Source organism: Thalassotalea crassostreae, from assembly GCF_001831495.1.
Lineage (GTDB): Bacteria > Pseudomonadota > Gammaproteobacteria > Enterobacterales > Alteromonadaceae > Thalassotalea_A > Thalassotalea_A crassostreae.
In genome coordinates this window covers 2,306,860-2,364,530 of record NZ_CP017689.1, presented here as the reverse complement: position 1 = coordinate 2,364,530, position 57,671 = coordinate 2,306,860, and the positions used below count along the sequence as shown (strand labels likewise).

34 protein-coding genes (2 of these 34 only partly in view) are annotated in these 57,671 nt (G+C 39.2%); 21 read left to right on the top strand and 13 right to left on the bottom strand.

Annotated elements, in window-relative coordinates:
* From LT090_RS10065 to LT090_RS10055, 3 genes are all read left to right on the top strand, one after another.
* Positions 1–2,879, top strand: partial view of an AAA family ATPase gene (locus LT090_RS10065; protein ID WP_068545390.1) — the 3' portion only. 184 nt of this gene lie to the left of the window's left edge; only the last 2,879 of its 3,063 coding nucleotides appear in the window; the start codon falls outside the window, past its left edge; its stop codon occupies positions 2,877–2,879.
* 45 nt (positions 2,880–2,924) lie between these two features.
* Positions 2,925–3,545 carry a 3'-5' exonuclease gene (locus LT090_RS10060; RefSeq protein ID WP_068545391.1) on the top strand — a complete coding sequence of 207 codons (621 nt, stop codon included), beginning with the start codon at positions 2,925–2,927 and terminating at the stop codon, positions 3,543–3,545.
* Positions 3,546–3,735: 190 nt separating this feature from the next.
* Positions 3,736–5,151 carry a peptide MFS transporter gene (locus LT090_RS10055; RefSeq protein WP_068545392.1) on the top strand — a complete coding sequence of 472 codons (1,416 nt, stop codon included), beginning with the start codon at positions 3,736–3,738 and terminating at the stop codon, positions 5,149–5,151.
* A 170-nt stretch (positions 5,152–5,321) separates the two neighbouring features.
* Here LT090_RS10055 and LT090_RS10050 read toward each other — a convergent pair whose 3' ends face one another.
* The gene (locus tag LT090_RS10050; protein ID WP_068545393.1) at positions 5,322–5,969 is read right to left on the bottom strand and encodes an HAD family hydrolase; all 648 of its coding nucleotides are present in this window, start codon (positions 5,967–5,969) and stop codon (positions 5,322–5,324) included.
* Positions 5,970–6,188: 219 nt separating this feature from the next.
* Here LT090_RS10050 and LT090_RS10045 point away from each other — a divergent pair, with 219 nt between their 5' ends.
* From LT090_RS10045 to LT090_RS10030, 4 genes are read left to right on the top strand one after another with little or no spacing between them, the layout of a single operon-like run.
* Positions 6,189–9,887, top strand: a complete 3,699-nt coding sequence (locus LT090_RS10045) for an ATP-binding protein (protein ID WP_068545394.1) — start codon at positions 6,189–6,191, stop codon at positions 9,885–9,887.
* Entirely contained in the window at positions 9,884–10,519 is a 636-nt protein-coding gene (locus LT090_RS10040) for a hypothetical protein (RefSeq protein ID WP_068545395.1), read from the top strand. The genes LT090_RS10045 and LT090_RS10040 overlap by 4 nt, the downstream gene beginning before the upstream one ends.
* Positions 10,516–11,766 (top strand): phosphoenolpyruvate carboxylase, encoded by a 1,251-nt coding sequence (locus LT090_RS10035; protein WP_226996461.1) that lies wholly within the window; start codon positions 10,516–10,518, stop codon positions 11,764–11,766. The genes LT090_RS10040 and LT090_RS10035 overlap by 4 nt, the downstream gene beginning before the upstream one ends.
* Positions 11,767–11,772: 6 nt before the next feature.
* Positions 11,773–12,210, top strand: a complete 438-nt coding sequence (locus tag LT090_RS10030; protein WP_082897077.1) for an HNH endonuclease — start codon at positions 11,773–11,775, stop codon at positions 12,208–12,210.
* Here LT090_RS10030 and LT090_RS10025 read toward each other — a convergent pair.
* Positions 12,207–12,935 carry an SIR2 family NAD-dependent protein deacylase gene (locus LT090_RS10025; RefSeq protein WP_068545396.1) on the bottom strand — a complete coding sequence of 243 codons (729 nt, stop codon included), beginning with the start codon at positions 12,933–12,935 and terminating at the stop codon, positions 12,207–12,209. The genes LT090_RS10030 and LT090_RS10025 overlap by 4 nt on opposite strands.
* Positions 12,936–13,044: 109 nt before the next feature.
* Between LT090_RS10025 and LT090_RS10020 the strand changes: the two genes are divergently transcribed.
* The 4 genes from LT090_RS10020 to LT090_RS10005 all read left to right on the top strand — a co-directional run bounded on the left by LT090_RS10020 (position 13,045) and on the right by LT090_RS10005 (position 16,771).
* Entirely contained in the window at positions 13,045–13,617 is a 573-nt protein-coding gene (locus LT090_RS10020) for a MiaE family protein (protein WP_068545397.1), read from the top strand.
* 274 nt (positions 13,618–13,891) lie between these two features.
* Complete coding sequence (locus LT090_RS10015; protein WP_068545398.1) at positions 13,892–14,125, top strand: hypothetical protein; 234 nt, start codon at positions 13,892–13,894, stop codon at positions 14,123–14,125.
* A gap of 50 nt (positions 14,126–14,175) precedes the next feature.
* Positions 14,176–15,138, top strand: a complete 963-nt coding sequence (locus LT090_RS10010; RefSeq protein ID WP_068545399.1) for a glucosaminidase domain-containing protein — start codon at positions 14,176–14,178, stop codon at positions 15,136–15,138.
* Between the two features lie 550 nt (positions 15,139–15,688).
* Positions 15,689–16,771 carry a phospholipase A gene (locus LT090_RS10005; protein ID WP_082897078.1) on the top strand — a complete coding sequence of 361 codons (1,083 nt, stop codon included), beginning with the start codon at positions 15,689–15,691 and terminating at the stop codon, positions 16,769–16,771.
* A gap of 97 nt (positions 16,772–16,868) precedes the next feature.
* On the opposite strand, the gene LT090_RS10000 is transcribed toward LT090_RS10005, so the two are convergent.
* The 4 genes from LT090_RS10000 to LT090_RS09985 form a co-directional block, all read right to left on the bottom strand.
* On the bottom strand, positions 16,869–17,855 hold the full coding sequence (locus LT090_RS10000) for a pentapeptide repeat-containing protein (RefSeq protein ID WP_068545400.1): 987 nt from the start codon (positions 17,853–17,855) through the stop codon (positions 16,869–16,871).
* Between the two features lie 203 nt (positions 17,856–18,058).
* Positions 18,059–19,243: an acetyl-CoA C-acyltransferase family protein gene (locus LT090_RS09995; RefSeq protein ID WP_068545401.1), complete on the bottom strand. Its 1,185-nt coding sequence runs from the start codon at positions 19,241–19,243 to the stop codon at positions 18,059–18,061.
* Positions 19,244–19,395: 152 nt separating this feature from the next.
* A complete protein-coding gene (locus tag LT090_RS09990) occupies positions 19,396–20,052 on the bottom strand; it encodes a 3-oxoacid CoA-transferase subunit B (protein WP_068545402.1) in 657 nt (218 codons plus the stop codon).
* A 14-nt stretch (positions 20,053–20,066) separates the two neighbouring features.
* The gene (locus LT090_RS09985) at positions 20,067–20,765 is read right to left on the bottom strand and encodes a CoA transferase subunit A (RefSeq protein WP_068545403.1); all 699 of its coding nucleotides are present in this window, start codon (positions 20,763–20,765) and stop codon (positions 20,067–20,069) included.
* Between the two features lie 452 nt (positions 20,766–21,217).
* Here LT090_RS09985 and LT090_RS09980 point away from each other — a divergent pair, with 452 nt between their 5' ends.
* The 7 genes from LT090_RS09980 to LT090_RS09950 all read left to right on the top strand — a co-directional run bounded on the left by LT090_RS09980 (position 21,218) and on the right by LT090_RS09950 (position 36,904).
* Complete coding sequence (locus tag LT090_RS09980) at positions 21,218–22,384, top strand: thiolase family protein (protein WP_068545404.1); 1,167 nt, start codon at positions 21,218–21,220, stop codon at positions 22,382–22,384.
* Between the two features lie 3 nt (positions 22,385–22,387).
* Positions 22,388–22,804, top strand: coding sequence for a Zn-ribbon domain-containing OB-fold protein (locus LT090_RS09975; RefSeq protein WP_068545405.1), 417 nt, complete (start codon positions 22,388–22,390; stop codon positions 22,802–22,804).
* A gap of 2 nt (positions 22,805–22,806) precedes the next feature.
* Complete coding sequence (locus LT090_RS09970; RefSeq protein ID WP_068545406.1) at positions 22,807–23,382, top strand: FAS1-like dehydratase domain-containing protein; 576 nt, start codon at positions 22,807–22,809, stop codon at positions 23,380–23,382.
* Positions 23,382–23,819, top strand: coding sequence for a hotdog family protein (locus tag LT090_RS09965; RefSeq protein ID WP_068545407.1), 438 nt, complete (start codon positions 23,382–23,384; stop codon positions 23,817–23,819). The genes LT090_RS09970 and LT090_RS09965 overlap by 1 nt, the downstream gene beginning before the upstream one ends.
* A gap of 338 nt (positions 23,820–24,157) precedes the next feature.
* Complete coding sequence (locus LT090_RS09960) at positions 24,158–27,241, top strand: TonB-dependent receptor domain-containing protein (RefSeq protein ID WP_068545408.1); 3,084 nt, start codon at positions 24,158–24,160, stop codon at positions 27,239–27,241.
* 94 nt (positions 27,242–27,335) lie between these two features.
* The gene (locus tag LT090_RS09955; RefSeq protein WP_070795943.1) at positions 27,336–33,620 is read left to right on the top strand and encodes a S8 family serine peptidase; all 6,285 of its coding nucleotides are present in this window, start codon (positions 27,336–27,338) and stop codon (positions 33,618–33,620) included.
* 515 nt (positions 33,621–34,135) lie between these two features.
* A complete protein-coding gene (locus tag LT090_RS09950) occupies positions 34,136–36,904 on the top strand; it encodes a M16 family metallopeptidase (protein WP_068545410.1) in 2,769 nt (922 codons plus the stop codon).
* 331 nt (positions 36,905–37,235) lie between these two features.
* Here LT090_RS09950 and LT090_RS09945 read toward each other — a convergent pair whose 3' ends face one another.
* From LT090_RS09945 to LT090_RS09925, 5 genes are all read right to left on the bottom strand, one after another.
* Positions 37,236–38,210 carry a transposase gene (locus tag LT090_RS09945; protein ID WP_068545411.1) on the bottom strand — a complete coding sequence of 325 codons (975 nt, stop codon included), beginning with the start codon at positions 38,208–38,210 and terminating at the stop codon, positions 37,236–37,238.
* Positions 38,211–38,356: 146 nt separating this feature from the next.
* Entirely contained in the window at positions 38,357–39,541 is a 1,185-nt protein-coding gene (locus LT090_RS09940) for an ATP-binding protein (protein ID WP_068545412.1), read from the bottom strand.
* An 8-nt stretch (positions 39,542–39,549) separates the two neighbouring features.
* Positions 39,550–40,308, bottom strand: a complete 759-nt coding sequence (locus tag LT090_RS09935; RefSeq protein WP_068545413.1) for a response regulator transcription factor — start codon at positions 40,306–40,308, stop codon at positions 39,550–39,552.
* Positions 40,293–40,658, bottom strand: a complete 366-nt coding sequence (locus LT090_RS17280) for a DUF3019 domain-containing protein (RefSeq protein ID WP_068545414.1) — start codon at positions 40,656–40,658, stop codon at positions 40,293–40,295. Before LT090_RS17280 ends, LT090_RS09935 begins: the two co-directional genes overlap by 16 nt.
* A gap of 36 nt (positions 40,659–40,694) precedes the next feature.
* Positions 40,695–41,516, bottom strand: a complete 822-nt coding sequence (locus LT090_RS09925; RefSeq protein WP_070795941.1) for a MipA/OmpV family protein — start codon at positions 41,514–41,516, stop codon at positions 40,695–40,697.
* A gap of 632 nt (positions 41,517–42,148) precedes the next feature.
* Here LT090_RS09925 and LT090_RS09920 point away from each other — a divergent pair.
* Positions 42,149–44,689 carry a carboxypeptidase-like regulatory domain-containing protein gene (locus tag LT090_RS09920; RefSeq protein WP_068545416.1) on the top strand — a complete coding sequence of 847 codons (2,541 nt, stop codon included), beginning with the start codon at positions 42,149–42,151 and terminating at the stop codon, positions 44,687–44,689.
* Between the two features lie 1,005 nt (positions 44,690–45,694).
* Here LT090_RS09920 and LT090_RS09915 read toward each other — a convergent pair.
* Positions 45,695–46,249: an Lcl C-terminal domain-containing protein gene (locus LT090_RS09915; protein ID WP_068545417.1), complete on the bottom strand. Its 555-nt coding sequence runs from the start codon at positions 46,247–46,249 to the stop codon at positions 45,695–45,697.
* 14 nt (positions 46,250–46,263) lie between these two features.
* Positions 46,264–49,302, bottom strand: coding sequence for an Lcl C-terminal domain-containing protein (locus tag LT090_RS09910; protein ID WP_068545418.1), 3,039 nt, complete (start codon positions 49,300–49,302; stop codon positions 46,264–46,266).
* A 481-nt stretch (positions 49,303–49,783) separates the two neighbouring features.
* On the opposite strand from LT090_RS09910, the gene LT090_RS09905 reads away from it, so the two are divergent.
* Positions 49,784–55,540, top strand: coding sequence for a S8 family serine peptidase (locus LT090_RS09905; protein ID WP_068545419.1), 5,757 nt, complete (start codon positions 49,784–49,786; stop codon positions 55,538–55,540).
* A gap of 71 nt (positions 55,541–55,611) precedes the next feature.
* Positions 55,612–57,671 carry the 5' portion of a M36 family metallopeptidase gene (locus tag LT090_RS09900; RefSeq protein WP_068545420.1) on the top strand. The gene runs 2,413 nt beyond the window's last position, so the window shows 2,060 of its 4,473 coding nt (coding positions 1–2,060); the start codon lies at positions 55,612–55,614; its stop codon lies off the right edge, out of view.

Here is a 57,671-nt window from a genome sequence, read left to right as displayed (position 1 = left end):
AAGATGTTGGTCTTCGATGTGACAATGCTAAGGCTGAAACCTTAACTCAGGTCTGTTTACGGTTTGCAATCGGCGAGCAGCAATACCAGATCACTCGAATGCCAACGCAGCGCAGAAAAGCAAAACGTGGCGATGGAGAAACCGAACAAAAAACTGAAGCACATTTAGTGAAGATTCTCAGTGACGGCACTGAGCAAACGTTAGTTGCTAAAAAGAAGAAAGATGCTGATGATGAGATCAAGCGCATTATTGGATTAACCGCTGAGCAATTTCGGCAAGTAATGGTGTTACCGCAAGGCAAATTTAGACAATTATTGTTAGCCAATTCAAGCGAACGCCAGCAAATTTTATCCACTTTGTTTCAAACTGAAATTTATCAACGAATCGAGCAAAATTTAAAACAACAAGCGAACGAAATAGAACGTGAATACGCAAAGTTTAATGACCAGATCCTTGAGTCACTAAAAGAAGCCTATGTCGATGATAAAGAACAGTTAAACGCAGAGCACGAAAGCGCAATTGAACAAACAAAGTTGTGTGAACAGCAAAAATTAAAACTTGATCAGCAACGACAAACTGCTCTGCAGGCGTTTAAATCTGCACAGCAATTACTTGATACCTTCAGCCTTTATAACAATAAGAAAAAACAAAGCAGCGAACTCGAACAACAACTGCCCATTATTAATGGTTTAGTAAATTCGATCAAACGAGCGAAGCAAGCCGATGGCCTTCGGCCAGATCATTTAGCACTAATGCAGTGTAATAACGATCTAACTGACAACGACAACAAATTAAACACAGTTATTAAACAACAGCAAGTGCTGACTGTTGATATTGAAAGAGCTCAAAATGAACTGCAGAAAGCAATTAAAGAGCACGGAAAAAGAGATGATTTACTTAAACTCAAATCTAACTATGCAGGTTATGTAGACGGCTTAGCGAAACTTGAGCAGCTGTATACAGAAAAGCAAACTTGTCAGCAAAAGTTGCTACAAGCGCAGACTTATAAGAAAGCAGCGGAAGAAAAAATTGCTGAAAACCAACAGCGAAGTGAAGTAGGCCTGCAGAAAATTGAACATCTACAGCAGCAATTAGAAGGCTTAGCTGATTTGCAATTAAGGCAACAACAATTGCAGCAACAAAACGGCTTATTTGTTCAGCGTGATCAACTGCTGTTAAAAATAACCAACAGCCAACCTATGATAATTAAAAAACAACAGCAATTAAGCGATGCAAGCGAACAATATACACAAGCTGTAGAGCACGCTAATCGTTTAGAAATGCATTGGCATACTAATCAGGCAGCAATGTTGGCACAATCATTAAAAATCGGTGAATCTTGCCCTGTCTGTGGCGCTACTGAACATCCTGAACCTGCGACGTTAGAGCAACAACATGCAGTAAGCAAAGAAAGTGTTGAGCAGGCAAGACATCAGCAACAGCAGTTACAAAATTCAAAAAATAATGTTGATAAAGAGTTGTCTTCTTTAACCTTACAAGTCCAGCAATGGCAGCAACAAGTCACTGAGCTAGAACAACAGTTAGGTGGTGCAGTTAATAGTGACCGTCAACAAATGGCACAAGATTTAATTGCTTTAGATAAACAAATAACAGAATTACAAAAAGGGAAGTTGAACTTACCGAAATGGCGAGAGCTGCGCGATAAATTACAAAATGAATTGTTGCCATTGACTCAGTTAGTGACTAAGCATGACGAGGAGGCGAGTCGCTTCCAACAGCAATTTGTTGCAGCGACAACCACCTTTGAAAATGCGGAAAGCGCCATTCCTGAAAACTTTAGAAATTTAGACGTGTTGCAAAAAGCTCAATTTGATAATGAGCAACGTATTGAATTAATTGAGTTTAATTATAACAAGGCAACTAAACAGGTACAGCAATTAAGCAACCAAGATAGTGCTCTACAAGGTAGTAAAAAACAGTTACAAGACAATAAGTCGCAATTACTGCAACGCCAGGAGCAATTAACAGAAATTTGGCAGCAAGCGATTAATAAATCTGATTTTTCTAATGAGCAAGAGTTTAAGCAAGCTTTGCTTGAACAACAGCAGCTAAATGAATTGCAGCAAAAAGTTGATACATTTAACGAGCTTCAACAATCGTTGGCAGGTGAAATTAAATTATTAACGCAACAACTTGAAGGCAAACAAGAGCCAAATATAGAGCGGTTAACGCAAGCTCGAGCTAAGGCGGAAAATGACTTTGTTGATAGTGAAAAATTGTGGCAAGGCGCTCAGCAAAAACAAATTAAGTTAAACGATATCATTGAAAAAATTGCCCGTATTGAAAGTGAGCAGCAGCAAAACAAAGAACAATTTGAACAAATTGGTACCTTAGCAAGAGCTGCCGGCGGCAAAGGCAAAGTGAGAGTGTCTCTTGAGCGCTTTGTCTTGGGGGACTTGCTTGATAGCGTTCTAATGATTGCCAGTAAGCGATTACAAATTATGAGCAAAGGCCAATATTGTTTAGTGCGTCAAGATGAGGGGCTGCAAAAGCGAAACGTTACTGCCGGTTTGGATTTGGCTATTGATGATGCTTACACCGGTAAAACTAGGCCGGTATCGACGCTTTCTGGCGGAGAATCGTTTTTAGCATCACTGGCGTTAGCACTGGCGTTGAGCGATGTTGTGCAGCAACGCTCTGGGGGAATATTGCTCGATACGTTATTTATTGACGAAGGCTTTGGAAGTCTTGATCAAGAAAGCTTACAGTTAGCAATTCAAACCTTAGTCGACTTGCAGCAAACCGGGCGTACTATCGGCATTATTTCCCATGTCAGTGAATTAAAAGAACAAATGGCTCTTAGAGTCGATGTTAAAAGTTCAAAGACCGGTAGCAGCATCAGCACGTTTACCAACTAAGTATTTAATTTTAAATAGAACGAAAAGCTTGAACAGGAAGAGCGAATGTTAAATAGGTTAGCCAACACCATAGTCGTACTCGATTTCGAAACAACAGGACTATCACCGGCAACAGGTGATCGAGCAATTGAAATTGGTGCAGTTCGATTGCAAAACGGAGTCGTGGTTGACTCTTTTCAGCAATTAATGAACCCAGGACAACGGGTTAATAGTTTTATCGAGCAATACACAGGGATCAGCAACGAGATGTTAGCCGATGCGCCAAGTTGTGAGCAGGTGATGAACGACTTTGCTGATTATATTGGCGATGATAACCTACTTGCCCATAACGCGTCTTTTGATAAAAAGTTTTTAGATGCCGAATTGCAACGAGTAGGGCGCAGTTATTCTGGTCAATTTGCGTGTTCATTATTAGTTTCAAGGCGTGTATATCAAGATGCACCCAATCACAGGTTAGGTACGTTAGTTAAGTACAAAGATATCGCCAGTGATGGAGATTTCCATAGGGCGTTATTCGACTCACAAATGACGGCGAAATTGTGGCTAGAAATATTGTCGGATATCGAAACTAAATACCAGATAGAGCAAGTAGACTTTAATCTAATCAAAAAATTATCGTCGCTATCCAAAGCAAAGGTAGATGGTTACTTGCGAAGCATTAGTTAGATTTATCCTTGTAAATAGCGTCTAGCGGCGACGTTATGCGATATAGCCTGTGCAATTTTATATTCAATCGCTTATAGTATGGCAACGGTTAATTATGGGCGAATTTAAATAATTCATTAACCAATTTCAATACAGTTAATTAATACCTCAATTATAAAAATACCACAGGTATAAAACAAAAGAGAGCAACATGACTCATCAATCAACGGAATTTTTAGGCCATCCGAAAGGCCTATTTTTACTTTTTGGTACCGAAATGTGGGAACGTTTCAGTTACTACGGTATGCGTGCCATATTGGTACTTTATTTAGTTGCAACCGTTCAAGAGGGCGGTTTTGGCTGGAGTAACTCAGAAGCACTAGCCTTATATGGCTGGTTTACCATGGCAGTTTACTTAACTCCGGTATTAGGTGGTTGGATAGCTGACAATGTTTTAGGCCAGCGAAAAAGTATCATCATCGGTGGTCTTTTAATGGCTGCGGGACATTTTACTTTAGGTACACCTCAAGAAGTCTTTGGCGGCGGCGCTGAAAATGCATTTTATATCGGCTTAGTGTTACTGTGTTGTGGTAATGGTATGTTTAAACCAAATATCTCAACTCTCGTAGGTGATTTATACGAGCAAGGCGATACTAGACGAGATGGCGCGTTTACTATCTTCTACATGGGCATCAACATCGGTGCTTTCGTGGCACCGCTTGTTGTTGGTTATGTAGGTGAAAAAATTGACTGGCAACTGGGCTTTATCTGCGCAGGTGTTGGTATGTTAATTTCTGTTGCAATGCAGTTAGCATTAGCGAAAAAGTATCTTGGTGAAATTGGTGTAAAACCATCAGCTCATCATATCGCTGTTGCTGGCGAGTCGTCTGCAAAAGACAAACCTCTAACCGCTGAAGAAAAAGACAGAGTTAAAGTAATCGTCATAATGTCTGTCATTTCAATCGTATTTTGGGTTGGTTACGAGCAAGGTGGTGGTTTACTTAACATCTACGCAAAAGACTTTACTGACTTAAATGTTCTTGGCTGGGAAATGCCAGCATCATGGTTACAAGCAGTAAGTGCATTGTTCGTAATTATCTTTGCACCTGTTTTCGCAAGTTTGTGGATTAAACTTGGTGACAAACAGCCGCCTTCACCGAAGAAATTTGCCTATTCATTGATATTTGTCGGTGTCGGTTTCTTATTTATGATGGCTGCTACATTGCAACAAGGCGGTGATATTAACGCTAAAGTCAGTGTTCTTTACTTGATTATGACGTATTTATTCTTAGTATTTGGTGAACTTTGTATTTCACCAATTGGTTTATCGTTAGTGTCAAAAATTGCACCAATTAAATTCTTATCATTATTGATGGGGGTTTGGTTTGCTTGTTCGGCAATTGCGAACAAGGTTGCTGGTCTTGTTGGTGGTATGATTGGTGAAGGACAAGAGCAAATTGATAATGCTTTTGGTATTTTTGCCGGCCTTACGGTTAGCGGATTTGTTGCTGGTATCCTAGTATTCTTTATGGCCGATAAACTGGTTGAATGGATGCACGGCGCTGAAGATAAGTCATTGGCAGAGCCAAAAGTTGAGCACAGCGAACTTGATCAAGATCCGGTTTAACTGAGCAAACGTTTAAAAACTAAAAAGCTGCCAATGGCAGCTTTTCTTGCCTTACAGGACGTAAGGTATGTCAAAAATACAGGGATGTTTAATTTTTGACGCCCTACTTATTTGGAGTCCACTAAATTACTATTGGTAAAAAAGTGTGATCTGACCCTACTTATTATTGGTTAGAGGATAAGCGCGGCGAGTTCTTTAATTGAGTGCACGATTGCTTTAGGTCGATATTGAATAAGGTCTGCTTCGTCACTTGCGCCATGGGTGATACCGATGCTATCAACGCCAGCGTGTTGCGCCATTTCTAAATCATAGCGACTGTCACCTATCATTAACGCATCTTCAGCATTTACGTTTAGCTCTAACAGTATTTGTTCTAGCATATCCGGGTGAGGTTTAGAGCGTGCATCATCTGAGCTCTTTGTTAAGTGAAACAAATGCTTTGTACTTGATACCGCCAGTACATGCTCTAATCCTTGTCGTCCTTTGCCAGTAGCTACCGCTAATAACTTGTTATTTTTATGCAGAGATAGCAGTAAATTTTCAGCGTCTTGGTATAAGGGGGAAGGAGTTTGATTTAATTCTAAGTATTGAGATTTATAGTGCTTGATCAGCTGTTCTATTTGCACTTCTTTGATATCTGGAAAAAGAATTTTAGCAGCTTCCGTTAAACTAGCTCCGATAATTGACCTTGATGATTTATCGCATGGAACTTTAAGTTTTGTAGATTCAGCAGCGGCCTGGAGTGAGTGCACAATTTTATTTATTGAGTCCATTAATGTGCCGTCCCAATCGAAGATATAAAGCTGATAATTATTCATGGTTGTTCTGATCTCAATTTAATCAAACGAAAGTGCGTTTTTACTAATAGCATATATTGCTGTTTAATTAGCCTAAAAGCCAGTGCTTATGAGGTTTATTGCGGGATTAGTGACTTTTTTATGGCATTTTTATCTCATTTTTACATAAGGCCTATTTACAGCACAGTTGTGCAGTCATAATATGGTAATAATCATTTCTAAAATATAATACTAATAATTATGTCTGGCTTAAAACGTATCATCCTAATCGATACCCATTTACCTGGTTTAGTTGAACTTAAGGTCGATGGCCATACCAACATTTGTGGAACTAATGCTTCGGGTAAAACAACATTGCAAAGATTGTTGCCAGTCTTTTATGGTGAAGCACCCAACAAGGTGGTTCCGGCGACTCGTGATAATTTTCAAACTTGGTATTTACCGCGCGAATCGAGCTTTATCATTTATGAGTATCAGCGTTTGGACGACAAGTTATGTATGGCGTTGTTAACATCATCAAATGTTGGTGTTGAATATCGTTTTATCGAAAAAGGTTTTGATGCTGAAGATTTCATCACTGACGATATGGCATCAACCGATGATGCAGCGTCTCAGCGCTCTTTAACTAAAGGCGAAATTAGCAAAAATATGCGCCAGCAAAATGTCATGGTTTCAAGAGCCTTAAACAACAAAGAGTATCGTAGCGTTATACAAAACGATAGAGCAGTTTTAGCGCTGAGTACCCATAAACGTGATTTGCTAGCAGCAGCTCGTAGCTTTAGTTTATGTGAAAGCGATGCTCGTTTGCGTCATATCGAAAAACTAATCAAAGCGGTGCACTCAAAAGAGGGCAAGATGGAAACGATCAAAGCAATGATCGCCGCCATTTTAGAAGAAGACGGTGTTGAAACGCCGAGTAATAAAATATCTAAAGCGCAAGTCGATGATTGGATTAAAGAGTGTCAGTTAATTCAAGAGTTTCAGTCGTTAATGCCAAGCTATCGTTCGTTAGAAAAGGTTAATGCGTCGTTGCAGCATACGGAGCAACGTTTAAGTCAGCTTAAGTCTCAGTTAAGCGCAGATTTATCGTTGTTAAGTGATTCAATCGTTAAAGCCGAACAAGACAATTCTGCGTATAAACAGCAGTTATCTGAGGTAAAAAGTAATTTTGAACAACAACGCGATGAACAGAACCGTACCTTATCGATGGCCAATGCCGATGTAAAAAGTGCCGAGCAGCACTTGGATCAAATCGAAGATAAATTCAACGAGTGGCAAGACTTAGACATAGAAACTCATCAGGCTAATTTAGATAAAATTGATAATTGGAAAGTACAATTAGAATCGAATAGCCAGCAACATGCCTTGCTTACCCAAGAGCATCAAGATATCGAAGCGTCTTTCCATAAACGTGAAGCGGATATTGAGAAAAAACATTCAAAGCAATTGGCACAGTTAAATCTGCAAAAAGACCAAAGCCAAGAACAATTAGATGTTCAACAAAAACAAGAGCGACAAGCATTAGCAGAATTAAAAGACAGCCAAGATGCTCGTTTAGCCGCGATTAATAGTGATTTCGACCGACAAATTAATGATAACAAGCTGAAGTTACAAACCTTAAAAACTGAAATTGAATTAAGCGGACCAAGCGCTGAAGAACAACAACAGATGGCGCTTCAAGAAAACAACCTTGAACATGCGCAAAGTGATGAAGATCATACTCGCAATGAATTTGCAAAGCTCAATGAGCAATTGCAGAGCGAGAAATATCAGCAAATTGCGGCTAATGAAAAGCTTAATAAGTCACGAGCGAAGATTAAAGCCGATAACCAACGTTTAGCAGAAGTGCAATCTTGGTTAGACCCTGAAAATAATTCATTGTTGGATTTTCTTCGTAATAATTTATCAGGTTGGGAACAGAGTTTAGGCAAGGTTATAAGCCCTGATTTACTCGCCCGCACTGATTTATCCCCTGCTTTAGATGATAAAGAAAGTAATAGTATCTTTGGAGTATTACTTGATACTGATGTGATTAATGAGTCAGAGCTTGTACAAACTGAAGAGCAACTCAAAGAGCAGTTATTAAACATTGAAGAAGAGCTTAAAAGTGCGCAAGCAATTCATCTTGATTTAGAGCAGGGGCTCGCAACACTTAATGCGGCGGTTAAGCAAACCGAGCAAAAGTGTACTCAATTGCAGTCACAGTGTCAGTTTAAACAAGATACCAGAAAACGCATCCAAGATGAGCGTAATCAGCTAAAAGAACAACACAAACAAGCGCTACAAGAGCGAAAACAGCAGCGTTTAGACAGTTTAAAAGGTGTTGAAAATAGAACTGAAAAGCTTATTAGCAATAAAGCCAATGCCATCGAAGAGCACCAAGAGCAGTGCCATGATGAAAAGATGGAACACGAACTTCATTGGCAACAATTAATAGGCGGTGTTGAACAAAAGGTTAGCTCGATTAAATTACAAGTAGCTGACGCTGAGAGCCAATATAAGCAAAACTTAAAAGCCTGTAAAAAATGGTATCAAGATGAACTAAACAATCGCGATGTTGATGTTAAACAAATAAGTGAATTGAAGCAGAGCATTAGCGAGTTACAGGACAATATTGCGGTAACCAATAAATATCGAGATAAGGTCAGCGAATACGCGTCATGGTATGAATTAGTCTTTACCAAGCAAAAAGCAGGTTATCTAACACAATTATCGGCGGCGAAGGAAAGCAAGTCGAAAGCGGAACGTTTACAGGCTGAGCTGTTAACCAATTATCAGCAGCAGCAACAGCAATTGCAAAAGCAGCTCGAACAGTTGCAAAAAGCTTTAAATGAACAACGAGAGTTATCATCGGGCATTACCACGATTAAGCAACAAATAGCGACCATGATATTGCCAAAAGCAATCGTTGTAACAGAAAACTCTACGGCAGCCGCGCGCTTAGTTGAAGCACGAGAGCTCATCGATAATCAACGCAAAGCCAGCAAAGATATCGAAGAATTTGTTAGCTATTTTGATAATGCCATCGGGCAAAAGTCGGGTTTAAGTCTTACTGAAACCTGGGAGCGAGCGCGACAAGATTGTTTAGTTGAAAATGCCCAAGGATTAACGGTATTAGATTCGCGCAAAATGGTGACAGAATTAGAGACGTTATTAACTATTTTAGTGCCACAACATTTGGCCGGGGTACGCAATAATGGCTTAACATTTGGTAATAACCTCAATCAATATTACAACCTATTAGCTGATATCGATAAGCGCATTGCCTTGCAATCAAGACGCATCAGTAAAGAAGTCGAACACGAACTGTTTTTAGATGGCGTGTCGGAGTCGTCGGTTAAAATACGCTCTAAAATTAGTGAGTTTGATTTCTGGCCTAAATTATTATCTTTCAATAAGTTATATAGCCAATGGGCAAGCGATGAGAGTGCCGAATTACCTGACGATGAATATATGCAGACCATGCGCGAGGTATTGGATGTACTAGGTCGGGCAACAATGAGCGGTGGAATTAGTCAATTGCTTGATATAGAGCTGCACCTTAAAGAAGGTAATTCTGAGCTGGTAATACGCACTGACCGTCAATTAAACGAAAGCTCGAGTCACGGTATGGCTTATCTTATTTTGTGTAAATTCTTACTGGCGTTTACCCGCATGCTAGTGGGCAAATCAGAAGTTATTATTCATTGGCCAATTGATGAAATTGGTACGCTTGCCAATAAAAATGTGAAGAAAATATTCGACGCCTGTAAAGAAAACAATATTCATGTTTTAGGGGCATTTCCAAACCCTGAATCGGATGTCTTACACTTCTTCCAAAATCGTTATTTAATTGAAAAGAATCCGAAGGAAAAACAACGACTTCGTATTGTAGAGCCGAAAGTCAGTCGGATCAGTGAATTGATTAAACAGCGTAAAGAAACGGAGAAATCAGCATGATCACTCTACAAGGGCAAGTATTAGAAACGTTACTCAGCGGCGGTTTTATATGTAAAACCACCGATGAGCTTGGTTTTAACTTTTTGCAAAATGACGAGAACTATAGAAACGTTGATCAACAGCTTAATTTGATGAATCGCTGTATCGCTACCGCAAGCGATGGTCAGGTATTATTTTGTGCTTACCAAAGCATTGACGAAACAGAGCGCAGAGCGGTCAGCGTGCAGTTTAGAGAAATCACCAACGCCTTATTACCATTGATTGAATGGCTAGTGTTAGTGCAAGAAGCGAAGGGGGATAATGCGCCTTTGACTGAAGGTAAAGTGGTCCGCCTCAATGAAATTCAATCGGTTATTGAAGACACACCGGCTTTTACCGAACAATTAGCCAAGATTGCCAAGTACAGTGTGTTTAATTCAACCAGTTCAGTGGTTGATGCTCAATTAAAACTTATTTTTAAGCGTTTGGTCGATTTAGGCTATTTGTTAAGGCCAAACCCTGAAACACAGATATACCTAGCAACGGGAAAAATTGATTACCTATTTGAAGTCATCCGATTTATCGATGACAGTGAAAACCTTAATTTAGCGCAACAGGCGGAGCAAGCCATTGAGCAAGGAGACTTGCTGTGAACACAAGCTCTAAAACACATTCAGCGATGAGTCATCCATTACAGATAGCCGGCGTTAAATTTTTAAAGGCGTTGGCAAAGCATTCTGATGTGATCATGAAAGCTTATTTATCAGGTAGAGTGAATGAGTTAGATGTTGATGCCAAAGTTTTAGAAAAGCTTGTTGAGCTTGGTGTATTATGGCGTCCTGAGCCAGAGCAGGATTTGCGTTTAAGAAGTGTTGTCCGTGGTTTATTAGAAAATAGCCTAAGAGATGAACGTAATCGTCAAATCGATGCAAATATCGGCTCTAAAGTTGCCGCTATCACCACCATTGCCAATCATTATAAAGAAGCTCTGCATCAGCAAAATTATGCTGAATCAGAAGTGTATATGGAAGATTTAACCGAGCAAATTTATGGCTTAGTCGATAATTTGAAATCGAGTGTCCGTAATTTATGGCGACGTATACATAATGAGTTTGGTTATGTCGCATCAATCAACGCCAAAATCCGTGAAAATGAACTGGCACAAAGCCAGCTTACCGAAATGCGTCAACAACTTGAGATGTTTGAATTTGATGAACTCGCATTACTTGCGGGGAATTCACGAGAATTAAGACGTTTATTGGTAGTACAACTGCAAAAGAGTCACAGTGAAATTAGCCAAGAGCTGACTTTAGCGCAAGCAAAATTGATCGATTTACTGGGTAAGTTTAGAGAATATCTACAACGATCACAGTTGCTCAAAGGTTTTGTCCTTCACTATCAACAAAAACTTGATTTTCAAATTAAAGATTACGCCGCTAGACATAATGTGCCGAGCTTATTCAATATTGCACCGGCCATGATCAAACCTGCCAATATTGATGTCAGTAATATCGAACACGAGCAAACATTTGCAACTATTGTAAGCAATATTAAGCAAGTTAAGCATTCGCTAGGGGATAACAAAACTAAACGACAGGGGCAGAGCTTTGATGTTAATGATATCGATTCAATCGATATAGAGAGTGATACCATTAAGTTAGCGATTGAAGACTATTTCTGCCAAATCATGGATACAGGTGAGCGTATGTCGGCGCTTGAGTATCATCAAAGCAAAGAGCTCGACATTGACAGCGAGCAGTGGATTTACGGCGTTATTAGTGGCTATCAAGGATTGACGGTAGAAGAGCAAGAGTTCTTTGAAATCGATACGCTCGGCCATCCCCACCCAATATTTAACGGTAATTATATCATCGAAGATGTTGAGCTAGGATTTAGGTAGCCATTAATGTTCAACGTTACCTTAATCAATAAAGAAAAACGAAAGGTTAAAGCTTTAAAAACGTTAAAAGGCGCTTATAAAGGTATTTATGAATTCTTGAAAATGCATCAAGCAGACCGGCAAGCACACGCTATTTTGACTGGTCCAGGAATTGGCACTAAAAGTTTCAGCAACTATGAATCTGTTCCTTATACTCCAAAATTAAAGAAAGACTTTCTTTTATCTTCAACTTGGCGTGAATTGAGATTGCAGGCTTTAGAAAGAGATGAACAACGCTGTCAAATATGTGGAAAAACACCACAAGATGATAAGGTTTCACTTGACGTTCATCACATTATCGAGCGCTCAATTCGCCCTGATTTGGAAGCTGAAATAAGCAATTTACAAACACTCTGTAAACAATGTCATCAAGCATTGACCAATCGCTTTAATAAACAGCGTTAAAGTTTAATATATTCGCTTGCTTTCATTTTATGATAATTGACCTTGTTGTAGGAAATTTCGATAGGATCAGGATCGACAATGTCAATTTCAATACCATTAGTGATCGCCGCTCTTAACGCCATTTGGGTGATATTGACGCTAAAAGATGTTCCGATAAAAACCATTTTATCTGCGCTGTACATGCGCTGTTGAGCTTCGCTTATGCGGTACAGTTCGGTATAGAATTCATCGAATAATAATACGTAGGGCTTGAATGAGTGATTGAGAGTTGGTTTATTGTTGCTGATTTTAAAAATATCGAATAAGGATTCAACCAAGTTAGTTTCATCAACTTTATCCCATGGTGTGGTAATGCACTCTACTTCATCACCTTGGAGATGGAATAAGGTCATTTGATCTAACCGGCCATGAATCGCAATATAATCTTTATTACCAGCTTTTCCATCAAGGCCATCAATATTTTGAGTGATCAAGTTTTTGTCACTAAGCCAGTGATGAACTTCATTTGGCCCATGATTTCGATAGGTGGCAAAGCGGTGATAATACCAAGATATAAACTGTGCGGGGTTGCTTTCATACATGGCTCGAGTGGCCATTTCCATTGGCGTATAGTTATTGCTGCCAATGGTCCAGAATCCATCTTCACCACGAAAAGTTGGGATACCGCTTTCTGAGGATACGCCCGCGCCGGTAATGTATAAAGTATCGTTCACTGAGTTGCTCATCGATTAATTGTCCGCTTGCTTTAATTTTACTATAACCACTGTCAAAAGGAGTGTAAAATATGCGCCATATATTTATCACTAGTATTAAGCATTCGAGTAACAAGACATTATGTTTGAATTAAAATATCACACACCTATTGAGTGGGCAGAAGTTGCTGTCGCAGATTTTGATGCATTTTTGCAAGATCATGCTGCCGCAGAGAAGAAAGCAGCAAGCATGGCTATGACGATGTTGTCTCATTATCAAGACAGAAAAAACTTAGTACGAGCGATGACCGACCTTGCTCTTGAAGAAATGATCCATTTCAAACAAGTATTAAAGTTAATGACTCGTCGAGATGTAATGTTAGCGAATGACGAAAAAGACCCGTATATCAACGAAATTAGAAAAATGTTCCGTCATACTCGTGCGGAAAAATTTCTAGACCGACTACTTGTTGCTGGTGTAATTGAAGCTCGAGGGCATGAACGATTTTCATTAATCGCAAAGGTATTGCCAGAAGGTAAGGATAAAAAGTTCTACGACGATATTGCTAAATCCGAAGAGAAACACAAAAATTTATTTGTTGAACTTGCATTAGAGTATTTCGAAGAAAGTGAAGTTTATCAGCGGCTTGAAGAAATATTAGTTGCGGAAGCTGAGATATGTTCTAAATTACCGTTTAGAGCGGCACTGCATTAATTATAGGCTTTTAGCAACATTGACCCTGTAAGTTGCTAAAGATATAAGTCGCGTTATTTGTTACAGGTAAAAATAAGAACAAAAAATCAAAATCAGATGCCCGAGCATCTGATTTTTTTATCGCCGAAAAAAGTTTTCGCAACCAATATATAGCCGTCGTATTTGATCACAATTGGCCGCCAAAAAGTCACTATTTTAACTCATTAGTTTATTAGTATTAAAAATACTAATCGGATATTTAAAAAGTTTAATTCCGCTAAATTGAGGTATTTATATGGTTAATGCAGCGAAAATGAGAGCTCAATTGGAGCAAATAAATGGTAGACAATATCACTATACAAAAGTGGATTTATGTCGATATAGCAATGAACAAATATGTCGCCAAGCAATTAATGGCAACAAGGCCTTTATCTTAGAATTGATTCGCAGAGCAGAGTTTGCTGAAGAAGAAGGGGATTATTTGATCGCAAATGAATTATATAAGTCGATGATCAAAGGATTACTTTAACTTCATCACTTACTTGTTATACTGATTAAAAATTTTAACAGGTGAGAAAAATGAAAATAGCGAACTATCTTAACGCCACAAAAATGTTGCTAGTTGGTGTTGTGAGCACAAGCGTTTTATTAGCAGGGTGTTCTGAACCGGGCAAAAAAACTGAAGCAAAACCAGAATCTGAGATTGATAAGCTGGTTGTCGTTGAAGCGATGAAAGATCCAATCATTGTAAACATCACTTCGCTAGATGATTTAGTTGCTTTGTTTAAAGAGCACAACTACGACAAAGAGAGTTGGGCGCAAGGTAATCGTGAAGTGCCAAGACTATCTTTTGAAGAAGTGAGTCATCGCTGGAAAGAAACGTCTAATGATATTCCGGTAGCACTAAAAAAAGAGATTTTCTTTCGCTTAATGGCGCCGTTAATCTTAATTTCAAATGAACGAATTTTATTAGAACGAGAAGAAGTTCGCACCGCATCTTTAAGTAGTCAGAATTTAAAAGAGTTGGCTGACAAATATCATGTACTTAAAGATGGTAAAGAAATGACCGAAGAGCTAAGAGCGGTGTTATTGTTGAAAGTCGATATTATTCCACCATCACTAGCATTAGCACAGGCTGCTGAAGAAAGTGGATGGGGGACATCTAGATTTACCGAAGAGGGTAATGCATTTTTCGGTCAATGGGATTTTTCAGGCAATGGCATGAGACCAAAACAGCAACGTAAAGAGCTAGGAGATTATGGCCTCGCACGATTTGATAGCCCATTGGCATCGGTAGAAGGCTACATGTATAACATCAATACTGGCACAGCTTACGCCAAACTTCGCCAATTACGTGCAGAGATAAGAACAAGCGGCAATGAAATAACTGGTCATGAGCTAGCGGGTACTCTTGATAAGTACTCTGAGCGTGGACAAGCATACATTGATGGTATTCGTGAAATGATAAGTTACAACAAACTTGAACAAGTGGATGAAGCGTATTTATCCGAAGAAAAGCTTATTCATTTAACTAATCACTAGTTTATAACGATATTTATATTTAAACGCCTCTTTTGAGGCGTTTTTTTTTGCTTAATTCTCTTATCTTATTATTTTAATTTCAGAGTTGCTAAATCAATTCTACATTTATAAGGAGTTGTAGGGCGATAGTTAATTAAATGAGGGCTTAACAGGTAAATTTAATTGAATTGTCTGTTACTTGAATAATGGCTAATTATTTTTATTGACGCTGTCGTCGCATTGTTATGTTTATTAGTCAACTTATGTATTTCGCTAAAAGTCAGTTGTATTAAGAAAAGAAGATAAAAATTGTTATACCAATTATGGTTAAAACTTAAATTTAAAGTATAGAGATCTAAATTATTCTAATTTGAAAGTGTGTTTATTTTAACCACTTTTTGTTATTTGCGCTTAGTTGTTAAGAAATGTGTGTCATTTTGTTTGTTTTATGTTTTATTTTGTTACTTAACTTGTTAAAATTTTTACTCAATTCTTTTATTCATTCAGCAGGATGATTTTTAAAAAGAATAATAATAACCCAAAATACATAAACAAGATAAGAAACACCTCTATGAATATAAAGACAGTTAGTTGTAGCCCTTTATTTGTTGCATTAGCGTTGCTTTCTGCGCCAGTAGCAAATGCGCAAGAGACCAGTGTTGAAGAGACTGACATTCAATCTGTAGAAGAAGCCGCTGTAGATCCGAAAACGCAAGCTTGTTTAATGGAAAAAATGAACCAAGCTAAAGGTGCTGACTTAGTATCTCAACTTCGTGACGAATGTGCTGTAGAGGTTAATGGTCCAAAAGATACTAGTAATCAAGGTGCGATTTCTAAACGTATTATCGGTGAACGTGAAACAGCGTATAACCCATATGTAATTACCCCGCACAGAATGAATTATATTTTACCAGTAACGGTAACTGATAGCATTAACAGACAAGAATATAAAGACTCTGTACCTGAATCAAAGTGGGCAGAAAATATTGAAGAAACGGAAGCTAAATACCAATTAAGTATTAAAGTTCCGTTAAGTTATGATGATATCTTCACTGAAGGTGATGAAATCTACTTTGGTATGACGTTACAATCGTGGTGGCAAGTATATTCTGAAGGTATATCTAAACCGTTTAGGGAAACCAACTACCGCCCAGAAGTTTATTATATTACCGGCTTAGATTGGCACCCACTAGAAGGCAACACAGGTTTGATGTTTGGTTTTGAGCATCAATCAAATGGTCGCTCAAACGCAATTTCTCGCAGTTGGAACCGTATCTACGTAGATTTCTTATTTGAAAAAGGCGACTTTGCATTTTCATTTAAGCCTTATTACCGTTTAAAAGAAGATGAAAAAGAAATATTAGATGACGGAAGTTATGATCCTGATGGCGATGACAACCCTGATATTAACGACTACATGGGCTATTTTGACCTTGGTGTTGCATATCAATACAACAACTTAGAGTTTTTCGCTCAAGGCCGTGCAAACTTCGCAACCCATAAGGCTGGTCTAGAAGTTGGTATGACTTTCCCGCTTTGGGGTAAACTAAAAGGTTATGTTCAATACTATGGTGGTTACGGTGAGTCATTGATTGATTATGATCACAAACAAAACCGATTAGGTATTGGTATTGCGCTAACGGACATTTTGTAAGTTTAATTATAAAGCTTAGCTAAACCCCAACATTGAAAAATGCTGGGGTTTTTTATTGTCAGAAAATCGAAGTTAAATACTGCTGTTTTCTAATAAATCAGCGGGTCATCTTTTTAACAAAAACAACAACGAATAGGGCGATGGTGAAACTGCCTGTAAACGCTTCTGTAGCGGCGATCGCCCTAGAGATACCTATCGGTGTTATCTCGCCATAACCTAAGGTGGTAAAAGTCACTACCGAATAATATAAACAAGTAAGAAAGTGCTCTAGGTTAACTAGCAGACTATCACCTGATTGGAAATAAAACGGTTCACCATCGATGCGAATACCAGTAAAAAAATAGAGTAATGCACAAATAAAAATCAGTAAAATAGAAAACTTCACCACGCGCAAAGGCTCTTCACCATAACCACAAAATAAATCGACAATTTTCGACATCAAACGCGCTATGGATGGTTTTGGCATTTGATAACGTCGCATAGTTAATTCTTTTTGGATAAAGCGACCAGAAAGAGTAAATATGCCTTCTCGCTCCGAGTGCTTTCTTAAATCTCGGTAAATCTCTTCAGATTGCTCATATAAGTCATGTGCCAGCACCAAATCAAAATCTTTTACCGCCTTTTTGGCTTGCACCTCTTGAACTAGTTTGTCACCAATGTTGAGCTTTTTGATCTTGGTGTTATTCCAAATACAGCCAAGTAAATTACAGTTTTTTAAGTTAGCGCAATGCAAATTAGTATTAGTTAAATTTGCTTTCATTAAGCTCGCGTGTTCAAAGTTAATGCTAAATAAGTGAGCGCCAGATAAGTTTGCTCGATATAAGTCTGCATGGCTGAGATCATAGCCATTCTTGTGATGATGATTAACCAAATCGATACCGCTCAGGTCAGCATTTTTCAAACTGATGCCGCGTAACATACCACCATTTTTTGCATGAGCTTCAAGATTTTTGACGTCATCTTTATTGTTTTTAATGATCATTGGATCATGCCAATAACATAAACCAGAATCCGTTTGTGGTTCGTTACATTGGTAGCCATCAGGATCACAATATAAACATCTGTCTTCGCTAGTGCTCGTCATTATTTAGTTCTTTTATTTAAGCTGTTAATTTTAATCGATAATTTGATTTATTAGTGTAGGTGCTAATCTTAATTCTTGCCAAAAAGCGGATACTAGAGGAGAAGAGTGTCTGTGTACGAATCAGAGTTGATGATAGAAACAAAAAGGCCGATAGCTAAGCTATCGGCCTGTTTAAATACTGTTAAGCTGCGTTAAATAAATAACTATACGCGTTCAATAAGTGCAGCGATACCTTGACCACCACCAATACACATAGTAATCACCGCGTATCTACCTTGTACGCGCTGTAACTCATGAATCGCTTTAACTGTGATTAATGAGCCTGTAGCACCGATAGGGTGGCCTAAAGAAATACCAGAGCCATTTGGATTAACTTTATCCATATCAAGCTCTAAATCGCGACATACTGCAAGAGCCTGGGCAGCAAACGCTTCGTTTATTTCCCAAACGTCGATATCGTCTTTACTGATACCAGTTTTTTCTAATAACTTGTTTACCGCCGGAACAGGACCGATACCCATAACCTCTGGAGCAACACCTGCAAATGAATAACCAACAAGTTTTGCTAACGGCTTTAACCCTTTAGCTGCAGCAAATTCGCTATCGGCCATAACTAATGCCGCCGCCGCATCATTGATACCAGAAGCGTTACCAGCAGTTACTGTACCGTCTTTCTTAAATACCGGGCGAAGTTTAGCCATATCAGCAGCAACACAATCAAAACGTACGTGCTCGTCAGTAGTATATTCAACCACACCTTTGCGTGTTTTTAATTCAACGGGAACAATTTGCGAATCAAAGCGATTTTCTTCCGTTGCTTTTTGTGCGCGGCGATGAGATTCAGCAGCGGCTTCATCTTGATCTTCACGTGAAATATTCCATTGCTCAGCAACGTTTTCTGCGGTGATACCCATATGAGTATTACCGATAGGACAGGTAAGGGCACCAACCATAGGATCAACTAATTGAGCATCGCCCATTTTTGTACCAAAACGAGTTGATGGTGACCAATAAGGGACACGTGACATTGATTCTGCGCCACCAGCAACGGCAACATCACAATCATCAAGTAACAATAGCTGTGCAGCAGAAATAACTGATTGTAATCCTGAACCACATAAACGGTTAACTGTTAAAGCAGGAGTAGATTCTGGTAATCCGCCTTTTAATGCAGCAACGCGACTCATGTACATATCGCGACGATCTGAATGAGCAACGTTACCGATCACACAGTGACCTACGTCTGCACTATCAACACCTGAACGTTTTACCGCTTCAGCAACCATTTGACCTGCAAGGTCTGTTGGTGCAACAGATTTTAGTGAACCACCGAAATCAGCGATAGCACTACGAACACCACTTAAAAATACAACTTCACGTTTACTCATTTTATTTCCTATTTGGACAATGCTTTAATTTATTATCTCTTTATATTACTCGAGCTTAATAATTTATATGTGTCATTTCAGGCAAAAATTAGCACTTATTAATTATTTTAGTGCTAATTTTCAATTTGAATTATTAAAATTGACTGGTTAAATTAAAATTGCATTTCCGGCACGTGATCAGGAACCACTAATTCACCTTCGGTTAAATTCACAATATCTTCAACAGTCACGCCTGGTGCGCGCTCAAGTAAGTGGAATTTACCATCTTTAATTTCAATAAATGCTAAATCAGTTAAGACCTTTTTAATACAACCACGGCCAGTTAATGGCAGAGTACAGTTACTCAAAAGCTTTGATACGCCATGCTTAGAAGCATGCGTCATGGTAACGATAATGTTGTCAGCGCCGGCAACTAAATCCATTGCACCACCCATACCTTTGATCAACTTGCCTGGGATCATATAAGAGGCAATATTGCCGTTTACATCCACTTCAAATGCACCCAAAACGGTAAGGTCTACATGACCACCTCGGATCATGGCAAATGATTCAGCACTGTCAAATAAAGATGCACCTGTTGCCATTGTGACCGTTTGTTTTCCTGCGTTTATTAAGTCGGCGTCTACTTCTTCTTCAGTTGGGAATTGTCCCATACCAAGTAAGCCATTTTCAGATTGCAGCATAACTTCCATACCTTCAGGTACATAGTTTGCTACTAATGTTGGAATACCAATTCCTAGATTAACGTAGTATCCGTCTTGAAGTTCTTGAGCAACTCGTTGTGCTAATTGTTCGCGAGATAAAGCCATGATTATTTCTCCAATTATGAACGCACAGTGCGTTGTTCGATAACTTTTTCAAAAGTACCCTTGATAAGGCGGTTTACGTAAATACCTGGTACATGGATATGATCCGGGTCTAACTCACCTGGCTCTACTATTTCTTCGACTTCAACAACGGTAATTTTTCCAGCTGTTGCTGCTAGAGGGTTGAAGTTTCTAGCGGTTTTTCGGAAAATCAAGTTACCAAAGGTGTCTGCTTTCCATGCTTTAACGATGGCGAACTCGCCAGTAATAGACTCTTCTAAGATGTAATCACGGCCGTTAATGGTGCGCTCTTCTTTACCTTCTGCAACCGGAGTACCTACACCAGTTGCTGTAAAGAATGCAGGAATACCAGCACCGCCAGCACGCATTTTTTCAGCCAATGTGCCTTGCGGAGTTAATTCAACTTCAAGTTCACCACTCATCATTTGCGCTTCGAAAATATCATTCTCACCTACGTAAGAAGCGACCATCTTTTTTATTTGCTTATCAATCAGTAATTGACCAAGACCTTGGTCATGAGTGCCACAATTATTTGATACAACGGTTAGGCCGGTTGTTCCTTTGCGTTTGATTTCTTTTATAAGATTTTCTGGAATACCACACAAACCAAAACCACCAGCAATAACGGTCATGTTATCTTCTAAACCTGCCATTGCTTCTTCGTATGAGTTTACTACTTTGTTAAAACCAGCCATTTCAGCTCCCTAGTTTTGCGTTTCATATCGATAATGCAACCTTTTAATCGTATTAAAGTTATTGCACTAACTTTTAATTGCCAGCTACTTTACCAAAAACTGAGTTTAACTCAATCTGATAAGAAAAATTGCTTAGTCGCAAGCGGAAATATTGTTGAACACTTTAACGACGGTCACTAAAACTACGGTTTTTGTTGCTCTATTTCGCTATTGCTTAGTCGTTTAATAGCCACTATTTGACGCCTTTAAGCATTGTATAACTTTTCATTTTATGCAAATAAGTTTCCCTCAACTAAAATTTTCCTTTTGACGGTCACTATTCTTGATAACCAATAAATATGATGTTAATGTTTATTGAGTTTGACTCATTAATGGTTTTTGTTGTTAAAGGATTGCCACCTTTAACAATGAAGATTTAGTTAATGACTAATTTACTAAGAACGAGAACTATCATGGCTAAAATAGCAATTATTGGGTACCACGAGGTGCCGACACAAATTAATCCCGAGCGAACTCGCTGGGATATTATGGAAGAAGTGGTTACCGGAGCAATTAGAAATGCTGGTATTAGCAAAGACGATATACAAGGCGTCGTTAACGTAGCACCGCAAGCTCAACCTGATCTTATTTCACAAACAGCGTTTGGACTTATTCCTGAGCACTTTGGCTTAAAAAATGTAAAAGATAACGTAATCTGTAATGCTGGTGGCGCTTCGACCACCAACTGTGTGCGTATGGCAGAGCAGTGGATCACGTCAGGTATGGCTGAGGTTGTACTTGTTCCACACATTACCGTGCAATCTGATATTGCGCCAGAAGACTTAATTACCTTTTTCGCGAAAGCGCCAATGCATCAAGAATGGGAGTTTCCATTTGGTATGACGTTTAATGGCGCGATGGCACTAATTACTGAACGCTACATGCATGAAACTAATTCTACTGAAGAAGATATGGCATCAATTACCCATGCTCTTCGTGATTGGGCATCTCGTGATCCATTGTCATTATTCTTTAATAAAGGCAAATCTACTGAAGACGTTATGAATGCTCGTATGATTTCAACGCCGTTAAAGTCAGTTGAATGTAATATGCTTGCCGATGGTGGCGGTTGTTTAGTCATTGCCTCAGAAGAGTATGCGAAGAAACATTGTGCGAAGCCTGTTTGGAAGCTAGGCCATGGTAGCGACTTCTTAGGTGGCACACCGGTAATTCGTGAAGATATATTCTGGCGAGAAGGTTACCGCAAGTCATGTGGTGAAGCATTAGCACAAGCGAACTTAACTGTAGACGATATTGATATTCATGAAATTTATGGAGCCTATCCATTTACGCAAGCAAGTTATTTAGAAGCTAACGGCATCTGCGAACCTGGCGAAGGTGCGCGCTATCATGCAGCAGGTCATACGAAGTTAGGTGGTAAAACACCTTGTACAACAATGGGTGATGCAACCGGTCGCGGACATACCGGCTCAGGTGTTTCAATGGCATTTTATTGTCAAGTAGCTCGTCAATTACGTGGTGAAGCAGGTGCTAACCAAGTTGAAGGTGCCGAAAAAGTAATGATGGTTACCTCTGGTGGCTCTGGCATGAACACATTAGCAACAATTTGGGGGAACTAAGCAATGACTGAGATGAAAAGACCACTTCCGGAAGTATCACCAGAAAGTAAACCGTTTTGGGATGCTGTTCAAGAAGATAAACTATTAATTCAACACTGTAATAGTTGTGATACTAATATTTTTTATCCGCGTCGCCTATGTCCTGAATGTTGGTCGAAAGACATAAGCTGGATAGAGGCTAAAGGCACTGGAACAATATACTCGATTACTACAACGTATTTAGGTACAACGTCAGAGTTTACTAAAGAGTTACCAATTCATGTCGCCTATATTGAGTTAGATGAGGGCGGCGTTCGTATGGCGAGTAATATAATTGGTGAAGGCGCTGAAACCGCTAAGATCGGCGATCGCGTCGAAGTCGACTTTGTTAAAGCAAATGGCGATTTTAAATTACCTTTGTTCCAATTAATTAAGTCATAAACATGGCGAGCGATAAACCTAGCTGGGGTAAACAGGGCACTTGGCAACAAGCACAATCTTATGTTGGTAAGGTTGTTGGCGTTTCCAAAGGCGCTGACGCGGTGGATGCAAGTAGTGTGCGTCGCTGGTTAGAGCCAAAAGAGTTTGCCTGCCCGTTATTTGATGACGAACAAGCGGCTATTGATGCTGGTTTAGAAGGGAAAATTGCCCCAAGTACCATGGCGATGACTTATGGACAGCCATCACATTGGCACGCTGGAGATAAACGTTTCGAGCATGGTGATGAGCCGATTCAAATTCCAATTCCGGTTATTTTTGACGTACCTGCGCCGTTTTCATTAAGTTTTGCAACATCAATGGAAATGGAGTTTTTTAAGCCTATGTACCATGGCGACGAAATCACCATTACCCATGAGTTAATATCATTGGTTGAAAAAGAGTTGCGTGTAGGTAAGGGGGCTTTTTTTAAACAAAAAGATACCTATCGAAATCAAAATGATGAAATAGTCGCAATTGGTATTTTGGATATTTTCCGTTTTAATCCACCAGAGGTGGACAAGGAAAAGGAGCATAGCTAATGACTGATGTAATCGATTGGACTCTGCAAAAAACAATGAGTGATGTTGCCGTTGATGATGAATTGACAGCAATTCATATTGATATTACTTTGCAGCGCTTAGTGATGGAAGCCGCAGCAAACAGAGATTTATCTTTGATTCATCACGATGCTGGTATGGCGAAAGCGACAGGCGCAAAGGATGCTTACGCTAATACATTTTTCTTGTATGGCATGATTGAACGTTTAGTTCGTGAATGGGGCGGTTTAAAAACCTTTATCCGCAAAATTGGCCCGTTACGTATGTTAAGTTTCAATTGCAGTGGCGACTCGTTAACGTTTCATGGCAAAGTCAGCGAGGTTGTTGTCGATGAAGATACCGTAATCTTGGATGTTTGGGTAGATAACGCCGGTAAAATAAGTGCAACAGCCCAAGTTAAAGTGATTTTACCGAAATAATCTTCACCATAGAGTGAATCAAAATTCTAAAACAGGGGTCAGAGTCAGGTTTATTAAAACATAAAACAGGGGTCAGAGTCAGGTTTATTGCCAACGCATAAAAACCTGACTCTGACCCCTGTTTTGGTTTCTCACTTTCTTTATAAACACTGCAATTTTTGCAATCCTATGACTTTAATTGCAATTCTTTAAATTTCACTCCTTTTACGCCGCCTAATTAACACTTTTTCACGTCTAGCAAAGCCATCGTCGTGATATAAAAAATCGCCAATTTATTTCCGGTGAATGATCTCGGGCTTTATCGGAAAATTTAATAATAAATAATTCAGGTAATAACCATGAAAGTGTCAGTGAATTTACTAACGCAGAGTATTCGATATTCTCTTTTTGCTTCTGCATTAGCTTTTCCATTTACAACCTTAGCTGCTGAAGAAGTGGCAGAGGTAGAATCCACTCAACTTGAGTCAGAACAACAAGATGAAGAAATAGAGGTATTTCAAGTTACCGGATCGCGCATCAAACAGTCGTCTTTTGAAGGTCCAAATCCAGTCACTATTATCACCTCTGAAGATATGCTTAAAAGAGGGCATACATCGTTAATGGATGCTCTAGGTGACCTAACCCAAAATAGCGGATTGGTCGATACCTCAGAAGTTGGTACCAATGGTTTTACCCCAGGTGCTAACGCGGTAAATTTACGCGGTTTAGGTCCACAATACACATTAACTTTAGTTAATGGTCGCCGTTTGGCGAGTTATCCGTCAGCGTATCAAGGTACAACGTCTATCGTAAGTGTTGGTAGCATTCCAACTGCAGCTATTGACCGTATTGAAATATTAACAACCGGTGCATCGGCTGTTTATGGCTCTGATGCGGTATCAGGTGTCATTAACATTATTCTTAAAAAGGATCTTGAGGGAACGGATTTAAGTTTAGTTTATGGTACGGGTGAAGATCATAAGAAAGATGATGCTCGTATTACACTTACCCACGGTATCGATTTTGATAAAGGTAATGTGACTATTATTGCCGAAGCACATAACGCTGATGCTATTAGTGGTGGGGATATCGATGATATTGATTCTGCTTTTGATTACCCGTACGGCGATCCGGTGATGTCGCGTGGTGCAGTTTTGATTGATAACTGGGCTGCTTATGATTACCTGTTAAATCCTACTGGCGAGCCGACTTATCTCGATCCTGGGGTTAATGGTTGTGATAATTTACCGTGGACCAGTTATCAAGACCGCAAGCAACTTCCTGAAGCGATTGAGTTGGGGCAAACGGCTGGGTCTTGGGGCAAGTATTGTGGCTATGACCATGTCAAAAATGCCGTGTTGCGTCCAGAAACAGAAAAATACTCGTTATTAATAACCGGTAACTATGAATTAGGGGACGACGTTAATGGTTTTGTTGATGTGCTATATACCAACAGCTCAACCACAACAGACAGTGGTTATTTAGCTGTTAATGGCGGCACCATTGAATTAGAAACAGGTGCCAATCAATTAAAAGTTAAAGGTCCAGACGGTCAATATCTAGTAATGCCAGATTGGTACACTATGGGTCGTATATTACCGAAAGAAGAAATCGGCGATACCGCATGGCATTTAGATGATAGTGCACTTAGTGTTACCGTTGGTGCTAATGGATACATTGGCGACCATAACTGGGAAGTGTACTTTCTAAATTCGCAAAATCAGCTCGATTCAAATCAAAAAGCTTTACGTTACCAAGAAACTGAAGAAATGTTTTTTGGCAATTATATAAAAGATCAATTAGGCGTTCGTGTGTACGATGGTACAGGAACTCATAATATCTATGAACCATTAAGCGCAGAAGAACAACGCCGATTAATCGGCACTATTGAAAGTAAAAACAAAACCTCATCGAACATCTTTAGTGCATCAATCAGTGGCGATGTATTTGAACTACCTGCCGGAAATATACAATACGCTGCAGTATTTGAATACGTGACCGAAGATTTTGAATTCTTCCCAGATGAATTGACCACTAAACCAGAAGGTGAAGGTTGGTGGGGAATTGGTGGTTTCTCAGGCTTTGGTGAACGTTCTCGTTCATCTGTAGGCGGCGAATTAAAAGCGCCTATTACCGATAACCTAGCGGTAAATGTGGCATTACGTTATGACCAATATGATGGTGATAGCGCTGCAAACGCCGAATCGTTCACTCCATCTTATAGTGTTGAATTTAGACCAAATGATGATTGGTTATTTAGAGCGAGTTACGCGCGCTCTTTCAAAGCACCAGATATGCAAGCCATATTCACTAAATCGAAAGGATTTGCCTTCGGTACTGATTATGTATCTTGTTATGAGACATCATTTGCCGATGATATTTCAGCGAAAGAATTTATCACTAATCAAACATATTACTCTGCATGTTTAGGTTCGCAGTTTGATGTTGAGCAGTTGCCAACAAAAGAGCTAAAACATGAAGAGGGGACGTCGATTGGCTTAGGCTTTGTTTTCTCTCCAATTAGCGAATTTACCCTAACATTTGACTACTACGATGTAGAAATTCGAAATCAGGTTCGACAAGGCGATGTCAGTTCAATTTTGATTGAGGACTTCCATTGTTTGTATGGCACGGCTGAAAGTGCTCCAACGTTTGGTTGTGATGTGATCAGTGGCACAGACGAGCGTGTTGGCTTAGTTATTCGAGATACTGATGTAGATGAAAATGACGAGTTTTCAGGCGGCGACCTTCTTGCCGTCAACACCTCTTCATTTAACTTAGCATCCTATAGAACAACTGGCTATGACCTTAAAGCGAGTTATTTATATGATCTCGATTCTTGGGGACAGGTTAGCTTAAGTTCAGCACTGACAAAAATTGTTTCTTCAGAATACGATGCTCTGGCAAATGATGATCAGCCAGCTAACGAATTTAGCGGCAGTATCGCAAATAGACAACCTGATGAAGTGATCACTGCAGCGATTAGTTATTCTTACGAAAACTTTTCAACCACGCTATCTGGACATTATATGAGTCCATTGGCTCCACATCGTATTCAAGCGCAAAAAGACCAAAATGGCCAAACCATTTACTTCGATAAATACGGTGACCCATTAGTTTACGAAATAAACGATATTGGCAATGGCGAAAGAGAGTTCATTGTTACTGAAGGTTATTACCAAGGTGAAGATGCAAGAGTGGTTGGTGAAGCAAAGCGCTCAGAAAAACGTCTCGATGCGTACATTACTGCGAATTTAAATTTTAGCTATTTAATGAATGACGGAGATACGAGCGTGGCATTAACGGTGAAGAATGTATTTGATAGCAAAGCTCCTAAAGATGACACCTTTGCCGCGACAGATTGGCCTTGGTATAGCGTTTATAGCTACTCGGGTTCGGCGCTAGGTCGTGAAATGTACATCAGCTTAAATCATCATTTTTAGTTCAACACACAATTCACTGTTAACTAAATAGCCAAATAAATATTAAAAGTGTTGCCAAGGAAGGCGGCAAAAAAATTAGAGAAAAAGGTTTCTTATGATTACCAAAAGAATAATGTTTGCCGGTTTAAGCGCACTATATATGAGTGGTGCCTTGTCTGCTGCTGAAATATGGAATGTCGACAAAACCGAGTTGCCTGCGCATTTGCAGAAATCAAATATTCGCCAACAAGTTGAAATTCCGGCGAGCGCAGTTTCAAGTAATATTACCAGCGTAAAAGTTGATCGGTTAACCGGTATGCCAGAAAGCTCAACTGTGGTGAATCGTCAATTAACACGACGTAGTAAATTTACCGCCGATCCTTCCATCACTGGCGATACTAATTTTGTGGTGATGTTGAATCACCATCCGATGGCGCTATACACTGGTGGTATTAACGGTTTAGCTGCAACCCATTTAGATACCTATGCTAAAGAAGATGGTAATAGCAGCCTTTTGTCAGTTGACTCACCATCAAAGGTTTTACCACGCAGTAAACTTAAAGCGATCAAAAAATCACACCAATATCAAAATCGTGTCATTGCTTATCGAGAGTTTTTAAAAAGTGAACAGCAGCAATTAATAAACGCTGCAGCAGAATTTGGTTTTGACTTACAGATTAATCGTTCGTTTACTGATGCAGTAAATGCTGTGACTGTAACAATGAATCAAAATCAAGCAGCTCAACTGGCGAAACTAAGTTCGGTAAAATCAATAAGCCCAGTGCAAGTATACATGCCTACCGGTGTTGTTGATGGCGATTTTGTTAGCTCACATGAAGTGATAGCGGCTGACAAAGCTTGGAATTTAGATAGTGGTTATCAAGGCGAAGGTATGATTATCGGTATCGCTGATACGGGGATTAATACCGATAGTAAATCGTTTACAGCAATAGGCGATGACGGCTATAGGCATACAAATCCAATTGATGGCGGTGGTTACTTAGGTGATTGTGCAACTCAAGAGTGGGCACATTTATGTAACGATAAACTTATCGGCGTTTATTCATATCCAGAAATTACCAGTTGGTACCGTAGTCAGCTAGCGAAGCAAGTTACATTAGATCGTGGCGAAGAGGTCAATTCTAATACCGGCATGATACGTCCAGCTAATGGTAAAGATTATGTCGGCCATGGCTCTCATACCGCAGGTATTGCTGGCGGTAATGTTGTCTATGATGTTGATTATTTATACCGAGAATTTCGTGCTGGACCAGGTGTTGCAGCAGGTGTTGAAAAACTGGGAACCGTAACAGGTGTGGCACCACATGCAAATGTGATTTCATATCAAGTATGTTTACCTGGCGGTGGTGGAGACCCTATTGCCGGTTGTTTATCGGATGTCATGTTGGCGTCAATTGAACAAGCGATCGCCGATGGCGTTGACGTGCTTAACTGGTCTATCGGTGGTGGTTCTCGCGATCCGTGGGGCGATCCAATTTTACAAGGGTTTCTATCTCTAAAGGAGCAGGGCGTTCATGTTACTGCAGCAGCGGGTAATACTGGCGGCTATTTCCAAGTTTCTAACGTAACACCTTGGTCGTTAACGGTTGCGGCAACCGACTTAGGTCGTAGCCAAAAAGATATCGGCAGCGCCGGCTTGCAATACAGTGTTGATGCAGTCGATTTTAATGCTATCGATTTAGGTGGTAGTTTTGCCCGTAGTATTTCTGGCGAAGCAACTGGTATCGCAGCTCTCGGCGCAGACTTTGGTGCTTGTATAAATAATGATTGTTCACTAGCACCTGTTTGTGAAGACGGCTATGAAATGATTGATAGCATGTGTTACTTGCAATGCAGTGACAATCAAGAGCGTAATGGTGAGACATTAGAGTGTGAGCTTAAACAATCGAACTCAGGTGGCGACAATGGCGGTGCGAATGGTGCTTGCTTAATTGGTGAAGAAGAAGTTTTTGGTGAATGTGTCGATGACCATGTTCACGGCCCAAAAAGTTATGAAAGTATTTGTGAAGGTCGTGAAGTAGAGCTTTATCCTGGGAAGTTTGGCAATACGGAAAATGATTTACAAAACCAAGGCTACTATTGTGCCGACTATACCGCTCCCCAGTGCCCTGAAAATCATCAAGGTTTAACCGGCGAATCTGCGGGTAAATGTTGTGCTTATTCTGTTGAAACAAATGAAGATTCTAAAGGCAAACCGATTTGGCCAGACGAACCATACAATGTAAACGATGAATGGTATGGCGCCTGTTGTGGTCCAAACGGTTGTGCGGTTCAAAGTAACGGTTTTATCGAAGTGTTAGCGGCCGCAAACTCGAATATAGCGACAATAGATAGCACAATTAAACACTCGAGCGAGAGCAGTGTTTATAATGTCTCAAATGACTCACAAGAGAATCTTAATTTAAATGCAGTTCAAGCGGTTGCACCTGTTGAACCTGTATTAAAAATGTTCAAGGGTGACCCGCATTGTTTAGATTTTGATAGTTGGAAAGATCCTGTAGACCCAACACAAGAATTTGATTTTAATAATAAAATACTAGTTTGTGCGCGTGGTGATGACACCGTTGAAGATAATCTTCCTCGTTTGGTTAAAGCTGAAAATGCCGGAGAGCGCGGCGCTGCTGGTTTTGTTTTATATAACGATAATCCAGATTATGATTACGACCGACGCTTAGCGCTTGCGGTTAATATTAAAGAAATAGACGAACAAAGCGGTGATGTTTTAGGTTACCGCAACTTGCCATATATTCATGTTGGCAGTAGCACCTGGAAAAAAGGCTTAGGTCGCACCACTCTTAGACAGACGATGATTGAAAATGAAGATATCTATCTAACGATTAAGTCAGTTAAAAAGCAGGTGAATTATGATCCGAAACGAATTAAAGATTTAGCCGGTTTCTCATCAAAAGGACCCAATACTACATACCCTAGTTTGATGGGGCCGACGATTGCAGCACCAGGAGCGAATATCTATTCGGCTTACACCAATGATGGCGCTTTCCAGAATAAATCTAACTCAGCTGATTATGCATTTGAGTCAGGGACTTCTATGGCCGCTCCACACATGGCTGGTGTTATGGCTCTTATGAAACAAGCTCGAGGCGATGAGTGGACTGCAAATGAGCTTGAGTCTGCAGTAATGTTGACAGCCGGTGATGTAACCGGCGGTTCTTGGGCTCGCATAAATTGTTCAGGGATCATTTTGGAAAACGGTATTGATGTTACCGATTACGCCAATAGTAGCGATGAAGAGATTTGTCCTGAATACGATGAAGACAATATTTTGCATCAAAAGTTTGTTTATGAAGCGCCAGTTATCGATCCTGAAACCGGTGAGCTAGTTAAAGATGGTAATGAAATCTTACAAAAGGTTATGCATAGCTATTTTGAACGTCAACTCACGCGTTCATGGGAAGCGGGATCTGGATTAGTTAATGTAGAAAACGCGATTGATAGTGCGCTGATTATGGATGAAAGCCATGCCAATTTTATTGCCGCCGATCCAAAAATGGGCGGTGATTTAACACAATTGAATTTACCTTACTTATTTAACGGTGAGTGCGCTAATACCTGTCGCTGGACACGAACGTTTACATCGACAAAATTAGGGGCTAATACTTGGCATGTCAATACTGAAACATCAGAAACATCGCTGTCTTTATCTGCATCACCAACATCGTTCACATTAACTAAAGGGCAATCGATTACAGTATTATTTACTGCGAATATCAAACGCTCGACCAGTGCGAATAGCAAAGGTACGTCAATGGTTTCTGGGACAGTACATTTAGTACCTGAAAATGGCAATTTAGGTACTTCTAGATTACCGGTAGGTGTTGCTTTAAATGAGTCAAAATTACCATTACTTGCCACCGGTGTTGCCAGTGAAAATATTGGCCAATTTCCTATTAATGGCATAGCACCGTGGGGATCAACGACAGATCTGCAAGCGAAAGTTTATCAACAGGGTGGTGTTAACTACTTTGGATTAGACCAAAATGGAGATATTCGAATCGATGGTGCTGGTGAATATATTATCGATGAAGCGGATACGAGTGAAGGTGGTACTTTCGTTGGTATTGTTGACTTACCGCTTGATAATTCGCCGTCGAGTTGGGACTGGGAAAATGCCAGAAATGAAGATTCTGTCCGTTTAATTTGGGTTGATGTTCCGAAAAACACTAAGTTGTTAGCGGTTGATGTATTAGAACGTATAGCTACCACATCAACACAAGGTGGAAATCCAGGTGAATTTTGGCTAGCAGGCGATTTATTTATTGGTATTGGTCGTGACAATAATCGTGATGGCGAAATACAATTTCAACAAGAAGGCATGTGTTTATCGTCTTCTGACTTGATGAATAATAATTGTATGTTGCAATATCCTGAAGAAGGCCGCTATTGGATCTATTTACAGAACGTAAACCAAGATAAGTCTTCGACGGGTTTTTACGAATACTTGCGAGATAGCTACAAATATTCGATTTCGATTATTACAGATGAAGAGTCTGAAAGCCTGCATGTTAATGCACCAGATAGCTATGACGGCACTACGCCAATAACGTTAGATTTAACCTACGATGTTGAACTAAATCAGGGCGATGCGTTGTATGGAATGGTTGAACTAGGTACTTCACAGAATAATCTAAATAACCTAGGTGCGATGCCGGTAAAATTAATTCGTGGCGAAGACGCATTTACTGTCAAGGTTTCCGACGAAGTAGTAAAAGCCGGCAATTACATTCGAGTAGACGTGAATTACGCGAAAAATCACACGGGTTACCAACGTACCTTTGATTTAGAGTTTGAAGTGCCTGACGGGTTGAACTTTATACCATATAGTCTAGGCGGTGATCCTCGTTTCGTTACTGATTACAGTGAGAATTCAACGGGCGTAACTGTATCTGGATACCAACCAAACAGCTATAACTTGTACCCGTTTTATCAAATGAGTACCAATGTTAATCCTAATGAAGAAGGTTTTGAAGATCACCCATTGGCGGACAAATACAATCCAATGTGTATGACACCGCCAGTTGGTAATTATTTCGATGGCACTAGCCCCGAGGGTAAGTACATCGATATGGCAAAATTAAATCCGCGAGGGGCGACGCCACCTTATGGTTCCGACGATCCAAATCGAATGGGGTCATGGAAAGATCAACTTAGAGTTAATGTGGCACAATTATTTGGTTATGGTCAAAACAATGACTTTAATTTATACAATGCGCCAAACAGCTATCAAGAATTACGTATTAGTCCAATGGGCTACATCGATTCAGGTACAGACTATCCGTTATTTGGTGTACCTTATGGCGACCCGTTTGGCACTATGTACGGCTTGCCAGATATTCGTCTTGGACCACTTATGGTAGGTGGCAAATCAGTGCAATTAACCACTGGTAAAGTTACGCCGGAGGATGCCTTGATTGCTGATGATGCTCAAGGTATTACCTTAGGCGCGTTTATGACTGACACTAATAAAAACATCTTAATTGAATGGGATAATGCTTATACCATAGAGGGCGAACGTTTCTTTACCGGTTCTCAAGGTATAGCAAATGATGACAGTTACGATTTCCAAGCGATACTAGATTTAGAATACAGCTACGAAATCGGTAGCTATGAAGTGATTTATGCATACGACAACTTAAATATGGTTCATGGTCAAGGTACGGTTGGCTTCCATGGCATGGCCGGAATTCGTGGAGCGTTTGGTCCTGCCGGTGGTTTTAGAAATGAAGCAGTTGCCTACGGTGATCTTGATGAGGTTTTACACGATGACTTAGTTATCTGTTTCGACTTTATTGGTGAAGATTACAGTAAAACAGGGTTTAGTTTCTGGGTTAAAGTTGCAGAAGATTATGCTGGTGAAGAAATCGATTTAACAGTGAAAACTAAATTAAATCGCATTACTAAATCGGTTACCAATACATTGAAAGTTGCCGGTAATATTAGTATTAATCCAATCTCGGATATTACGCTCAACCAAGGTGAGGTAGTAACATTACCTGTACTTTATAGCGATTTGCAAAGCACTGTAAATGAAATTACAGCCAGTAGTGACGGCGTTTTAACAACAGTTGAAGGCAATGAACCAGGTTCGATGTTAACGATTGAAGCTCTGTGTGATTTCCAAGGCACAACCGTCGTTGATGTAATGGTTGCTGATATAGAAAACAGTGCTGACAAAGCAGTTGCTTCGTTTAATGTTGAAGTAGTGGCAGTAGCTGGTTTTAAAGCCACAGCAGATTGTGATACATCTGATGAAAGCGTTATTGAACTTGAACAAGAAGGCAGTAGCTCAGGTGGCGCTTTGGCGTTTATGCTTTTTACTTTGGTTGCTCTATTAAGTAGACGACGTATTAGCATCCGTTAATTCATTTGCAGAAAATTGTAAATAGGCATTAAAATCCCGAAGCTGTGTTATTACGGCTTTGGGATTTTATCATTTAAAGTATTGAAATTGACATTTGAGCGAGTTAATAATTTTTAACATTTGTTTGTTTGAATTAACAATTTAACAAAGGTATCTTATTCATATACTTTAATGATGACTCAACAATAAATTTGCTTTTGAAGTGGCAGACTGATCGTTGTTTAATAAACAAAAGTACCACTAAATATCGCTCGAAGCTCCCAACCCTTCGAGCGATTTTTCCATTCTATTCTAGGTCTCTTTCGTCAGCCAATCCTTTTAATCTTAAATTTCTATCAAATCCAGATATATTAATAGTTTGCGCTAAGTTTAATTAATAAATCTATTAATAATTTTTAACATTTATTTAGTTGTTCTATAGCCATACAAAGGTTACTGTGCGTGCATAAAATAGAGAAATAATATCTGCTTATTTTGGTGATGTTATTTACCATAAAATGAATGAAGGTTAACTAATGAAATTTATCAAACCCACTCTAATTGGCATGTCTGTGTCATTAGCTCTAAGTTTATCCGCTTGCTCAACAACTGATGGCGTTGTTGCAGCTGAATCTGTGCAAAACCAAAGCAGTGCGTTAACTTACATACGTAGCGTAGAAGGTATCGAAGAATATACCTTAGAAAACGGCATGAAAGTGTTGCTGTTCCCAGATGCATCACAGCCTAAAACATTAGTTAACGTTACTTACCGTGTTGGTTCAGTACATGAATATTATGGTGAGACAGGTATGGCCCATTTGTTAGAGCACATGTTGTTTAAAGGCTCTAAAAACTATCCTGAAATCACCACTGAATTCAAGAAACGAGGCATGGCTACTAACGCTACGACTTGGTTAGACCGTACCAACTATTTTGAGATCTTTGATGCAAATGCTGATTCATTAGAGTGGGCGTTAGGAATGGAAGCAGATCGTATGATCAACGCGACATTCACCGAAGAGCAATTAAAAAGTGAAATGACTGTTGTTCGCAACGAAATGGAGAAAAATGAAAACTCTCCATCTCGCATGTTGCTTAGCCGCATGTCATCAATGGCGTTTTTATGGCACAACTACGGAAACTCTACTATCGGTGCTCGTAGCGATGTTGAAAACTTTCCATTCTCTCGATTACGCGAGTTTTACAACAAACATTACCGCCCAGACAACGCGGTATTAACAGTAGCAGGTCGTTTTGATAAAGCTGAAACAATCAAGAACATCGAAGCAAAATTTGGCGTTATTGCTAAACCTGCAACTCCTGTAGAGCCACTATATACTGTTGAACCTACTCAAGACGGTTCACGTATCGTAAATATTAAGCGTGTTGGTGATATACCATTTGTAGGTTTGTCATATCACGCGCCAAGCAGCTTACATCCAGATGCCGCAGCACTAAGATTATTGGAAGCAATATTAAGTGATTACACTCGCGGTCGCTTACAAAAGCAATTGGTTGAAACTGGCCTAGCGACAGGGGCAACGAACTTTAGCTTTCTGCTAAAAGATAGCTCGCAGTTTTTATTCTTAGTTCAAGGTGAAAAAACCGGCGATTTGAAATTAATGGAAGAGACATTAATAAACATTGTTGAAGACATTAAAAACACACCGATCACCGAAGAAGAATTAAAGCTAGCCAAGTTGAGCCTTGCTAAGCAAGCTGATCAGCAAACTAAAAATGTGACAGGCATCGGAATGGAGTTGTCGGAATATATCGCTAAAGGCGATTACCGCCACATGTTTTACTTCCGTGATCTAGTGCAAGAAACCACGTTAGAGCAAGTTCAAGCAGCAGCTGAAAAGTACTTAGTAGAGAGTAATCGTACCTTAGGTCGCTTTATTCCGACAGAAAAACCTGTTCGAGCAGAAATTCCTGCAGCACCAGATTTAACTGATATCTTGAAAGATTACAAAGGTAAGGAAGTTGCTGCGGCGGGCGAAGTATTTGATAACACAGTACCAAACATCAAGAGTCGTTTAGTGCAAACACAATGGCAAGAGGGGACTAAGATCAATGTTTATCCAAAACAATTACGTGGTAATGAAGTTGTTATAAACATGTATTTCCCATCGGGTACGCCGGAAACTTTAGCTAATAACAGCACCGCTATTGGCATGATCGGTTCATTGATCCGTCTTGGCAATGAAAAATACAGCAAAGAAGAAATTTCAACTAAATTGGATGAGTTAAAGAGTTCGATTGGTTTTGGTACTTCTGCTGGTGTTACCAATATGAGTATTACCACAGATAGCGAAAACTTAGCAGAAACCGTTAAGTTTTTTGGTGAACTATTATCAGCTCCGACGTTCCCGCAAGCCGAGCTTGATGTTGCAAAACGTTCTGCTATTGCTAGTGTAGAAGCACAGCGTAATGATCCAAAATCTATCGCGTCAAATAGCTTCCGTAAAGCGCTATATAACTACCCAGCGGGTCACCCTAAAGCGTTTACTGAGCTTGACCAACAAATTGCCGAGATAAACGCGGTAACACCAGCGAAATTATCTGAGCTTTATAACAGTCATTTCAATATTAATAATGGTCATATAACAGTTGTTGGTAATGTTGATGCTGAGCAGGTTTCAGAGCAGCTACACAGTGTATTATCAGGGTTTGTAAATGATACCCCTTATGAACATATGCCGTTAGACTTAAAGAAAACCCAAGGTGAAGTTGTTAGTACTGAAACGCCAGACAAAGCAAACGCCCAGTTGTACATAATCAACCCGATTGATATGCATACTCAACATGAAGATTATTTAGCGTTAAATATTGCTAATGCAATATTTGGTGGTGACCCGTTTACTTCTCGAATTGGTGCGCGTATCCGTGTTAAAGAGGGTTATAGCTACTCTGTAGGCTCAGGTCTTCAGGTTGATGCTGTTGATAAGCAAGGCATCTTCTACGCCATCGCAATTTCTGCTCCAGAGAACATGGATGCAGTAATCGCCGCGTTTAATGAAGAAGCTCAGAAAGTTGTCGATGCTGGTTTTACCGCAGAAGAGCTAGACCGAGCAGTGAAAGGCTTTATCAGTAACCGCACCCGTTCATGGGCAAATGATAAAGCAATTGCAAGTGTAATTAATAGCAGCAGCATCAATGAAATCGACTTAGATTACTATGACGCACAAATTGAAGCAGTTCAAAAGCTAACGCTAGAAGACATTCAAGCAGCATTTGTTAAACATATTGCGAGTAAGAAAATCAATGTATACAAAGCCGGCGATTTCGCTAAAATAGCCGAATAACCTGGTTGTACATCAATCATAAAAAACCGCCTGATGGCGGTTTTTTTCTCCCTTAACTAAGCCACCCACCGTAACCCATTAAATTTTGCATTAAATAATGTTCTTATTGTTGGTTTTAAATAGTTTTTTAAACAGTGCCACCCACTGTAATCGTCCTTTGTTATCGACAAAATAAATAATTTTATATAAATGTTAGCTTATTTGGATAGTTAGAAGGTTCGATAGCTTGTTTTTAAACTAAATGAATAGAAAAATTGGGGGTTTAAAAGTATTGGCGCACAGTTATTTTCATCATGGGAAATATGATGCAATTTAAATATGATATTTTGAATCAGGCGAAGTATTTTTGCGAATTTTTATGGTTCGGCCTTCGTTTATATCTCGTGTTTTTTACATATATATTTAGTGAGGCTTCTTTTCCTACTGCACCTTTAAAGTGGGATTCAAAATTTTGAGCAATTTCTATCCAATTTTCTTCTTCAATGCCAAGGTCACTTAAGATGTTGCATTCATTTTTGTCTATATAGCCCGCTTTATCATCTCGAATTGAAAGGCCTGTTGTTTCGACTAGCGCAATATAATCATTTATCTCGAAACAAATTCCATTCGTTTTATTTAGAGACTTTCCTCCTGTAAAAGGCAACAGTTGTGAAGGTTGTTTGCCTGAAAGTGCTGATTTTATTCTTAGTTGAACACTGGTGTAACTTGAATTTTGCACGGTTTTCGCTAATCCAGAACGGATCGGGTTTAAATCACAATAGACCATACAGGCTAGCAGAGCTGATTCATCGAGCAGTGCTTGTGAGGTAAAGCGGCCTTCCCAAAATCGCCCTGTGCATTTATCTTCTTCGTTGGCGAGCCTTGCAATATATTCATTCAGGTCGCGCATAAACCAACTCAAATCGCAAAGTCGTTTTCGGTAAACTTTAATTGTTGCACCTAAGGTAGAGGTAAGGTGTTTATCTATCTGATTGTTCTTACAATATTGACGTGTCAATTGTGTGCCATAATGTATTTTATGCCACCGATATAGAACTTCTATATCGGATAATCTTTCCGCTTTTTCAACATCAACTTTTACGACTACATGTGAATGATTGCTCATTATTGCAAATGCACAAATATCGATAAGATAGACACTTGAGAGGAACAATAAGCGTTCTTCAACCCACGCTCTGCGGTGTTCAAATGATTTTTTGGAAGCTTTGTCTTTTCCACATAAGAAAGCTCGTCTAACGCAACGAGACGTGCAGTGGTAGAAAGGCGTTTCGGAAAGTACAACCTGTTGGCGTCTTGGTTTCGGCATAATAACTCCTCCATGAGTAACCTACCTAAAAGTTTAGGTCGATTTAGAGAAAATACCAAATTAGATAATTACAGTGGCTGTCTACATAAAAAGCTGTCTTTATATAGCTAATAAGAGAGTTACAGTGGGTGGCTAGATAAAGAGGATTAGTCTTCGAAAGGCCAGGTGAAGATCACTTTGGCGCCATTTAAGCTTGATGAGCGATCGAAAGTTATTTTTCCGCCGTACCACGACGCTATCATCGAAACGATTGACAGGCCGAGTCCATAGCCATCGGTTTTCGGATTTTCCTGGTAATATGGTTTGTGGGCGACATTTGATTGTTCAAAGCCTTTTCCGTCATCGCTTACCCATAACGTATATTGCTCACCTTTTGCGGTTAAATGAATCACAACTTCATCTTTTGCATGCTTTAATGCATTGGTGATTAGGTTTTGCATTAATCGATTAAAGGTTTTTGATTCGATTGGAACAAGCAGGTTGTTATCAACTTCAATCTTGATATTGATGCGAGATGAACGCTGAAGTTTACTCACTAAGTGTTCGATTGGCGCATAAACATTTTGTTTGATTAAGATAATATCCTTTGAGTCGAACTCTAACTTAGTGATTTGCAGGAACTCTTCAGTTAAATCTTCGATCTCTTTTAGATCTTCTTCTATAGATAAGATTTCTTCCATGCACGGATCGTGTTTCAAGCTTGCTATTGAAAAACCTGTGCGGGCGAGTGGCGTTCTTATTTCATGTCCTACCATTCTCGATAAGCTTTTCTGTAACTCTATCAATTGTTCAATTCTAGATGCCATTGAGTTGATTGTATCGGCTGCAGGGTAGGCAATTGATGTAGGTTTTAACGATAAATGCTGCCATTTTGCTGATTTACTAAAGTCTTTCATCGCTGACGATAGACGTTTTAGGTCGATAAACGCAGGTCTAAACCAAAGCAACACCAGGCAGGCAAAGCCGAAGTAGAAAACTAAAGAGATTATATTGCCATTGTTATTGTCGCTTTGATTGGCTTGAATTGGTCCTAACACCATTACCTGATCATTATGAAGCTTGTAATAATATGAATTGTCGTTGTCGTCGTTTAAACGAATGATCTCGCCAGCTTTAAGCGTAACAATTAGATCATCTTGAAATTGCAGACTAGCTAACGGTTGCAATGAGAATAGGTTACCATTTTCGGAAATCGCAGAGTTAAAGACATCATCGGCAGATACAATAACTTCAGGAGGGTCAATAGACTCCCAGATCTTTTCCAATGTTATCGCAAGTATGATTAACGATGCCATCAAAAACATGGTTAATCTTAAGAATTGAAAGTTCATTGTTGGCTTTATTCGCTTTCGCTTTCGGTTTGGTTTTCACTTTCGCTTTCAGCTTTTGTTAGCACGTAACCTTTACCCCATAAGGTATTTATCTGATATGGGTTACCGGCGATAGTATTAAACTTCTTTCTTAATTTACTGACATAAACATCAACAGAGCGATCAAAGCCGTCGTATTCGCGGTTCATCACGATTTTACTAATGACTTCGCGTGTCACTTTATAGTTAAAGTTTTTGGCAAAGAGATATAAAATTTTAAATTCTTGTTGAGTAAGAGAAAGTAACGTTTCACCAACCTTTGTTTGTGATGTTACAGGGTTTAGCGAAAAGTCTGGCAAAGAAATAGGTGTTTCTTCGTCATTAGTATTCGTTGGTTTATCTAATTTACGAATCGCCGCTCGTATGCGAGCCAATAACACGTCTGGTACAAACGGCTTAACAATAAAGTCATCCGCCCCCATTTCTAAGCCTTCAATTTGACATTCTGAATCGGTAAACGCAGTAATGAACATGAATGCACCTTCAAACTTGCTGCGCCATTGGTTACAAATATCAAAGCCCGACATATCTGGTAGGTCGATGTCACAAAGGATAACATCGAACGCGTTTACTTTCGCATCAACGCCTAATAGTGAACCGCCATTTAGCCATTCAACTTCGTATTTGTTTTGCTCTAAAAAACGCTTTATTTTCAAGCCTAACTTGTGATCGTCTTCAATTAATAAAACTTTAATTGTTTCAGTGTCTTGCATTACAGTATTTGCCATGGAAGTTTGCGTCTTTTAGATGATGTTTTACCTAAATATAGCAGATTAAATTTGATTTTAGAAAGCTCGACAAGACTGTCCATTTCGACCAGTTTAAACAGTAATGATTTATTACTACTTATCCGTATCGTATGAGTGCCTTTTAGAGTTTTATTTTGACAAAAGATAATCTCGTCATTTTTTAGAACACAAATACTTTGCGCTGACTCCAATTCCCAACTTAACGTAACTTCAGTATTGCAATTTGCATCTTTATTATTTAAAACGCATTTGTTTGGTAAGGCTGAAAATTTATTGTCAGATACAGCAAAACTCTTATTTATATTGCTAATAAATAAGAGTGAAAACATAATAAGTGACACCAAAAAACGCATTAAATCAAAAACCTACCAATAAGTTACCCAGTTAATCCCTATGTACCCGCTGTTCAATTCCTTTTTGTCAGTCAAACTTGAGCTATTAATCTTGCTCGATAATCGCTCGAACTTGTAATTCGCGACCAAGAATAACCCATCAAGTAGGGGGTAGGCTGCATCAATTTGAGTATAATAATTGATATTGTCACCAACTAAGTCAGAACCATAATAATATTCCAACAGTTGATCTGATTTATAAACGGCGCCAAACTCTAAAACTAACTTGATTTTATATTCTAGAATTCGGTGTTGAATTGAAAAATTTGCTTGTTGCCCATGATGTACATTAGACACGTCGGTATAAAAACCTGCGCTAATAATAGTAGAATCTATAGTACGTTTTATTTCCGGACCAGCTAAATAACTTAAGTGCGCATTGTGTTGCGGCTCTTCAGGCGGAAGAAATGGATTTACAGAAAAGAATTCTTCGATAGCAGTATCATCGGCATGATAATACAAACCATCAAAATTGTGTAAACCAACGAAATCAATAAAGGTATTTTCATCTTTATATAAGTTGTAACCAACCTTTGTATTTTCGATGAAAAAGTCATCTTTATAATAGAATGTCCAACCTGGTAATATGTTTGTTTCGAAATCTTCTTTAAAGTTTAACGGCGAATCATATTTAAAATAACCACCAGAAAGCTTGAAGGCAAAAAAACTGTGATCGATTTCTTCACTGTCTTTATCTGTAGCTTCTACTTCGTCCGCCGCACTGGAAAATGCAGCAAATGTTATTGTCATTAATAACACTAATAATCGCAGGCTATGCACTAAATTTCTCGTCATTATCTTATCTTTTTCTTTCTATTACCTATTTACACTACTGCAATAAAGGTAATTAATACGTCATAGGAAAACATCGTAAACATTGATAAAGAGCATATATAAATGTTCCGATATAGCACACTGTAGTTAAGGTGAAAATTCACTGCTGTAAAAAAGTGTTAACAAAAAAATTACAGGTCATTATTTATGCAATGCGCTACTATCCGGCTAAAGTAACATACTTAAACAAAATCTCAGAATATAATTACTCTTGTTTAAGTTATTTGATAATAAAATGTTAAGGAAGTGCTGTGAAATAAAGCTTATGTAAGTTGTACAAAAATTTAATTTACATAAATGAAAAAAACTCAATCATATAGTACGTTTTACTTTATAATCTTCGTTCCGGAGATGTAACCATATGAATCTAAAGGTTTAACATTCGTTTTGATAAGCTTTCCATAGACCTTAATTCATCGCTCAATACGATTTTACTACCAACATTGTCAATAACATGTGAACGATTTAACATTTTTTTACAAACACATCTCTTTAGCTGTTTTACATTGACTTCGCATTAGTATTTTTTTTAATTCTTAAAATAACAACAATGAAATTAAATACTGTTAATCACTAGTCAAATGGGAAGAAAAATGTCCAACACTATTAAATTTAATAAAACACTTCTAGCATCAGTTGTTGCTGCTAGCATGCTTACTGCCTGTGGCGGTGACGATAATACTACTGTTGAGCCAGCGGCTGTTGAAGTTGCTCCGCCAAACGTGACAGTAGAACCACCTGTAACGAATAGCGACGTAGACGTTGTTGTTGAAGCGCCAGAAGTTGTTACTACAACTCTTTCTGGTAGTGTAATGTCTTACTCATCTCGCGCAGCAGTAGGTGATGTAACGGTAACAGCATATGCAGCTGGTCAAATGTTCACAGCAATGACTGACTCTTCTGGTATGTTCACTTTAGCAGGACTTCCACAAAATTCAGAAGCGACTGTTTCTTTCAAAAGTGCAGGTCATGCAACATATACACACGGTGTATACACTGGCGATAGCGCTGGCATCAACCTTGAAAACGTAACTTTAGTAGAAGCTGGTAGTGTAACTATTAGCGTTATGAACATGGCTGGCAACGCAGTTACTGGCGCTACGTTCTACGTTTCTGCTGATGACCTAGACATGCTTGCTGGCGGCGGTGCTGAAGCATCTGATATCGTAGCAACTGCTGGTGCAGTAGATGGTACTTACGTATTTTCTGGTCTACCTGTAGGCATGACGTTTGATATTGAGTCTTCTCCTTTATACAACTCTGCTGGCGAAATGCTTGAGTTCATCATGGGCGATACTGTGAAAGCGGCTAGCTCAGCTGGTGCAAACGTTCAATCAACTTCAACGTCACAATACGTATACGTTGATAGCATGGAAAACCCAACAACTTTCGACTTAGCGCTTAACCTTGAATACATGGGTTACTCACTAGTAGATGCTCCAGCTTCAATCGACTTAATGGTTGGTGGCGATACTGTTTCTGCGACATTAATGGATGGTACATACTACGTAACTCTATCTGCTGAGCAAGCTCTACAATCTGTAGTTGTAGCTCCAGTTGACGGTTTAGTTGCTTCAGAAGTAGTTTCGACTGGCCTATCAAGTTTCTCAGGTGGTGACGAATTAGCCTTAACTTTAGCATTAGAAGAAATGTCTGAAGGTGCTGAAGAGCTAACTTCTCGAGTACTGTCTTCAAACTTAGTTGCAGGCGAGTCTGCTGAAATCGTAATTGCTTTCAACCGTCCAGTAACTGTTATTTCTGACAGCATTAAGTTCAAAACTAAAGAGTTGAAAGATACTGCGTTCTCTTCAACTTACGTGAAATTTGATCCAGAAGGATACTACCAATACGTACGTCCTACAGTATTAGGTGACTGTGTTGTTCAAAGTTGGAACGGTGCGTCTCCTTGTCGTTCATTCGAAAACATGTACGTAAACCCAGATTATTTTGGTAACGGTATTTTATACGCGACAGATCAGCAAGTACTAGATAACTTAGGCGAAACTACTGCGTTAAACTTCCCGAACCCTCGCTCTGGTCGTGGTATGTACTTAGACCGTTTCGCAGGTTTTACTAAAAAACTATATGTTACTAACACAACTGGTTTTACCTTACCTGAAGAAAACTTCAGCTGGAATGAAGCTGGTACAGTTCTTACAGTAACTATGGATGCGACAGATTTACCTAATGGTAACGAAAATCTAACTCTACCATTAGTTGCTAACGTACCATTCTACTTAGACTTTGATGTAGAAACTAATGATGACGGTGCAATTGCTCAAGACGCTTTATATGTTGAATTAGAAACATCAGCGCCAGCGGCAGCTCCAAGTTTAGATGGTTTAATGGCTGATAACTTAAACGGTCAAGACGAAAGCCAATTAAACTTTGAATTAATTGGTGGTTGGGATCCAGCATTTTCTGGTACAGTTATTGCCTCGCAAATGAATATTGAAGAAACAGCAGTTAACTTCTTACCATTAGTTGGTAAAACATTTACAGGTGAAGATTCACAAGGTAATCCAGGTCAATTTGACATGGCTGTTAAAGTTTTTGATAGCCAAGGTTACATGAATCGTCCTAGCCGTTATATTGAACATTACAGTGGTGAATCAATTACGTCTAAGTGGTCACAACTTAGCCCTAAGAACGCATCTAATCCGAACAAAGCGTTTATCTTATCTGACTTTGAGTTTAGCGGTACAGTAACAATTACAAGCGTTACATACCAAACAACAAGCAAAGATGAAAACGGCGCATGGGATGGTTCAGAAACTCCTGTTGAAGAAATGCTAGAATTAAACCACACGTACTTTGTTAACAATGACAACGGTTTAAGCCAAGCTCCACAAGAAGCTGTTCATATGTTAGATGCTTACACTGGTACATTCATGGAACACTATGATTCTGAAAGTGAACTAGCTAATGTAATTGGCGGTGCAGAAATGCTTGCTAACGGTGCAGCTCCTGAGATTTCAGGCAAAACTTATGTAACTACTGCTATAGAATTAACTGAAGCAATTGGTAGCATGATTAATAGCCGTTACGTTGTTACTGGTTTTACTGCAGAGTTTAACGCTGTGGCAGAAGACGGTACAGTACTAACAGGTTCTAAGGAATTTACTGTTAAGTAATTATTTAAAAGTTATTTTTAAATAAAATAATAAAACCAGCTGCTTGCAGCTGGTTTTTTTTGTGCCCACCAAAATAAAAAATAAGTAGCCACCCACTGTAACTAAACATCTATGATCGAAATAGGCCGTCTATAGAGCGTTCTTCTGACGCTTGAACGCCTATGACTTAGTACTGTCGCGATAGATTTAGAACGCCTAAATAGACTGTTTGTTAAAAAATAAATAGTCACCAAATAAATAGCCACCCACTGTAACTAAACATCTATGATCGAAATAGGCCGTCTATAGAGCGTTCTGCTGACGCTCGAACGCCTATGACTTAGTACCTGTCGCGATAGATTTAGAACGCCTAAATAGACTGTTTGTTTACAGCTGTGATCCTGGTGTAGACGTTGGGTGTCTTCGTATAGACATTGATAAGGAGTGCGTATAGTCGTCGCTTATGAATATAAATGCTGTCTGTAGAAAAAAACTGAATCGATATCATCATATTAGTAAAAAGTGGCTAAGGTATATATTAGATAACTTTGATTGGCTTGATAGAGGAAATTGCTAAGTTACAGTGGGTGGCATGATAAATTAAAAGTGGCTAAGGTAGATATTAGATAACTTTGATTGGCTTGATAGAAGAAATGGCTAAGTTACAGTGGGTGGCGTAATAAATTGCTGACGGTAGAAAACGCTGAATCGATATCCATTGTATTAGTAAAAAGTGGCTAAGGTAGATATTAGATAACTTTGATTGGCTTGATAGAAGAAATGGCTAAGTTACAGTGGGTGGCATAATAAATTGCTGACGGTAGAAAACGCTGAATCGATATCCATTGTATTAGTAAAAAGTGGCTAAGGTAGATATTAGATAACTTTGATTGGCTTGATAGAATAAATGGTTAAGTTACAGTGGGTCGCATGGTAAAAGAGGGATAAAAAAAGCACTAGGTTTAACTAGTGCTTTTTGATGTTCAGGTGGTGAATTGATTGTGCACTCACCGCCAATGGGCTTAACTAATCACGAACGTATTTAACGTTTAGTTGGTTATCTTTTGAGTAAGCAAGCACTTCCGATAAGCGCACGCTAAATATCATAACCTTGGTATCGGTATCATCGAAGATAAATGGCGTTGCACTAAAGTATGCTTCCCAACCAACAAGATTATTGAATACTTCTACGTTCATTGCCGGTAGAAAACATCTGTCTTCGGTTAGCGTTGATAGTTCTTTAATGTTAGGTAAACGCCAGCCTGTTAAACCACCAGCTTCATAGTTTGTTGCTTGTTCGGCAGCTTCTAACCAGTTCACTTCAGATTTTGTACCGATGCACATAGCTGATTCTTCATTCCAGGTTTCACCTAAATCACAACGTGACCAAGTTAATCCAGTCACTTTATCATGAACAGTAGCACCGCCCGTATTAATGCGGTATCTGTCTGTAGGGGCAGATTGAGTGATGTTATACATACAGCTTTGATTTGTCTCGGCTTCGCCACGTTGCGCCATTGCGCTAGTGCTTAATAACACTAAAGAAGAAGCCACTAATGTTTTCAATTTTAAGTTTTTCATTTTTGATTCTCCTGTTATTGCGCAATCGCGTCTAAATCAAATGCACCATTAGATAAGCCTCGACAACCTGCTGATGAACAACATGAACCAAGCTCAACATCGAGTACTTCATTCTCATCACCGCTTGCCCAAATCGCTTTGTCATCTTGATCTAATCGCGTTTCTACTGTGTAAGCACAACATTTACCTGCCGAAGCACCGGACGTACCTTTATGGTTATCTGGACATGCTTCATCAGCAGCAGTTAGGTTTGAACAGTACATTTTTGAGTCATCATCGTCTAATGGCAAAGCAGGGTACAACTTAGTTTCAAAGCCATTACACACACTATCAAATGTTTGTATGCCGTTGATGATGTCGCCATGTGCGTGTAACGGAGTAGAGCTATTTACACGAACCAACTTAGCGCTTTGTCTTCTGCTTACGGTTGAGTTTCCGTAAAAAGATTTATTAAAGTAAAATGTTTCACCGCTTGAAAAGTCGACGATTGATACTTTACGAGTTTCATATAGGTCTTCCATTCTTTTTTCACCAATACCGGTATTGGTTAAATAAGTCTTTGCTTGTGTATATTTAAAGTAATCGGTGTCAACAGCAACGCTACCAGTTGCGTTGTAATTAACGATTGATAGCAATTCGGTTTTACTAGGCATGCGCCAATCTGAGTAACCACATAGGTTTTCAGTATTGGTTTCCACAACAAATTCTTCCGTTGATAAACAAACGGTTTCACTTGGTAGACATTCACCTTTATCAACCTGAATATCTCCGTCGTCATCCAAAATTGGCTCTCTAGATTCTTCGTCTTTTAAGATCACGCCTGGTATGCCACCATTGGTAGAATCGTTTGAATCAAAATAGAAGAATTGTGCGCCAAAACCATGAATACCAGTGTTGTTTTGTTTTCTTTCCCACATTAAGCCAGTAGTGTTGTCTAGCACACAAGACCATTGCAGCGCATCGGCACTAAGTTCTTGGCCATCAGCTGCTATTTTTGTGAAATTAAAACCAGCATGACCATTGCTGTTATCATTGTTATCAACGTCACGACCAAAATGGGCATCTTGATTGTCTGGCATTGCTTCAGTGACTGCAGCCTGACAATCGATTTGATTGTCATGAGCACTATTCTCAAAATCATAATTGGCACATAAAACTACGCCTGTATCGTTTAGTTTAAATGCATTTAGTAACGCCTTTTCAGTAACATAGACATCCACAGTAGTAGAAGCTGCGGTAAATGAAGAGTCAATAACAGTAATTTTAAATACGAGTTTTTGAACGTCGTCAATTACATCAGGTGTTTTAAATGAAAGCGTCAAAGAGTCTGTCGTTTCAAGCGTTACCGGAACACCTTCCATTTGAGTCCAGCTAACGTCTAGTTGTGAGCTAAAATCTTGCCCATCGCTTGCATAAGCGTCAATGCTAACGTCGATATTTTCATTAAAAATCTGATCTTTAATGTCGTTGATTGTTGGCGCTGTATTATCAACAAAGTCGACCGGCTCAACGATAATGCTAATATCGGCGTCATTGTTATAGTCTTCATTGCTAACATTTACTGAAAATGTCAGTTCAGTATTAGTATCAACATCTGGCATTTTTACTCGGATACTACTAGATGTAGTGTCATTTTCGTCAACAACAAACTCAAACCCTTGTGGTAAATTCCATTGGTAGTTGTATGGTTGCGTTCCATTATCGTCGCCTCCAAATAAGCTAACATTTGCAACAAATTCAACAATGTTAAATTCCTTGGCTGTTAAATTAGTCAGATCAGATGAAATAATCACACCAATTCGGGCAACGTCAGTATTAACAAAGTAAGTTGCTATTTGGGCTAAATCGTCCTGTTTACCATTGATGTAACCTAATATGGTATTTATCCAGTTTCCAACAGTGATTTCCTCGCTTAGAAGAGCTAATTGAATAGCTTTTTCATCGATACCGCTGTCGTCATTTTCACTGATAAATGGATCGGAAGATAAATCGATATTTAGCGCATTTTGCAAAAACTCAATTGCTTGCAAACGAGTAGTAATGCTGTCGTCATTTTCAATAGCTCTTACAATCAGTAAGCTTATCGGTGTTAATTGACAGTTATGTCTTTCATCAGCAAAACAAATTGCTTCCATATCTACACGAGTTTCAGTGACTTCCCCGTCAACAGAAGTGTTTTCTTGTGAAACAACTTTAATACCATTGCTTAGGGAAACGTCTCCGGTTAACAATACTGTATAGCTGCCATCGGTTTCCGGTTTAGTGCGTGCGATCTCTTGATTTGTTCCAAGGTCGTAAAAGACAACGTCTCTTTCTTCAATGGTCAATGCATTTGTTGAAATCGGATTGAAGTCAGCGCCAATAATCGAGCCGGTAATAGTCGGGTTAACGGTTACCGTAACATCTTTACTCGATTGCTGATTTTCGTTGTCCGTTACAGTTAGCGTAAATTTAATATCAGTTGAGTTATTAACCGCGGGAGTCATAAATCCAGCATTTGCTGAATTTGCATTAACAATACTTAAACCTTGATAATTTGTTGACCATAGGTAGTTAACGATTTCACCGTCATTGTCGGTTGCAGATGCATCAAACGAAAATTCTGAAGATTCCGCTAGGGCAGCGGTTGCAGATATCGAAATCGTTGGTGCAATATTAATTGGTTGAACTTGGACTTCTACATTTTTGGTCGAAGTTTTGTCGTTGCTATCGGTAACTTCAACTTCAAAAGTTAATGTTTGCGTACCATCTTGCATCAACACAATTGGTGCATTAAATTTAACCGCTTCATCGGTCGCGGTATATTCAACGGTCATTCCGCTTTTTTGCGTCCAAGAAACAGTTTTCAATGTTGCATTGTCAAATTCAAATTTTGCTGATAATTCAACGGCAGTTTGCTCTGCAACAAGGCCAGGCGAAGAAGTGTTAATAGTTGGTGCATTAGTACTGGCTGGGGGATCAGTCACGACTTTTTTGTCACTACCGCCACCACCACCGCCACCACAGGCGGTTAATGCTAAAGCACTCACTAATAATAAGGCTATTTTTTTCATGCTAGAGTTCTCTTAGTTTAATTTTAGATCATTGGTCAGTTCAAATGCTGACTTTGATATAGATTTACTTAACAAAATTAATCTATCACTATCCAATCGAGTGTGCTGTGGGTGAGAATAAGTCAGAATTTTTTAATAATTGGTTATTGTTTTTTATTTCCTTATAAAACAATTGTTTATGATTTTTGTTAGTGTGTTTCAGCTAATTTAGATAAGATTTTATTTAACACTTTTTTACATTTATTGAGTCAAAATCATTTATCGTACGCCTCATCACTTTTGTGCTTTTATTAATACAGTTCATACACTTTTCAGTTTCTTGTTAATTACAAGCCCTTAACCCTAACGTCACAACTTTGCCGCCATAGTCGCTTTAACACTTATTTACAAACACCTCGGACTCTTTAAAACATAATCATGGAAAATTATAAAAGCCAATTTTGGCTAACTAATCCTAACTCGTTGTTTTGAGGGGAATTTCTTGAAAATTAAAGGTTTTGTCAGTGCCGTATTTGTCACTGCATATTCAATTGGTGCTGCAAATGCAGCAACTAATTTCGATAAAAAAGAGACATTAAAAGCAGTAACAAACGATGCCATCGTTAGTTTGCAAATGTTAGAAGATAATAGTGGTCGTTTCGTTTCAAGCGGAGTTAACCGTCAGCTAAAGAAGTCAAATGCAATTAAGTTTTTTGATGAACCAGAGCTTACCGGTGAACACACTTATGTGGTTATTTTTAAAGAACAATCTGCAGTAGCGTTTGATGAAATAGTTAAACATCAATCTTCGCTCTTATCGTTGTCATCGAGCACAAAGTATGGTGCAGCAACAAGCAGTGCAACGTTAAAGCAACAGTATTCTTCTGTTCAAGCTTATGAATCACATTTATTAGGCTCTCATCAATCACTGGTATCAAAACTTAATGCCAACAATATTAATGTTGAGATACGTAACAGTTACACTCGAGCACTAAATGGTTTTACCATTAAAGTTGACCAACAAACGGCAAAAAGTATTTCTGAGTTTAGTGAGGTTAAAACTGTCGCGCGCTTGGGATACTCTGCTTTACAATCATACAGCTTGCCTAAAGATGTTGGCGTAGGTGAAGTATGGGCTGGTAATACGAGCTTAGGTAATGATAAATATCGCGGCGAAGGCATGGTTATTGGAGTATTGGATACTGGTATCAATAGCGATCATGTATCTTTTAGTGATGAATTAACCAAAGATGGTTACACCTTCCCAGAAGTTGAACAATTCATTGGGGATTGTGCTAACGCCGATGACAATCGCTGTAATAATAAGTTAATCGGTATTCGTTCATATCCTCTTGATGTGCCGGTACCTGATGTTACTTATAACGTTAAAGAATCAGATAACTTTGTTCATGTTGATGGTGAAGACTATAACGGTCACGGATCTCACGTAGCTAGTGTTGCTATCGGTAATAATGTCGATAATGTTTCTCGTCATTTGCCGAGTTACAAAGAATGGCAATACGATGGCACGCCAATAAAATCAACATCTTATGACGTATCAGGGATTGCTCCGCACGCACAAGTAATTTCTTATCAAGTATGTGATGCGAAAGGTAATAGTAGCAGTTGTCCTGACGAAGCAGTGATCAAAGCTATTGATGATGCGATATTAGACGATGTTGATGTAATAAACTTTTCTGTAGCCCAATTAAACGGCTCTGCGATTAACCCATATTTAGACGCGGTAGAACTTGCGTTTTTAAATGCACACCAAGCCAATATTGTAGTTGTTACAGCTGTTGGTAATAGTGGATTTGATTATGGTAGTGCTGACCACCCATCTCCTTGGCTTTTAACTGTTGGTGTTACAGATAAATCAGAATCTTACACCACTTATACCGCGGTAACCGATATAGCGGGTGGTGATGAGGATACCCGTCCGAAAAGACAAGACGGCACTCTGCAGGTACCAATTGATGAGTTCGCGGCTTACTCTGGTTATATCGGAGAGGCGTTTAACGGTAGCTTAGTTGCCGCTGAAACGGTTGTTGATACCTCAGAATTTTCTGAACAACAATTTGCTGAGTTAATCTCTTGTACCAATATCCCTACCAATACCTACCAATCAACAGAGATCGCTATGTGTCTTGTTGATGCAGAAGGAAATATCTCTTACACCAATGAGTTATCTGTCGCTCAAACCTATCAATATATGGCAGACCAAGTAAAAGCCGCTGGTGCTGGCGGTATGATAATGGTGGGTTCGACTGCCGTATCGCCAAATATCACAGTGAATTATAACGATAACTTTCCTGCAACGTTTGCACGTGCTGGTGTTACCGAAAGTGAAACAAACAATATCTTTTATCAATGGGTTGTAGAATCGAATACACAAAACATTGAAGCAACAGCAACTATTCGACCGGTCATTGAAGTACGATACGCGTCGTTACTTGGGTATATGTATGATCAAGCCACAGGTTATGGCCCTGGTAAAGGGGTTAACGGTGAACATCTTTTACCTTCGGTAGTAGCACCAGGCGTAAACGTAATGGCAGCGTCGGCAGATCAGCGTCCTTATAATGAATTTGGTCTCGCATCCGATTGGTTGAGTAGATCAGGTAGTTCAATTGCGACAGCGGTGGCCTCGGGCTCTGCTTTGTTAGTTAAACAAGCCCACCCTGAATGGTCTCCGTCAGAAATCATTTCTGCGTTAACGCTAACGGCAAAACCAGCTGTACATTCGAGCAATGTGCTAGAGCTAGCACCTGATGCTTATACTATGGGCGCTGGTTTAATAAATGTTGAACGTGCGATAAACACTGGTTTAGTAATGCATGAGTCAGTGGCGAATTACCAAAACGCCGATCCAACATTAGGCAATATTTCAGAACTTAATTTACCTGGTTTATTAGAGTTGGAATGTTTCTCAAATTGTTCTTTGACCCGTACCTTTACCGCGACTAAAGATGCAACATGGCGCGTTGAAAAGTTCATGGATTACGCATCGGCTGATATCACCGTAACGCCGATGGAATTTACCCTTAAAAAAGGTGAAACCCAAACCATCACTGTGGATTTTAGGGTAAGTGAAGAAACCTTCCGTGAAGGTTGGTTGTTTGATAACTGGTTTGGTCTTGATGCAGATGATCTTGAAAGTGACATTAAAAACAATGAAGGCTCGGTAACCTCTGGCGATATTATTTTATCTGCCACTGACCGTTCTATTCCAGAAGTTCACCTACCAATTGTCGTAGGCAGTAAGTTAGATGTTACCAATGATTATCATGCGGTTAGTACTGATATGAATCAGGGGTCAGCGGTTTTACCAATGTTTACCACTGATGATGTGACGACGCCAGACTTTACCGTATATCAACCAGCCATTGTTGAAGCCGTTGAAAGTCTATTAAAGCCAGTGTCTAGCTGGGATGACATGAGTTGTTATCTGTTTAGCCCGACATATTGCGTGCAGTCAATATTTAATGTCGAGGAGCATATTTCAAACAATACCGCTTATGTGGAATGGATCAGAGTAGCCGATGGTGACAAACGGTTAATCGCTGAAGCGGGTAATGTTGCTAAGCGTCTGTTTTTAGACAACAATCGAAAAACATCGGTGAAAGTGGCCATAGGTCGTGACTTAAACAACAATAAGTTTGTCGATTTCAGAGATGAGATTATCTGTATTTCAGATTTTACCTCAGCGTTTTCAACCAATGGTGACACTGTAGGGTCTAATAATTTTTGTTCAATCTCAGATCCAATCGCAGATGATTATTGGGTAATGTACCAATGGTCCATCTCATCGGATCCAACTTATGCTGAGTTTTGGACTGATGAACTTACGACGACCATCTCTAGTTATACTGGTGTCGTAACCGATTCAGTTGCAGAAAATGTGTCTATTACCGGCGATGTTAATAGCAAAGAAGTAACTGTTCATTGGGATTTAGATTTAACAGCTGGTCAAAATGTTTATACGGCATTTAATGCAATAGATAATCACAAAACCATCAACCTAGACATCAACCGTATGGCTGACGCCGCGAATGTTGTTTTAGTGTCTAAGCCTGAGCAAGTGACGCCAGGTGCGACACTTGATATGGCACTTGTATTTAACGAAAACGAGAGTGTTGACGATCGTTTGTTTAATCTACGTGCGCAAGTTCCGAATGGATTAGAAATCATCAGCAACTCAATTTCAGTGATTAATCATGACTACGCTTCATTAACTCCTTTTGTCCGAGATGGCAATTTGCATGTACAAGGAACAATGAAATCAGCCAAAGAATTAACCCGTGATTATATTGTTACGACCAATGAAACAGATGCCCTTTGTCGAACACCTGATTATCAAGATCAAACTGATGGTGGTTATCTTGACCTAGGTTTAACACCAATTACAGGTAGTGCGATGCGTGATAGCGAAGATAATCCGAAAGATTATTTATTATCACCATTGGCAACAACTATTATATCTAACCCGCGTCGTTTAAATGAAGACGGCGAACCAGAGACAGATAGTGAATGGGCTAAGCGTGTGCATCATGACCAATGGGGACCGTTTAACTGGATGGCGACGATTGATGATAACGGTCAAGAATATATTGATCGTGAACACGTAGTTATTGATTTAGAAGAAGTCTTTAAAGGCCAAGACAATGAAGCGCCATGGATCACTTTCTTTGGTAATAGTGAATTTTCACAAAGTCGATATCTATATTTATTTGGTAATGGCTTTATTGGCTTACATCATTTTGATTCAGCCAATCCTCTAGGCACGTTACTACCGAATCAAAATAGAGCGTTAGATTTTGCTTATGACGGTGGTATGAATGGCTCACAGCTTGTAGATGCTATTGCACCATTATGGCGTGCAAACGGTTCTGAACAACAGTTTATAGTACCTTTTAGACCAACAGCAACGGCGGATAAACCACAGTCTGGTATTAGTGTTGCCACACTTGGCAATAAAGTTGTCGTTAACTATGACAATGCTATGACTGGTTGGGAGCAGGTTTGTGAAAACGAAGAATTAATTTTAAACAATGAAGGCAAGAAAGAATTTTCATGTACTTTTAATGATGGTGAAGTTGGCTTTAGAAATGCTACACATTCATCAAAAATGGATTACTACGGCACCGATAATTATGACTTCCAAGTATTTCTTGAAACCGGTGAAGCGAAAAATAAACCAGGTGAGTTTGAAGTTATCATTGCTTATAACGACATACGCAGAGCGCTGATTGATGATGTAGAGCGAACTTATAATGACGGCAAACTATTTAACGACGCGCTTTATGATGCGAACGTTGGTCTAGTTGGCTCCGAAGGTTACAAAAATACTTTTGGTGGCTTATACCACGGCGCGGAGTACTTTAATTCAGCAAAAGCTGCGGATAAAATTGAAATATTTTCAGCAATCCAAAACGATAGAGTTGTTTGTTTTGATTATAAAGGGCCAGAGTCAGCCGCCAGTCGCATCGACTTTAAAGTCAAAGTTAGCGATGACGCGCTAGTTGGCGAAATATTAACATTTAATGTTAAAAATCTTTCGTCAGGTCTTGAGTTTGAAAATCAAAAATCAATTTCTGTAGGCTCTTTATTAACGATTGAAACATTGTCGTCAATTACCCTTGTTGAAGACTCTACGCCTAAATTCATTCCGATTAGTGTTGCTAGCAATAACTTGTTTGTCGACATCGAATTTAGTGATGAAAATATCAATATTGATCATACCCTTGAGAATAACCAATTGTTGTTAACAGTGACATCAGCTGCAGATTATTTCACCACTAAACCAGTATCTGTGTCACTAACACTGACTAATCAAAATAATCCGCAAGATAGCGTTTCTACAACGTTTATGGTGAGTGTTGATAATGTAAATGATGCGCCAGAGATTTTATTTGAAACGGATCATTACGACATTATGTCTGATGAGTTTGTGCAGATAGTTACCTTCACAAAAGATATTGATAATGACGAACTTAGTTATCACTGGACTGGTGATAATTTAGATCAAACACAAATTAATAATCCTTCTTTAAACCTTTCTAGACTCGATGCTGGAACGCATACCTACACATTAACTGTGTCCGATGGCAATGTTGAAGTAAGCAAAATGTTTACTGTTGATGTTACTCAGGTTGAAGAGGCTGTAAAAGGCAGAAAAGAACCAAGTGGCGGTGCTGCATATTGGCTAATGCTGCTATTAAGTCTTTCTCTAGTTAATCGTAAGTCTTTGAAAAAATAATAATTATTCACACCTGTTAGTGATAAACAGGTGTGAATAAGCTTTTTATAAAAGTAAGAATTGGAAATTTTATGTTATATAGAAAATTAAATGTTGTGTTAGCGATTAGTAGTGCATTGTCCGTTAATGCGCTAGCTGCAACAGTTCAGCATTCGTTTAACGACAATAATCAGTTGCTATCCGCTTCTTCAAGTCAGTCTGTTGTTAAACCTGAGCAAATGAAAAATCTTAGCAATGAATTTGGCAAAAATACGGTGCAATGGTTTGAGCAATCGCAACCCAATGAAGCACAGCTAAACTTGGTTGTTGATAAAACTGCACAAATACAAAAAGCTGGAAAGCGAGTGTTTGCGAAAATTGCTAGCAAACATGGCTATATCGATAATGGTGCCAGTGATTCGGTCGTTGCACAAATACATGACACCGGTAAAGGGCCGATCATTGTAAAGTACAAACAACAAGTAAATGGCGTTGATGTTATTGGTAGTGAAATAAACATCATAATGAATCAACAACTAGGACTTGTTGCAAGTACTGGTACATTTGCAACGATTAACGGTGGCGCACAATCTCAATCTTCTACGCTGCTAAAATCTTCGAAAAGCGCAATTATACAGGCTTATTTAGAAAGTAATGTAAACGTTAATGCGTCGGATTTAGATAATGTTGTTAGCGATAACGGTTTTGATACCTATAAAGTTGTTAACCAATCTGACTTTGTTGATGGCAAATCATGGGCCATAGATAATGCTGCTGCTAAATTTGTTTATTACCCAACAGGGCGCGGCGTAGAAGCCGCTTATATGATTAATGTCTCAACGGTAGATTCTCAAACTCAAGAAAGTACCATGCAAGGGTACTTTATCTCAGCACGAGACTTACGAGTTCTTCACAAAGGTTCTTTGCAAGCAAACCATGAATATCGTTATAAAGTATATGCAGATGATACCTCGCCTTATCGACCATTTGATACGCCTACAAGCATTGAAGCGTCACCTTATCCTAATGGAGTTGACCCTCATGCCTACGGTTTATACACCGACCACCTTGTAGAAGACCAATACGTTTCAGTAATTAATACTGGTATAAGTACTAATGACCCATGGCTAGAACCGTATCAAATAGTCGCTGATGGCAACAATGTTCGTGCGATGGCTGATGTTGTCGCGCCTGAAGGCTTTACCATTGCCAAAGAGGGCGACCCACAGCGAGACTTTTATTTAACTACGAGTGCTCCAGGCACATTTAATTATTCTTATAATTACAATTTGCCAGCATCGGATCCTCATAATATTCGCTCAGCCCTTACTCAGTTGTTTTATGTAAACAACTATATGCATAATATTTGGTATGACGCAGGCTTTGATGAACAATCAGGAAATGCGCAAAAAGACAATTATGGTCGTGGTGGTTTAGGTAATGATTCCCTAGAAGCTCGAGTCGACTTCAACGGTGCTAATAATGCGTCAATGATGACACCTCCTGATGGTCAAACGCCTGTCATGCGCATGTATACATGGGGCTTATATGAGTTACTTTTTGATGTAAGAGGACTTATTGGCCAAGAAGAAGGGGACATTTTTTCTCCGGATCGTTTTGGTCGTTCAGTATTTGGTCCTTCTACGTTTGAAATGATCGATGATCCAGATACCGAAATAGTTGAAAATGAACTCGCTTATGCTTTTGATGACGAAGGGGTCGCGGCAGATTTATGTGAACCAGCAATTAATGCTGAAGAGATAGCGGGTAAAATTGCTGTTATTTCTCGTGGTGAATGTAGCTTCTTACAAAAGTCTTTAAATGCTCAAAAAGCTGGTGCCGTAGGTTACTTTGTTTATAACCATGTAAAACAAGGTCAAGAAAACAGTGCAGGTCAAATTGGTGGCGTTATCAATATGGGCTTAGGGCCAAATGACGATGCTTCAGATGTAACAATTCCAGGTGTGTTTTTATCCTATGAAGATGCTGAAAATATTCTGTTGTCACTTGATGCCGGTAATAGCGTGACGATCGATGTTGTTGTTAAGACAGATCAGAATCACAGTGCATTTGATACCACCATAGTAAGTCACGAGTGGGGGCACTATTTAACTAACCGTTTAATCCACAATGGTTTTGGTTTAATGCAATG

What these genes read in the sequence shown, in the direction of transcription:
- LT090_RS10060 (WP_068545391.1), top strand. Translation starts at nt 2,925, where the DNA reads ATGTTAAATAGGTTAGCCAACACCATAGTCGTACTCGATTTCGAAACA.
- LT090_RS10055 (WP_068545392.1), top strand. Translation starts at nt 3,736, where the DNA reads ATGACTCATCAATCAACGGAATTTTTAGGCCATCCGAAAGGCCTATTT.
- LT090_RS10050 (WP_068545393.1), bottom strand. Translation starts at nt 5,969, where the DNA reads ATGAATAATTATCAGCTTTATATCTTCGATTGGGACGGCACATTAATG.
- LT090_RS10045 (WP_068545394.1), top strand. Translation starts at nt 6,189, where the DNA reads ATGTCTGGCTTAAAACGTATCATCCTAATCGATACCCATTTACCTGGT.
- LT090_RS10040 (WP_068545395.1), top strand. Translation starts at nt 9,884, where the DNA reads ATGATCACTCTACAAGGGCAAGTATTAGAAACGTTACTCAGCGGCGGT.
- LT090_RS10030 (WP_082897077.1), top strand. Translation starts at nt 11,773, where the DNA reads ATGTTCAACGTTACCTTAATCAATAAAGAAAAACGAAAGGTTAAAGCT.
- LT090_RS10025 (WP_068545396.1), bottom strand. Translation starts at nt 12,935, where the DNA reads ATGAGCAACTCAGTGAACGATACTTTATACATTACCGGCGCGGGCGTA.
- LT090_RS10020 (WP_068545397.1), top strand. Translation starts at nt 13,045, where the DNA reads ATGTTTGAATTAAAATATCACACACCTATTGAGTGGGCAGAAGTTGCT.
- LT090_RS10015 (WP_068545398.1), top strand. Translation starts at nt 13,892, where the DNA reads ATGGTTAATGCAGCGAAAATGAGAGCTCAATTGGAGCAAATAAATGGT.
- LT090_RS10010 (WP_068545399.1), top strand. Translation starts at nt 14,176, where the DNA reads ATGAAAATAGCGAACTATCTTAACGCCACAAAAATGTTGCTAGTTGGT.
- LT090_RS10005 (WP_082897078.1), top strand. Translation starts at nt 15,689, where the DNA reads ATGAATATAAAGACAGTTAGTTGTAGCCCTTTATTTGTTGCATTAGCG.
- LT090_RS10000 (WP_068545400.1), bottom strand. Translation starts at nt 17,855, where the DNA reads ATGACGAGCACTAGCGAAGACAGATGTTTATATTGTGATCCTGATGGC.
- LT090_RS09995 (WP_068545401.1), bottom strand. Translation starts at nt 19,243, where the DNA reads ATGAGTAAACGTGAAGTTGTATTTTTAAGTGGTGTTCGTAGTGCTATC.
- LT090_RS09990 (WP_068545402.1), bottom strand. Translation starts at nt 20,052, where the DNA reads ATGGCTTTATCTCGCGAACAATTAGCACAACGAGTTGCTCAAGAACTT.
- LT090_RS09985 (WP_068545403.1), bottom strand. Translation starts at nt 20,765, where the DNA reads ATGGCTGGTTTTAACAAAGTAGTAAACTCATACGAAGAAGCAATGGCA.
- LT090_RS09980 (WP_068545404.1), top strand. Translation starts at nt 21,218, where the DNA reads ATGGCTAAAATAGCAATTATTGGGTACCACGAGGTGCCGACACAAATT.
- LT090_RS09975 (WP_068545405.1), top strand. Translation starts at nt 22,388, where the DNA reads ATGACTGAGATGAAAAGACCACTTCCGGAAGTATCACCAGAAAGTAAA.
- LT090_RS09970 (WP_068545406.1), top strand. Translation starts at nt 22,807, where the DNA reads ATGGCGAGCGATAAACCTAGCTGGGGTAAACAGGGCACTTGGCAACAA.
- LT090_RS09965 (WP_068545407.1), top strand. Translation starts at nt 23,382, where the DNA reads ATGACTGATGTAATCGATTGGACTCTGCAAAAAACAATGAGTGATGTT.
- LT090_RS09960 (WP_068545408.1), top strand. Translation starts at nt 24,158, where the DNA reads ATGAAAGTGTCAGTGAATTTACTAACGCAGAGTATTCGATATTCTCTT.
- LT090_RS09955 (WP_070795943.1), top strand. Translation starts at nt 27,336, where the DNA reads ATGATTACCAAAAGAATAATGTTTGCCGGTTTAAGCGCACTATATATG.
- LT090_RS09950 (WP_068545410.1), top strand. Translation starts at nt 34,136, where the DNA reads ATGAAATTTATCAAACCCACTCTAATTGGCATGTCTGTGTCATTAGCT.
- LT090_RS09945 (WP_068545411.1), bottom strand. Translation starts at nt 38,210, where the DNA reads ATGCCGAAACCAAGACGCCAACAGGTTGTACTTTCCGAAACGCCTTTC.
- LT090_RS09940 (WP_068545412.1), bottom strand. Translation starts at nt 39,541, where the DNA reads ATGAACTTTCAATTCTTAAGATTAACCATGTTTTTGATGGCATCGTTA.
- LT090_RS09935 (WP_068545413.1), bottom strand. Translation starts at nt 40,308, where the DNA reads ATGGCAAATACTGTAATGCAAGACACTGAAACAATTAAAGTTTTATTA.
- LT090_RS17280 (WP_068545414.1), bottom strand. Translation starts at nt 40,658, where the DNA reads ATGTTTTCACTCTTATTTATTAGCAATATAAATAAGAGTTTTGCTGTA.
- LT090_RS09925 (WP_070795941.1), bottom strand. Translation starts at nt 41,516, where the DNA reads ATGACGAGAAATTTAGTGCATAGCCTGCGATTATTAGTGTTATTAATG.
- LT090_RS09920 (WP_068545416.1), top strand. Translation starts at nt 42,149, where the DNA reads ATGTCCAACACTATTAAATTTAATAAAACACTTCTAGCATCAGTTGTT.
- LT090_RS09915 (WP_068545417.1), bottom strand. Translation starts at nt 46,249, where the DNA reads ATGAAAAACTTAAAATTGAAAACATTAGTGGCTTCTTCTTTAGTGTTA.
- LT090_RS09910 (WP_068545418.1), bottom strand. Translation starts at nt 49,302, where the DNA reads ATGAAAAAAATAGCCTTATTATTAGTGAGTGCTTTAGCATTAACCGCC.